General features: G+C 41.7%; 48 protein-coding genes (2 of these 48 running past the window's edge). 29 read left to right on the forward strand and 19 right to left on the reverse strand.

Going from position 1 to position 57,671, the window contains the following annotated elements:
• The 3 genes from pdxA to AB5I83_RS08800 all read left to right on the forward strand — a co-directional run.
• Positions 1-30, forward strand: the 3' portion of a protein-coding gene (gene pdxA / locus AB5I83_RS08790; RefSeq protein ID WP_448974578.1) for a 4-hydroxythreonine-4-phosphate dehydrogenase PdxA. Its footprint begins 975 nt before the window's first position; the window shows 30 of its 1,005 coding nt (coding positions 976-1,005); its start codon lies off the left edge, out of view; it ends in the stop codon at positions 28-30.
• Positions 31-321: 291 nt separating this feature from the next.
• Positions 322-1,311, forward strand: a complete 990-nt coding sequence (locus tag AB5I83_RS08795; RefSeq protein WP_448974580.1) for a Gfo/Idh/MocA family protein — start codon at positions 322-324, stop codon at positions 1,309-1,311.
• Between the two features lie 141 nt (positions 1,312-1,452).
• Positions 1,453-2,436: a glycoside hydrolase family 43 protein gene (locus AB5I83_RS08800; RefSeq protein ID WP_448974582.1), complete on the forward strand. Its 984-nt coding sequence runs from the start codon at positions 1,453-1,455 to the stop codon at positions 2,434-2,436.
• A 56-nt stretch (positions 2,437-2,492) separates the two neighbouring features.
• Here AB5I83_RS08800 and AB5I83_RS08805 read toward each other — a convergent pair whose 3' ends face one another.
• Positions 2,493-3,647 carry an ROK family transcriptional regulator gene (locus AB5I83_RS08805; protein WP_226086071.1) on the reverse strand — a complete coding sequence of 385 codons (1,155 nt, stop codon included), beginning with the start codon at positions 3,645-3,647 and terminating at the stop codon, positions 2,493-2,495.
• Positions 3,648-3,962: 315 nt separating this feature from the next.
• Here AB5I83_RS08805 and xylA point away from each other — a divergent pair, with 315 nt between their 5' ends.
• From xylA to AB5I83_RS08830, 5 genes are all read left to right on the forward strand, one after another.
• A complete protein-coding gene (xylA, locus tag AB5I83_RS08810) occupies positions 3,963-5,279 on the forward strand; it encodes a xylose isomerase (protein ID WP_448974584.1) in 1,317 nt (438 codons plus the stop codon).
• A 121-nt stretch (positions 5,280-5,400) separates the two neighbouring features.
• On the forward strand, positions 5,401-6,900 hold the full coding sequence (xylB, locus tag AB5I83_RS08815) for a xylulokinase (protein WP_448974586.1): 1,500 nt from the start codon (positions 5,401-5,403) through the stop codon (positions 6,898-6,900).
• Positions 6,901-6,951: 51 nt separating this feature from the next.
• Complete coding sequence (locus AB5I83_RS08820) at positions 6,952-7,986, forward strand: aldose epimerase family protein (protein ID WP_448974588.1); 1,035 nt, start codon at positions 6,952-6,954, stop codon at positions 7,984-7,986.
• A gap of 12 nt (positions 7,987-7,998) precedes the next feature.
• Positions 7,999-8,982: an aldo/keto reductase gene (locus AB5I83_RS08825; RefSeq protein WP_448974590.1), complete on the forward strand. Its 984-nt coding sequence runs from the start codon at positions 7,999-8,001 to the stop codon at positions 8,980-8,982.
• Positions 8,983-9,190: 208 nt separating this feature from the next.
• On the forward strand, positions 9,191-9,817 hold the full coding sequence (locus AB5I83_RS08830; protein WP_448974592.1) for a YesL family protein: 627 nt from the start codon (positions 9,191-9,193) through the stop codon (positions 9,815-9,817).
• Positions 9,818-10,218: 401 nt separating this feature from the next.
• Here AB5I83_RS08830 and AB5I83_RS08835 read toward each other — a convergent pair whose 3' ends face one another.
• The 5 genes from AB5I83_RS08835 to AB5I83_RS08855 all read right to left on the reverse strand — a co-directional run bounded on the left by AB5I83_RS08835 (position 10,219) and on the right by AB5I83_RS08855 (position 16,027).
• Positions 10,219-11,112 (reverse strand): carbohydrate ABC transporter permease, encoded by an 894-nt coding sequence (locus AB5I83_RS08835; protein WP_167834332.1) that lies wholly within the window; start codon positions 11,110-11,112, stop codon positions 10,219-10,221.
• 14 nt (positions 11,113-11,126) lie between these two features.
• Complete coding sequence (locus tag AB5I83_RS08840) at positions 11,127-12,005, reverse strand: carbohydrate ABC transporter permease (RefSeq protein ID WP_448974594.1); 879 nt, start codon at positions 12,003-12,005, stop codon at positions 11,127-11,129.
• Between the two features lie 75 nt (positions 12,006-12,080).
• Positions 12,081-13,388, reverse strand: coding sequence for an extracellular solute-binding protein (locus AB5I83_RS08845; RefSeq protein ID WP_226087962.1), 1,308 nt, complete (start codon positions 13,386-13,388; stop codon positions 12,081-12,083).
• A 109-nt stretch (positions 13,389-13,497) separates the two neighbouring features.
• Entirely contained in the window at positions 13,498-14,283 is a 786-nt protein-coding gene (locus AB5I83_RS08850) for a response regulator transcription factor (protein ID WP_448974596.1), read from the reverse strand.
• Positions 14,273-16,027, reverse strand: coding sequence for a sensor histidine kinase (locus AB5I83_RS08855; RefSeq protein WP_448974598.1), 1,755 nt, complete (start codon positions 16,025-16,027; stop codon positions 14,273-14,275). The genes AB5I83_RS08850 and AB5I83_RS08855 overlap by 11 nt, the downstream gene beginning before the upstream one ends.
• Before the next feature lie 347 nt (positions 16,028-16,374).
• On the opposite strand from AB5I83_RS08855, the gene AB5I83_RS08860 reads away from it, so the two are divergent.
• The 5 genes from AB5I83_RS08860 (at position 16,375) to AB5I83_RS08880 (ending at position 20,442) form a co-directional block, all read left to right on the forward strand.
• Positions 16,375-17,529, forward strand: a complete 1,155-nt coding sequence (locus tag AB5I83_RS08860; protein ID WP_448974600.1) for an endo-1,4-beta-xylanase — start codon at positions 16,375-16,377, stop codon at positions 17,527-17,529.
• A gap of 111 nt (positions 17,530-17,640) precedes the next feature.
• Positions 17,641-18,402, forward strand: coding sequence for a polysaccharide deacetylase family protein (locus tag AB5I83_RS08865; protein ID WP_448974602.1), 762 nt, complete (start codon positions 17,641-17,643; stop codon positions 18,400-18,402).
• 270 nt (positions 18,403-18,672) lie between these two features.
• Complete coding sequence (locus AB5I83_RS08870) at positions 18,673-19,275, forward strand: hypothetical protein (RefSeq protein WP_448974604.1); 603 nt, start codon at positions 18,673-18,675, stop codon at positions 19,273-19,275.
• 69 nt (positions 19,276-19,344) lie between these two features.
• Positions 19,345-19,869, forward strand: coding sequence for a DUF6241 domain-containing protein (locus AB5I83_RS08875; RefSeq protein ID WP_448974606.1), 525 nt, complete (start codon positions 19,345-19,347; stop codon positions 19,867-19,869).
• A 96-nt stretch (positions 19,870-19,965) separates the two neighbouring features.
• Entirely contained in the window at positions 19,966-20,442 is a 477-nt protein-coding gene (locus tag AB5I83_RS08880; protein ID WP_448974608.1) for a VanZ family protein, read from the forward strand.
• 160 nt (positions 20,443-20,602) lie between these two features.
• Here the strand turns inward: AB5I83_RS08880 and AB5I83_RS08885 are convergent, their stop codons facing one another.
• Complete coding sequence (locus AB5I83_RS08885) at positions 20,603-21,064, reverse strand: hypothetical protein (RefSeq protein ID WP_448974610.1); 462 nt, start codon at positions 21,062-21,064, stop codon at positions 20,603-20,605.
• Between the two features lie 442 nt (positions 21,065-21,506).
• Here AB5I83_RS08885 and AB5I83_RS08890 point away from each other — a divergent pair, with 442 nt between their 5' ends.
• Entirely contained in the window at positions 21,507-22,574 is a 1,068-nt protein-coding gene (locus AB5I83_RS08890) for an acyltransferase (RefSeq protein WP_448974612.1), read from the forward strand.
• A 63-nt stretch (positions 22,575-22,637) separates the two neighbouring features.
• Here the strand turns inward: AB5I83_RS08890 and AB5I83_RS08895 are convergent, their stop codons facing one another.
• The 3 genes from AB5I83_RS08895 to AB5I83_RS08905 form a co-directional block, all read right to left on the reverse strand.
• Positions 22,638-25,730, reverse strand: a complete 3,093-nt coding sequence (locus tag AB5I83_RS08895) for a hypothetical protein (RefSeq protein WP_448974614.1) — start codon at positions 25,728-25,730, stop codon at positions 22,638-22,640.
• Positions 25,731-25,917: 187 nt separating this feature from the next.
• The gene (locus AB5I83_RS08900) at positions 25,918-28,293 is read right to left on the reverse strand and encodes a serine hydrolase (protein ID WP_448974616.1); all 2,376 of its coding nucleotides are present in this window, start codon (positions 28,291-28,293) and stop codon (positions 25,918-25,920) included.
• Positions 28,294-28,444: 151 nt separating this feature from the next.
• Positions 28,445-29,434, reverse strand: coding sequence for an LCP family glycopolymer transferase (locus AB5I83_RS08905; RefSeq protein WP_448974618.1), 990 nt, complete (start codon positions 29,432-29,434; stop codon positions 28,445-28,447).
• A gap of 562 nt (positions 29,435-29,996) precedes the next feature.
• On the opposite strand from AB5I83_RS08905, the gene AB5I83_RS08910 reads away from it, so the two are divergent.
• From AB5I83_RS08910 to AB5I83_RS08945, 8 genes are all read left to right on the forward strand, one after another.
• Positions 29,997-31,364 carry an NYN domain-containing protein gene (locus AB5I83_RS08910; RefSeq protein WP_448974620.1) on the forward strand — a complete coding sequence of 456 codons (1,368 nt, stop codon included), beginning with the start codon at positions 29,997-29,999 and terminating at the stop codon, positions 31,362-31,364.
• A 14-nt stretch (positions 31,365-31,378) separates the two neighbouring features.
• Complete coding sequence (locus AB5I83_RS08915; RefSeq protein ID WP_448974622.1) at positions 31,379-33,325, forward strand: MotA/TolQ/ExbB proton channel family protein; 1,947 nt, start codon at positions 31,379-31,381, stop codon at positions 33,323-33,325.
• Positions 33,326-33,339: 14 nt separating this feature from the next.
• Positions 33,340-34,071, forward strand: coding sequence for an OmpA family protein (locus tag AB5I83_RS08920; RefSeq protein ID WP_448974624.1), 732 nt, complete (start codon positions 33,340-33,342; stop codon positions 34,069-34,071).
• Between the two features lie 58 nt (positions 34,072-34,129).
• Positions 34,130-35,695 (forward strand): coiled-coil domain-containing protein, encoded by a 1,566-nt coding sequence (locus AB5I83_RS08925; protein WP_448974626.1) that lies wholly within the window; start codon positions 34,130-34,132, stop codon positions 35,693-35,695.
• A 12-nt stretch (positions 35,696-35,707) separates the two neighbouring features.
• A complete protein-coding gene (locus AB5I83_RS08930) occupies positions 35,708-36,994 on the forward strand; it encodes a hypothetical protein (protein WP_448974627.1) in 1,287 nt (428 codons plus the stop codon).
• 81 nt (positions 36,995-37,075) lie between these two features.
• Positions 37,076-37,870, forward strand: coding sequence for a hypothetical protein (locus AB5I83_RS08935; RefSeq protein WP_448974629.1), 795 nt, complete (start codon positions 37,076-37,078; stop codon positions 37,868-37,870).
• Positions 37,871-38,084: 214 nt separating this feature from the next.
• Positions 38,085-38,531: a VanZ family protein gene (locus tag AB5I83_RS08940; protein WP_448974631.1), complete on the forward strand. Its 447-nt coding sequence runs from the start codon at positions 38,085-38,087 to the stop codon at positions 38,529-38,531.
• Between the two features lie 200 nt (positions 38,532-38,731).
• A complete protein-coding gene (locus AB5I83_RS08945) occupies positions 38,732-39,433 on the forward strand; it encodes an N-acetylmuramoyl-L-alanine amidase (protein WP_448974632.1) in 702 nt (233 codons plus the stop codon).
• Positions 39,434-39,506: 73 nt separating this feature from the next.
• Here AB5I83_RS08945 and AB5I83_RS08950 read toward each other — a convergent pair whose 3' ends face one another.
• The gene (locus AB5I83_RS08950; RefSeq protein ID WP_448974634.1) at positions 39,507-40,559 is read right to left on the reverse strand and encodes a hypothetical protein; all 1,053 of its coding nucleotides are present in this window, start codon (positions 40,557-40,559) and stop codon (positions 39,507-39,509) included.
• 403 nt (positions 40,560-40,962) lie between these two features.
• A complete protein-coding gene (locus AB5I83_RS08955; RefSeq protein WP_448974636.1) occupies positions 40,963-41,631 on the reverse strand; it encodes a hypothetical protein in 669 nt (222 codons plus the stop codon).
• A gap of 243 nt (positions 41,632-41,874) precedes the next feature.
• On the opposite strand from AB5I83_RS08955, the gene AB5I83_RS08960 reads away from it, so the two are divergent.
• Positions 41,875-42,357: a hypothetical protein gene (locus AB5I83_RS08960; RefSeq protein ID WP_448974638.1), complete on the forward strand. Its 483-nt coding sequence runs from the start codon at positions 41,875-41,877 to the stop codon at positions 42,355-42,357.
• 47 nt (positions 42,358-42,404) lie between these two features.
• On the opposite strand, the gene AB5I83_RS08965 is transcribed toward AB5I83_RS08960, so the two are convergent.
• Genes AB5I83_RS08965 through AB5I83_RS08980 form a run of 4 tightly spaced genes read right to left on the reverse strand, consistent with a single transcriptional unit; the run spans position 42,405 to position 47,048 of the window.
• Positions 42,405-43,931: a CehA/McbA family metallohydrolase gene (locus AB5I83_RS08965; RefSeq protein WP_448974640.1), complete on the reverse strand. Its 1,527-nt coding sequence runs from the start codon at positions 43,929-43,931 to the stop codon at positions 42,405-42,407.
• Positions 43,928-45,223 carry an ABC transporter substrate-binding protein gene (locus AB5I83_RS08970; protein WP_448974642.1) on the reverse strand — a complete coding sequence of 432 codons (1,296 nt, stop codon included), beginning with the start codon at positions 45,221-45,223 and terminating at the stop codon, positions 43,928-43,930. Before AB5I83_RS08970 ends, AB5I83_RS08965 begins: the two co-directional genes overlap by 4 nt.
• Before the next feature lie 12 nt (positions 45,224-45,235).
• A complete protein-coding gene (locus AB5I83_RS08975; RefSeq protein WP_448974644.1) occupies positions 45,236-46,069 on the reverse strand; it encodes a carbohydrate ABC transporter permease in 834 nt (277 codons plus the stop codon).
• A gap of 22 nt (positions 46,070-46,091) precedes the next feature.
• Complete coding sequence (locus tag AB5I83_RS08980; RefSeq protein ID WP_448974646.1) at positions 46,092-47,048, reverse strand: carbohydrate ABC transporter permease; 957 nt, start codon at positions 47,046-47,048, stop codon at positions 46,092-46,094.
• Positions 47,049-47,577: 529 nt separating this feature from the next.
• Here AB5I83_RS08980 and AB5I83_RS08985 point away from each other — a divergent pair.
• Together AB5I83_RS08985 and AB5I83_RS08990 are read left to right on the forward strand one after the other, a co-directional pair.
• A complete protein-coding gene (locus tag AB5I83_RS08985) occupies positions 47,578-48,138 on the forward strand; it encodes a transposase (RefSeq protein ID WP_448974648.1) in 561 nt (186 codons plus the stop codon).
• Positions 48,139-48,337: 199 nt separating this feature from the next.
• Complete coding sequence (locus AB5I83_RS08990; RefSeq protein WP_448974650.1) at positions 48,338-48,607, forward strand: IDEAL domain-containing protein; 270 nt, start codon at positions 48,338-48,340, stop codon at positions 48,605-48,607.
• A gap of 76 nt (positions 48,608-48,683) precedes the next feature.
• Here the strand turns inward: AB5I83_RS08990 and AB5I83_RS08995 are convergent, their stop codons facing one another.
• Positions 48,684-49,172, reverse strand: coding sequence for a sigma-70 family RNA polymerase sigma factor (locus AB5I83_RS08995; RefSeq protein ID WP_448974651.1), 489 nt, complete (start codon positions 49,170-49,172; stop codon positions 48,684-48,686).
• 657 nt (positions 49,173-49,829) lie between these two features.
• Between AB5I83_RS08995 and AB5I83_RS09000 the strand changes: the two genes are divergently transcribed.
• From AB5I83_RS09000 to galE, 3 genes are all read left to right on the forward strand, one after another.
• The gene (locus AB5I83_RS09000) at positions 49,830-50,378 is read left to right on the forward strand and encodes a competence protein ComK (protein ID WP_448974653.1); all 549 of its coding nucleotides are present in this window, start codon (positions 49,830-49,832) and stop codon (positions 50,376-50,378) included.
• Between the two features lie 286 nt (positions 50,379-50,664).
• Entirely contained in the window at positions 50,665-52,020 is a 1,356-nt protein-coding gene (locus AB5I83_RS09005; protein WP_448974655.1) for a L,D-transpeptidase family protein, read from the forward strand.
• 216 nt (positions 52,021-52,236) lie between these two features.
• Complete coding sequence (gene galE, locus AB5I83_RS09010) at positions 52,237-53,205, forward strand: UDP-glucose 4-epimerase GalE (protein WP_448974657.1); 969 nt, start codon at positions 52,237-52,239, stop codon at positions 53,203-53,205.
• A gap of 38 nt (positions 53,206-53,243) precedes the next feature.
• Here galE and AB5I83_RS09015 read toward each other — a convergent pair whose 3' ends face one another.
• Both AB5I83_RS09015 and AB5I83_RS09020 read right to left on the reverse strand, forming a co-directional pair.
• Positions 53,244-54,584, reverse strand: a complete 1,341-nt coding sequence (locus AB5I83_RS09015; RefSeq protein ID WP_448974659.1) for a bifunctional diguanylate cyclase/phosphohydrolase — start codon at positions 54,582-54,584, stop codon at positions 53,244-53,246.
• A 653-nt stretch (positions 54,585-55,237) separates the two neighbouring features.
• Positions 55,238-55,831: a DUF5317 domain-containing protein gene (locus tag AB5I83_RS09020; protein ID WP_448974661.1), complete on the reverse strand. Its 594-nt coding sequence runs from the start codon at positions 55,829-55,831 to the stop codon at positions 55,238-55,240.
• Between the two features lie 365 nt (positions 55,832-56,196).
• Here AB5I83_RS09020 and glpK point away from each other — a divergent pair, with 365 nt between their 5' ends.
• On the forward strand, positions 56,197-57,671 hold the 5' portion of the coding sequence (glpK, locus tag AB5I83_RS09025) for a glycerol kinase GlpK (protein ID WP_448974663.1). Its footprint extends 16 nt past the window's final position; the window shows 1,475 of its 1,491 coding nt (coding positions 1-1,475); its start codon is at positions 56,197-56,199; the stop codon falls past the right edge of the window.

Genomic DNA, 57,671 nt, shown 5'->3' on the forward strand with positions numbered 1-57,671 from the left:
CAGGCTGTTGAACTTGCGCCGATACGGTAAAAGTACTTTCTATTAAAGGTATTTCCTTCAGGGGAAATACCTTTTTTAGTAGGGTATAAAAGGAGATTTTCCGTTGGTAAAAGTGATTTCATAGAATCTTAGTCAATCGAATAGACAAACGGAAGTGCCGATTGCTAAGATTAAGGTGAATTAAGATAGATCTAGAGTATTGCTTTTATAATGGTTTGGATTAGAGGTGTTTGCCATTGAAGTGGCTGCACTTTGTTTATTGCTATCATCCTTTATAGCTTTAAAGAAATTCTCAAGACTGTACTTCGGGAGGAACGCTTCATGAAAAAAATAAATTGGGGAATTTTAAGTACCGCAAACATTGCGCAGACACAAGTCATTCCTGCCATTCAAAGATCGACTTTAGCAGAGGTTGAGGCGATTGCCAGCTCTAGCGGTAAAGCGGCAGAGGTGGCTGCGAAGCTGAATATTCCTAGAGTATATGATACTTACGAAGAGCTACTGCAAGACCCGGAAATCGATGCGGTCTATATTCCTTTGCCTAACAGTCTCCATCGCAAATGGGTTCTCGAAGCAGCCAAACACGGGAAGCACATTCTGTGTGAAAAGCCTGCGGCGTTAACAGCACAGGAAATGATTGAGATGAACAGGTACTGCAAGGAGCAGCATGTCTTATTCATGGAGGCCTTTATGTACCAATTCCATCCTCAGCATAAGCTTGTTAAGGAAATCATCTCGTCTGGAGAAATCGGCGAGGTAAAGCTGATGCGAAGCAGCTTCTCCTATTACATGGAGGACCGTGAGACGAACATCCGCATGGATAAAAGCCTTGGCGGAGGCAGTATTTATGATGTTGGCAGCTATTGCATCCATAGCATGCGGAATATCTTAGGAGCTGAACCGGTGAAAGTCAAAGCACATGGAAAACTCGATCCAGAGACGGACGTAGATGTTTCGGCTGTGGCCTATTTGGAATTCGAACGGGGCATTCAGGGTGTTTTTGATTGCAGCTTCGAAGCATCCTTCAGACAGGAATATGAGATAGTGGGAACTAGAGGGAGGATTCAGGTACCCAGAGCTTTCCGTCCGGACGTGTCCGGTGGCGTTGGACTGGTCACGGTTGAGACTAATGGCCAGCAAAGAACTGAGAAGGTGGAAGGGGATATCTATTTACTTCAAGTAGACCATCTTTCCGAAGCAATCCTCGAAAAGAAATCCCTGATTTATCCGGCGGAAAAGACAATCGCGAATATGCATGTCATAGATGCCTGCTATGCCTCTTTAGAAAAGAAAGAAGAAGTTACAATTTAAGCAATTAAAACGAGAGCGTTACTTGGGACAAGTGACCGTCCTTTTGACGTCACAAGAAAAGTTAGTTTAATCGGTATACAAAGTAGATAGACTTCGTTTATAATTTGAATAGATCTTAATATGAACTTGGAGGTTATCAGTGTGAAAAATTCTAAGCAGAATGAACCTTTGGTTACGCATATTTTTACGGCAGATCCTTCCGCGCATGTTTTTGAAGGGAAGCTTTATATTTATCCTTCACATGATCTTGATCATGATGAGCCTTCGAATGATAATGGGGACCAGTATAAAATGGAGGATTATCATGTCCTTTCGATGGAAGATGCTGATGCTCCATGTATTGACCATGGGGAAGTGCTTCATCTGAAAGATATCCCTTGGGCAAGCAAGCAGCTGTGGGCTCCAGATGCTGCTTATAAAAACAATACCTATTATTTATTTTTCCCTGCACGGGACCATGATGGAATCTTTAGAATTGGCGTGGCGACGAGCGAAAGTCCTGCAGGGCCGTTCAAACCTGAGCCTAATTATATTCCTGGGAGCTTCAGCATAGATCCAGCGGTGTTTGTGGATGAGGACGACAGAGCTTATGTTTATTTTGGCGGACTTTGGGGAGGACAGCTTGAAAAGTGGCAGACAGGGGAGTTCATTCCAGATGCTGAAGGCCCGGCAGCGACTGCACCTGCTTTAGGACCAATCGTTGCTGAACTAACCGATGATATGCTGAACTTCAAAGGGGAACCTCAGGAAATCTCCATTGTCGATGAAGATGGCAATCCGATCCTAGCTGGTGATGAGGACCGCAGATATTTTGAGGGGCCATGGGTCCATAAGTACAATGGTCTTTACTACCTTTCTTATTCAACCGGCACGACTCATAAAATTGTATATGCTGTCAGTGAAAATCCACAGGGGCCATTTGTATATAAAGGGACGATCCTTACACCTGTCAGTGGCTGGACAACCCACCATTCGATTGTTGAATTCAAAGATAAGTGGTATTTGTTCTATCATGACTGCTCGATGTCTGGCGGCGTGAACCATAAACGTTCTGTGAAGTTCACTGAGCTAAAATATAATGAAGATGGAACGATTCAAACGATCGATCCTTATGGTGATAAATAAATTTCAACAAAGTTAAACCCGATTCAAAGACTGAATCGGGTTTTTGCTTTTTAAAATTATGCTTCTCCAGCTTTTATAAAATGGTCAACGACAAAAGCCGAGACACCTAAAGCAGTTGAATACTTCCCAAGCTTTGAAAACTCCAGCTTCATCTCCTTTTGGTGGTATACAAGTGTATGATTTTCAATCGTCGAAAGGATTGGCTCCTCGATCCATTCTCTTATCGATGCTAAACGGTTTCCGATAATCACCTGGTCAGGATTGAAGGTATTGATGATGTTATTGATCCCAAATCCTAAATATTGCCCAATCTTTTCAAAAAGCTCGATTGCTGTTTTTTCTCCGTTTTTAGCCTGCTCAATCAAGGACTCCAATGAGTCAATATTTTCTCCGGCCATCTCCAGAAGGGCGTTTTCAGAGGCATAGGCTTCCCAGCACCCTCTGCTGCCGCAGTTACAGCGTTTTCCGTTCAATTCAATAATCATATGGCCCATTTCGCCTGAAAATCCGCTTTTCCCCTGATACAGTTCTTTGTTTAAAATAATCCCTACACCGATCCCGATTCCTGCACTGACATAAAGGATATTTTCATAATCCTGGCCTGCCCCAAACTGCTGCTCGCCGACAGCGCCGGCATTTGCTTCATTTTCGATGATGATTGGCACGTTAAAAGTTTTTTCCAGGTCCTCTTTTAATTGAATGTTAGTCCAGCCTAGATTTGGAGCAAGCAGGACGGATCCTTCTTTGTTCACAATTCCAGGGACACCTACTCCTATTCCGACAATGCCATACCTGCTGTTAGGCATCTCATCCATCAATGATTGGATCATCGTTTGGACAGTACTGATTATGGAAGAATAGGAGGTCCGGTTCACATTTTGGCTTTTTTCTACAATAATCTTCCCTTTTAAATCCGTTAACACTGCCAGGACATAGTTGACACCGATATCAACACCGATCGCATAGCCAGTATTCCTGTTGAAATGAAGGATGACCGGTCGCCGGCCGCCGCTTGAGATCCCGGGACCAGATTCGTAAATCAGTTCATCCTCTAGTAATTCTGTGACTAAAGAAGAAACGGTCGTCTTATTCAAGCCTGTTACATTGGCAATGTCTGCTCTGGAAATCGTCTCTTTTTCGATGATCAAGCTCAGGACAAGTGCTTTATTATTTTTCTTTACAACATGCTGATTCCACGTTAAGGTTCCCACTTATTTATAGCTCCTTATTCAATAGTAATTTTATTTTATCATAATCTTAGTTTGCCAAACATACAAACTTCGGAAGATAAGGTAAAAACCGTAGCAGGTAAAACAGAAGTTTAAGTAAGTGATTTGGGTTCCTACAGGAATCATCTCTATAATAACTTAAAGTTTTCTTAAAATTATCTTAGTTTATCAGATAGACAAACTAAGTATGTGGTGCTATAATTTGATTTGTAACAGAATAAAGGATATTTTATAAAACATATTTTTGTAAGCATTTACATGAATGATACTTAAACAAAAACAGGGAGGAATTAAGGCATGGCTTATTTTGAATCAGTGAACAAAATCCAATTTGAAGGTCCACGCTCCAACAATCCTTTTGCATTTAAATATTATAATCCTGAAGAAAAAATCAATGGAAAAACAATGGAGGAAATTCTTCGTTTCTCGGTAGCATACTGGCATACTTTTACGGCTGATGGTTCTGATCCATTCGGTGTTGGTACGGCTATCCGTTCATGGGACCGTTTCCAGGGCATGGATCTGGCAAAAGCACGTGTTGAGGCTGCATTTGAACTTTTTGAAAAATTGAATGTACCTTTCTTTGCTTTTCACGATGTGGACATCGCGCCTGAAGGCAGCACTTTAAAAGAAACAAATGAAAACCAGGACGCGATTGTTTCCATGATTAAAGATTACATGAAGACAAGCAAGACGAAATTACTCTGGAACACGGCAAATATGTTCACGAATCCAAGATATACTCATGGTGCCGCGACTTCTCCAAATGCTGATGTTTTTGCATACTCTGCAGCAAAGGTGAAAAAAGGCCTTGAAGTAGCGAAAGAACTTGGAGCAGAAAACTATGTATTCTGGGGTGGCCGTGAAGGCTATGAAACACTTCTGAATACGGACATGAAGCTTGAGCAGGACAACCTGGCGCGTTTCTTCCATATGGCAGTTGATTATGCGAAAGAAATCGGCCTGAATGTACCATTCCTGATTGAGCCAAAACCAAAAGAGCCTACTAAACACCAATACGACTTTGATGTTGCTACTGGTCTGGGATTCTTGCAGAAATACGATCTGACAGACTACTTCAAGTTCAATATTGAAGCGAACCACGCAACACTTGCCGGCCACACTTTTGAGCACGAACTAAGAACGGCACGCATTAACGGAATGCTTGGTTCAGTAGATGCAAACCAGGGTGATACATTGCTTGGCTGGGATACAGATGAATTCCCAACAGATTTGTATACTAATACTCTAGCAATGTATGAAATTCTGAAAAATGGCGGCTTGGGAAGCGGCGGCTTGAACTTCGATGCTAAAGTAAGAAGAGGTTCTTTCGAGCCGGAAGATCTTTTCCACGCACATATTGCGGGTATGGATGCATTTGCAATCGGCCTGAAAGTTGCAAATAAATTAATTGAAGATAAAGTGCTTGATAGCTTCGTAGAAGAACGCTACAGCAGCTATACAACTGGCATTGGCCTAAAAATCGCAGAAGGCAAGACAAACTTCCGCGAACTTGAAGAATACGCTCTTCAGTTAACTGAGATTAAGAACCAGTCTGGCAGAACTGAACGCTTAAAAGGTGTAATCAATCAATACCTTCTGGAAACACTTTAATTCGTAAAAGTATAATTAAAACATAAGCATTGGGGTTGTCTAAAAAGAGATGTGGTAAGTCCTCGCAGTGAGGACCAGCCCTGTTAGACAGCCCCATTTCTATAGAATAGGAGGATCTCGGGTGAAATACGTCATCGGTGTGGATCTTGGCACAAGTGCCGTTAAAATACTGCTGGTCAATCAAAATGGAGAAGTGTGTAAGGAAGTTTCTAAATCTTATCCGCTTATCATTGAGAAGTCAGGTTACAGTGAGCAGAACCCTGAAGAATGGGTTGAAAAAACTACTGAGGGCCTTGCTGAACTTTTAGAGCAATTTGATGGAGATGTCAATGAAATTGAAGGCCTCAGTTTTTCCGGGCAAATGCACGGGCTTGTCTTATTGGACGAAAACCATCAGGTATTAAGGAATGCGATTTTATGGAATGATACAAGAACAACGAAGCAATGTGAAGAGATTTACAGTGTTGTTGGCAAGGAGAGGCTATTAGAGGTAACGAAGAATCCTGCATTGGAAGGATTCACTTTGCCAAAGATCCTCTGGGTAAAAGAAAACGAGCCGCAGTTATTTGAACGTGCCCGCACTTTTTTGCTGCCTAAGGATTATTTGCGTTATCGTATTACCGGGGAAGTTCAGATGGAATACTCGGATGCTGCCGGGACTTTGTTGTTGAACGTTGCTGAGCGCCAATGGAGCCAGGAAATTTTAAAGGCATTTGATCTGTCTCTTGAGTTTTGTCCGCCATTGGTGGAATCCCATGATTTCGTTGGTACCATTGCGGCTGGGTTTGCTGAGGCAACTAGGTTGACGGAAGGAACAAAAGTGTTTGCTGGCGGAGCAGATAATGCATGCGGTGCGATCGGCTCCGGGATTTTAACGGAAGGAAAAAGCTTATGCAGCATCGGCACCTCTGGTGTTGTGCTATCTTATGAAGAAAGAAATGACCTCGACTTTGCAGGAAAGGTTCATTATTTTAACCATGGGGAAGAGAATGCTTACTACACAATGGGTGTGACGCTGGCAGCAGGTTACAGCTTAAGCTGGTTCAAAGATACCTTTGCAAAACAGGAAGCTTTTGACCAGTTTTTAGCGGGAGTGGACGAGGTATCAGCGGGCAGCGATGGGCTGTTATTTACTCCTTATATCGTCGGTGAAAGAACGCCGCATGCAGACTCTGCAATCCGAGGAAGCTTTATTGGAATCGATGCTTCACATGAAAGGAAGCACTTTGCACGAGCGGTGCTTGAGGGAATCACATTCTCCCTGAATGAGTCGATTGAGATTTTCAGAAGCAGTGGAAAGACGATTGATTCCATCATCACCATCGGCGGCGGAGCCAAAAACGAAACATGGCTGCAAATGCAGGCAGATATTTTCAATGCGAAAATCGAAAAGCTGGCAAGTGAACAGGGACCTGGAATGGGAGCGGCAATGCTCGCTGCATACGGCTGCGGCTGGTTTTCATCACTGAAGGATTGCGCAAAGGCATTCATCCAAGTCTCTAAAACCTATGAGCCTATTCCGGAAAATGTTGAACAATATAAGAAGCTCTTTTCAATCTATCAGGATGTATACACACAGACAAAGACGCTTAATGACCAGTTAAGAGAATTCAGGAAATAACCTTCCCCACTTTATGTGGGGCTTTCTTTTAAAAAAGAGAGGAGGATCTGCATGGAAGTATTGAAAGAGAAATTCGGCCAGATTGGCAGCCAGTGTGTGCATTCCTTTACTTTGAGAAATGAGCTTGGCATGGAAGTGACGGCGATTAATTATGGCTGTACCATCACAAAAATAAATGTTCCCGATCGAGATGGGGAATTTGAAAATATTGTTCTTGGCCATGACACACTTGATGAATATCTGAACGACCCGTACTTCCTCGGTGCTGTTGTCGGGAGGGTGGCAGGACGCCTCAAAGGCGGCAGTTTTGAACTGGATGGTAAGCATTTCACACTGGCTCAAAATGATAACAGCAACCATCTCCATGGCGGATTGAAGGGCTTCGACAAGGTGGTATGGGATGCGATGGTCATTGACGACGGTGTTCTGTTTTCCTATTTGAGCAAGGATGGCGAGGAAGGCTATCCGGGAAATCTGTACATAGAGGTAACTTACAGGCTGAATAACGAAAATGAATTATCAATTCAATACCGGGCGCAGACGGACCAAAAGACGCTGCTTACTGTTACCAATCACTCTTATTTCAATTTGAGCGGCAATCTGAAACGGGATGTTTTAAATCATTCCTTACAGCTGAAAAGTTCGCGTTTTCTTGAGCTGGATGAGGAATTCCTGCCGACTGGCAGTATCTTGGATGTCAAACATACACCATTTGATTTTACAAAAGGTGGTATGGTAAAAACGGGAGCTGAATCGAATCACCACCAAAATGTTCTCGTGGGACATGGATATGACCATCCATTTCTATTAGATGAAAGTCATGATGACGAGATTGTTCTGAAGGATTCTGAAAGCGGACGTATCCTTACGGTCGAAACAGATGAACCTGCTGTTGTCGTGTACTCGGGGAATTCGCTAAAAGAGGAAGGGAACTTCAGAGGCGTTTCTTCCAGAAAGTATTTGGGAATTTGTCTCGAAACACAAAACTATCCTGATAGCATTCATCACCCTCATTTTCCATCGATCGTTCTGGACAAAGGGGAGATGTACGCGTCTATCACAAAGTATAAATTTGGATTGGAATAAGGAGATGAAGAAATGAATTACCGTGAATTAGGAAATACCGGGATCAAAATCAGTGAAGTGAGCTTTGGGACATGGGCCATCGGCGGGTCATGGGGCAAGACCAATGATCAAGAAGCATTAAGATCCCTGGAGTACGCGATTGACCAGGGCGTCAACTTTTTCGATACAGCCGATGTGTATGGTGACGGCCATAGTGAAGAGTTGTTAGCGAAGGCGACCAAAGGCAAGGAAGATCAGATTTATATTGCAACAAAGTTCTGCCGCCAGGGTGACATATTCGATCCGAAAAACTACAGCTATGAAACAGTCAGGTCTTATTGCGAAGATAGTCTCCGCCGTTTAAATAGGGAAGCAATTGATTTGTACCAGATCCATTGCCCAGCTACAGAGATTTTGAGGGATGGCAGCGTTTTTGAAGTGCTTGACCGTCTCCAGGAAGAGGGCAAAATCCGTCACTATGGTGTCAGTGTCGAAACGGTTGAAGAAGGGCTGATCAGCATAGAAAACCCAAATGTCAAAAGCCTGCAGATCATCTTTAATATGTTTCGCCAAAAGCCGCTGGAAACATTGATTCCCCAGGCTTATCAAAAAGGAGTAGGACTGCTGGTGAGACTGCCGCTTGCAAGCGGGCTGCTGACTGGTAAGTTTTCGGCAGGGCATGTGTTTGAAGAAGATGACCACCGCCGTTTCAATGAAAATGGAGAGGCGTTTAATGTCGGAGAAACATTTGCCGGCCTTGGGTTCAAGAATGGTGTTGAACTGGCCGATCAACTGAAGTGGATTGCAGAAGACCGCCAATCAATGGCAAGTGCAGCTCTGCGCTGGATACTGGACCAAAAGGAGATCACTTGCATCATTCCTGGGTTTAAAAATATGAATCAAGTGAAGGATAATCTCGGAGCATTGGAAACAAAACCATTCTCAGAAGAAGAACTGCAGACTATCCAGCGTTTTTATCAGGAGAATGTGAAGGATTTTATCAGGGGGCCTTACTAAATGATAACGTATTGAAGCACAAATGAATTTTTGTGCCTTCTTTTTTGATTTTGTGCGGTGGATGCTTATTCAAACTGTTTTATAATAGTAGCAAGGAATTATTAAGGACAAAAAAGTAATCTGGTTTTAGCCGATTTTCTAAGTTGGTACCGTTTAAAAAAGGGATATTAGATTGTAATGACCTGCTAAGGTTTTTGGGTGGAGGGATATGATGAATACATTGGCAAACCGGGCTTTTGCAGCTACGGAATGGATTACGAAATTTGCCTACATAAATCTTTTGTGGATCGGGTTCTCACTCGCTGGTCTCATTGTCTTGGGGTATTTCCCGGCGACGATTGCAATGTTCACGATCATTCGCAAGTGGCTGAAAGGGGAAACGGAAATACCGATTTTTCGGACCTTTTGGACAACCTGGAAATCGGAGTTTTTCCGCAGCAATGGGTTAGGATTGCTCGTAGCCACAGTCGTCGGGCTTATTGTCTTTAACCTCGTCTTCGTAGAGAGGTCAGGAGACGGTTTTACAAGTGTCATTCAGATCCCAATCTATCTGTTTATGTTCGCTGCCATCATGACTATACTCTATCTATTCCCGGTATATGTACATTTTGAGTTAAAGTGGTTCCAGATTGTTAAAAACTCATTCCTGATCATGTTGATCAGCCCAATTGAAAACATCGTGATGATCGCAGGAATCGTAGCCGTACTATTCGTCGTAAAATTCATTCCCGCATTAGGCTTCTTTTTCGGCGGCAGCCTCATAGCAGCCATCACCATGTCCGCTGCCTATCTCGTTTTCGGCAAGATGGACAGGAAAAGAAGGGTAATTGAATAAAAAATAATAAAGAAAAAGGCCCAATGGGACTGTTTGCTGAATGTTTGTGAACAGTGTTATTGGGTTTAGCAATGAGAAGTTAGGGGACAGAATTTTTGCGTATATAAGTCTATTTATTAATAAGAATATATACTCCACCCCGAAAAGTTAAGAAGTCCTGTTGATTGGAGTGGAAGGCGCGAAGACTCCTGCGGGCTCCAGCTGGACAGGTGAGACCCCGCAGACGCCAACGGCGGTGAGGAGGCTCACCGCCAGCCCCGCGGAAAGCGAAGCGCCTGGAACGGAAATCAACAGCCCCATTTACCCTCAATCCAAAATAAAGACTGTAGACAAGCTCAAGTTCATCGAGTGTGTCTACAGTCTATTTTACTTCTTATCAAGAATTCTTCTGTTATCCCATATCAACCCTTAACAGATCCAGCTGCCATCCCCTCAACAATCTTGTCACTCAAGAACAAGAAAGCCAGCAGGATTGGAACGATACTAATTACTAGAGTTGCTCCGATCGCGCCCCAGTCTGTTAAATATTGTCCTACGAAGTTGTTGATCCCAACCGTCAGCGTCTTCCAGTTGTCCGAACTGATGAAGGTGTTCACAAACACAAACTCATTCCAGTTGTAGATCATATTGATGATGGCGGTTGTTGATAGGACAGGTACGGTCATTGGCAGGGTAATCTGGAAGAAAATCCTGTGGACCGAGCATCCATCCATGACCGCGGCTTCTTCAATCTCACGCGGGAAGGTTCGATAAAATCCGAGCAAGATCATAATCGTTAAAGGCAGATTGAATGCTGTATACGATAAGACAATCGATACAGGGCTATCAATTAAGTTAGCGTTGTTGTACATATTAAACAAAGGTATGATCGTCGAATGCAATGGAATCATATAAGCGACCAGGAATAACCCAAGAACAAGGCCGCTAAGCTTCCAGCTCATACGTGTAACAGCAAATGTCACGAAGCTGGCCAGGATGATTGTAAGGGCAACAGATAAAACGGTGATCCATACACTGTTGAAGAAATAGACCCCAATATTGCCTGAAGTCCAGGCCTTGGTGTAGTTGCCCCATTGCGGGTCTTGCGGCAGCGAGAAAGGTGACATCCCGAATACTTCCTGATTGGTTTTTAATGAAAAGAACAACAGCCATACCAATGGGTAAATTTGAATGACAGCAAATAACCCTAATATTAGATAAAGAAATCCAAATCCGATTTTGTTCAAGTAAGATTTCTTTGTTTTTTGGGGTGCGGAAAGGGTCGTTGCTGCTGGTTGTGTGCTAACCTCGCTCATTATGTTTCACTCCCTTAAAATTGAACATCGTCTTTAGATTTCGTTAGTTTCGAAATTAGCCAGGTCATGAAGAGTGCAATCACCAATAGTCCAAAACCGATGGCACTGCCATAACCGAAATTATTCAATTTAAATGCTTCTTTATACATATAAGAAGCCATTACTTCACTGGCCCCGTTCGGCCCTCCGCCGGTCATGACATAAATCAAATCAAAATATTTCAGTGAACCAACTACTGCGAGCATGATTGTCACTTTAAAAATTCCCGAAATCAGAGGCAGTTTTATCTTATAGGCAATTTGGAATGAGCTTGCTCCATCAATTTTTGCTGCTTCGATGATTTCATCTGGTACATTTTTTAATGCCGCATAATAAATCAAAATGTAAAATCCTGCAAATTGCCAAATAATCGGAATGAAAATTGCATATAATGCGATTTCTGGGTCTGCAAGCCAAATGGGTGTATTTTCCACACCGAACATTTCGAGTAATTTATTGGCCATTCCGTTCGTTGGATCGAAAATCTTCATCCAGAGCTGGGCAATGGCAACAGAGGATAATAGCATTGGGATTAAATAAATCTTCCTTAATAGATCAGAACCCTTGATTTTACTGGCTAAAATCAGGGAAATAACAAGGTACAGCAGCAAGCTCGCTGTAGAGAAAATGGCTAAAAGAAAAGAATGATAGGTACTTGTCCAGAACATTTTATCCTGTACGAGGGTGATATAGTTATCCAGCCCAATAAACGTCATCTCACCGATTCCGTCCCAGTCCATTAAACCGTAATAGCCTGATAAAGCGATGGGAATATAGATAAGGGTGAGGATGAGAAGTAGCGCTGGAAGCGTATAAAGGGCGATTACGTATTTATTCGACATAACATTTTTCATGTTGGTTAGCCGCCTTCCTTTCCTATAAAGAAGAGGACATATTCATCAGCAATATGCCCTCTTTCTAAGCAAGTATTATTTCTCAGCAGCAAGTGCTTCTTCTTGGGTTTTTGCAAACTTTTCAGGAGTTGTCTGTCCGCCGAATAATGCTTGAATCTGGTTCAAGTGAACATCTGCTACGCCGGCAGACATCTGAACATCTGCATATAGAGTCAGGTTCGTCGCGTTTCCTAAGTCATTCAGGATGTCAATGTACATTGGGTGAAGTTCACCATTTGATGTATCAACGACTGTAGCCGGAATGACTCCAGCGTCAACAACAGAACGCTTGCCCCATTCTTCAACGAGGTAGGAGACAAATTCTTTTGCTTCGTCTTTCACCTTTGATTGTTCAGATACGAACAGTCCAACACCAGGTCCGCCTACATAGCTGTCGATATCGCCTTTTCCGCCTTCATAGGTAGGGAACTTGAAGTAACCAACTTTGTCCTTGAATTCCTGGGAAACATCAGGAGTTGTAGTATAGTTTGGAAGCTCCCATGTTGCCATCAAGTACATAGCAGCTTGTTCATTCATAAAGTAACCTTTTGCTTCATCGTTGGAAAGGCCGTTGTAGCCTTTGACGAATGCGTCCATCTTAACAAGCTTTTCAATTTCTTCAGCTGCCTGGACAAGAGCTGGATCTTCAAAGCTTCCAGAACGGTTGATTGCATTGTTCAAAGCTTCAGGTCCGCCAATGCGGTCAGCAAGGTACATATACCACATGGATCCAGTCCAGCGGTCTTTGTTTCCTAAAGTGATTGGAGTCACTCCGTTATCAGCAAGTGTTTCAACGACATTCAGGAACTCATCATATGTCTTTGGAGCTTCTAAGTTATATTTCTTAAAAATTTCTTTGTTGTAATATACCGGGGTGATGTTCAATTCAAGAGGTACAGCGTATGGCTTTTCGTCAACTGAGAAAGCATCAAGCGTACCAGCAACGAAATTGTCTTCTTTGGCAATGTCATCTAATGGAGCAAACATTTTTCCATCAACAAAAGGTTTCATGTACCCTGCTGCCCAGGTGATTCCAACATCAGGCAGTTCATTTGAAGCAGATAATACTTTGATCTTCTCTTTGTACTGCTCATTGCCTAGAATCTCGGTCTGGATGTCTACATCAGGATGTTCCTTTTCATATGCATTGATAATGTCATCCACAATTGTGTATTGCGCATTTGAACTTCCTTCTGGCCATAGATGCATCATTTTCACGACAGTTTTATCTCCGCTGGACGCCTTCTCATCGCCTGAAGAACCAGTAGAGGAAGAGCAGCCTCCCAAAATCAGTCCGCCTGCCAATGCTAAGGTCATCACAGAGGAAAACGCTTTCTTTTTCATCAATCCAAAACCCCCTCAATTGTTTGTTTGTCTATGCCTTACATTTAAAGTCTAACACCAGGGGGGAGACCAAAAAAGGCAACGATGATTAGGAAAAATACTACTATTTTTAGAAAGCCCTTTCATTTCCTGTTTTTCGATAAGCGCTTGGTGTCATACCCTCTATTTCTTTGAAGATCTTAATGAAGTACTTGGCGGTTTTATAGCCGACTTCCTCTGCTATTTCATTGATAGGGAGGGTAGTTGAAAGGACCAATTCCTTTGCGCGCTGGACCCTTCTTCTGGTTACATATTCACTGAAATTCAGGTCGACTTGCTCCTTGAACAATACGCTAAAATAACTCGGATTCAAATGGACATGGGCAGCAACATCTTTCAATGTGAATTCTTCCTTCAGATTTCGGTCTATGTAAATGATAGCCTTTCGGATAGTGTCCTTGGTTGAAGCCATCTTGTTGCTGGCAACAACTATTTTCTCGTCGACCACTTTTTCGATCAATCCGGCCCTTTCTTGTTTCTCCATGACCTTCACAGCATCTTCGACAGCTTCTAACAGCTTCTTTTTACCAATGGGTTTTAAAAGATAATTGATGACACCGAGCTTTAAAGCTTGCTGTGCATACTCGAATTCGGAATAGGCCGATATGACAATCACTACAGGCTTCATTCCTTTTTCCTTCAGTGTCTTTAGTAACTGCAGCCCTGTCATTTCCGGCATCCGGATATCGGATAGTAAAATATGAATCTTCTTTTCCTGTGCAATGCGCAGGACATCCTCACCGCTTTCGGCAGTGAGGATGGTGTATTCACCGTTGTTCCAGCTTTCCAGTGTTCTTTGCAAGCCTTGTCTCGTTCTTGGCTCATCATCCACAATCAAAATATTCTTAGACAACATTCTTTTCGCCTCCTTCAATCGGTAGATCGAACGTAATTCGAGTTCCCTGGTCTAACTCACTCTCTATCAAAAGGTCTGTGTGTGAAATGCCCTGGTAATATAGTTTTAAGCGCTTATAGACATTTGAAATGGCCATCCCTTTTCCGCTCGCAGAAGATGTGCCGCCATCTTCAATGGACTGGATAATTTGTGAAAGCCTCTCTGGGTCCATTCCGGATCCATCATCTTTTACGATGATACGAATCCGATCTTGATTTTCATGTTTTACGGGTTCAACGATTACAGAAATCAGGCAGTTGCCTGTTTTATTTCCAGCTCCATGGAGGGCAGCATTTTCCACGAGCGGCTGTATGATTAGTTTAGGGATCCTGACATGCTCATATTTTTCCGGAAGTGAGACATGCCATTTCAGCCTGTTGCCAAAACGCATTTTCATGATTTCCATATAGTCGCTGATGTGTTTGATTTCGTCTTTCAGGTACACCCAATCATCATCGGTTTCTTTCGTAATCGTATAACGGAATAAATCAGACATCGCTACAACTAGTTCTGCAAGCTCTTCTTCATCTTTTTCATCCAGTGACCAATGAAGCGCATCCAATGTATTGAATAGGAAATGTGGATTGATTTGCGCCTGAAGCGCTTTCAATTCACTTTGGCTTCTTAAAATCTCCTTTTGATAAACCATCTGCATCAAATGGTTCGTTTCTTTTACCAGCTGGTTATAGGTACTGTTCAATTCATTGATTTCGTTAACAGAGTACACTTCAGGATTCAATGTTAATGATCCATCTCCGGCTCGCTGCATCGTTTTTGTCAGTCTCAATATCGGGCTTGTAATCATGGTTGACAGAAAGAAGGAACTGATGGAAAAAATGATGAGACCGACCACCCCGGACAAAATGATGCCGTTCCGAATCCAGGACATTCCTTCTGTCAGTTCACTGACAGGAGTTAAAATCAATACAGTCCACCCTGTAAGGCTTGATGTTTGCTTTGTTACGATATAATCTCGCTCATTGAGCTGTAAGACGTTTTCATTGCTTTTGATAATACGATTGATATCACCATCATAATTTTGGATGATTGGATTTTGGTCTTGATCCAAAAGAATCGAGTACTGGTCGTTCTCATACTTTTCATTCGCAAAGTGAAAATGGTCCCGGTTAATGCTGATTAAAAGATAACCGCCACTTCTAAATTGTCGTTCCATTAGATTAACTCTCCGGATGGCAAGGAAGTAATTTTTATCATTTGGATCTTCGCCGATCCAGACCATCCGTCCTTTTGCCTGATTCGCTTCCTCAATCCACTTTTTCCCGATGCGGTTTTTCAACTCATCCTCGTCGAGGGGGAGGACCCGCTGCCTTTTTTCTGAAAAAAGTTGAAAGGAAAAAATGCCGTCTGTATTCCCGATGATCCTGTTGATATGCCCCATGAGACGCTGTCTGTCGTCAAAGGAAACTTGCTTACCGTCATGCACATCCGTCAAGATTCTTTGGACTTCTTCATCGGTTATGACAAGCTTTGAGTTCATATTGATTTGCTCATAAAGAGATTCCATCCGTCCATTGGCTTCGATCGCTACCTGCTGTATTTGCTTTTCTGCGTTGTTCTGCAGCAATGCCGAAACTTGTCCTAATGTTAAAAGACTGACAATCAATAACACTATCACCATGACAATCAAAAATATAAATAGAATCTGGTTGCGTAATGTATTCCACTTTTTAAGTTGGTTCAGCACGGCGGTTCGCCTTTCTTATTCTAGTAGTATTTGTATTTATTATTATATCTCCTTTCTAACTAACTGGTGAGATGTCTATTTCAGGTAAGTTATGTGAAAAATTAATTTCAATCTAGTCCTATTTTATCATTTTTAGAGAAAACTTGAAATTATTAGTTTATTAAGTGGATAAACAAAGTTTGATGCTGATATAATCTTCTTACGTCAGGTAACAGCTGCCAATTTTTTTACACCTCTATGAAAGCCCTTTCTTTTGTTCCTGGCTAAGCAAACTGAATGAGGGGGGAGAATTCGTTAGAACTGTGTAAAGTGCAAAAAACAATTTTAGAAAGCGGGGAACTCCTAATATGTTAAAAGTATTGCGTAAACCATTTCTTACTGGATTGGCTTTGGCCCTATTTTTACCTGCCGGGTTATCCAATGTTGCAGCAGCTGGACCGGTCAGTGCACTGGATGTCGAAGTGGAACTTGATGAACGATATGCAGATTCATTCGATATTGGTGCAGCCGTCGAGCCTTATATGTTTGAAAGCGAGGACGCTGAAGTACTAAAGCGCCATTTTAACAGCATAGTTGCCGAGAATGTCATGAAACCAATTAACATACAGCCAGAGGAAGGAAAGTTCACCTTCGAGGAAGCAGATAAAATTGTTAAGTTTGCGAAAGAGAATGATATGGAGCTTCGATTCCATACGCTGATCTGGCACAGTCAAGTACCTGAATGGTTCTTCCTGGATGAAGAAGGAAACCCTATGGTCGACGAAACAGACCCTAAGCAACGTGAAAAGAATAAAAAACTTTTGCTAAAACGATTGGAAACTCACATTAAAACAATCGTAAAGCGCTATAAAAATGATGTGAGCTCATGGGATGTTGTCAATGAAGTGATTGATGAGTATGCGTCTAACGAAGAGGGCTTACGTGAATCCCCATGGTATCAAATTACAGGTAAAGATTATATCAAAGTTGCTTTTGAAACTGCGAATCGCTTTGCCGCAAAGGACGCTAAGCTATACATCAATGACTACAATACCGAGGTAGAACCGAAGAGAACCCATCTGTACAACCTGGTGAAGGAACTGGTTGAAGAGGGTGTTCCGATTGATGGAGTCGGGCATCAGGCACATATCCAAATCGGCTGGCCATCTCTTCAGGAAATAGAAGATTCCATTAATATGTTTGCCGGATTAGGCCTTGATAACCAAATTACAGAACTGGATGTAAGCCTCTATGGCTGGCCGCCAAGACCTGCTTATCCAGCTTATGATGAAATTCCTGCATTCGAATTCGAGCGCCAGGCAGAACGCTATGATCAGCTGTTCGAACTATATGAAAGACTTGGTGACAAAATCAGCAGTGTGACATTCTGGGGTGTTGCCGATAACCATACTTGGCTGAATGATCGCGCAGAACAGTACAATGGCGGAGTTGGAGTAGACGCGCCGTTTGTATTCGATAATGAATACAATGCCAAGCCGGCTTATTGGGCTATTATTGACTAGAAGATAGAAAATAATAGATTGCATTTTTTAATTTCCTTGGGATTTTCCGGCTACACTTTGTTGTTTAAAACAACAAAGTGTATGCGGCCAAATATAGGAGGTAATATGCTGATGAAAAAATGTAAAGGACTGTTTATGGCTTTGATCCTATTACTAATTGCCAGTACTCAATACCAGCTGCCAGCCAGCGCAAAACAAACTGAACAGGTTGAAATCCCTGTCCTGCATTATCATGTCGTGAAACCTGATCCAGACCCGAATAATCCTTATCAATTCAGTCTTGAAGAATTCGAAAAACATATGGCATACCTTCACGAAAATGGCTACCGCACTTTGACCATGAAGCAATATTTCAACATCCTTGATAAAAAAGCGGCCATGCCAAAGAAGCCAATTCTCCTGACATTTGACGACAATTCAAATGATTTTTATCCTTATGTCTATCCAGTCTTGCAGAAGTATGGAATGAAGGCCACTCAATTCACGGTGTCCGATTGGGTAGATGGCAGCTGGAATATGACTTCAAACGAACTTCTGACCGTAATGGAAAACGGAGTAGACATCCAGAACCATTCAGTTACGCATCCAGCCCTTGCCGATTTTAGCAGGGAGCAGCAATACACAGAAATCAATGAAGCAACAAAGGCTCTTAAAGAGTTAACAGGTAAAACAACCAATACCTTCGCTTATCCCTATGGAAGCTATAACTCCGAAACAATCTCTGTTTTAGAGGAACTAGGGTTTAAAGGGGCATTTAAAGTAGGCGGCGGAATCAGCACGGATCAGAGTGACCGGTATGAACTGCCGAGGATTATGATTTTGCAGGAGCATACTCTAGGCGATTTTATTAGAATGATAGAGACGGGGTATTAGGAGAGACACTTATTCCAGACAACCGAAAAACAACCATCCCCCAAAAGGCGGATGGTTGTTTTACTTTACTTATTCCTGTGAACCATAACTGATCAAATTCGTGAAAATCCTATACCCACCAGGTACCTGCCCTCTGGATCTGACGATAATTTGACAGGTGCCTGTCACCACCCGAAAATTGTCGAATGAAAAGTTATTATACAATTATTATATAATTTAGAATAAAATGGTATTAAGTATTCGGATGTGTTTTTAGGGGGGGGGATGGTATTGAGGAGTAGAGTGGTTATTTTGCTGTTTTTGGTTCTGGTTGTGGGTTGTATTCTGTATATAAGACATTATAAAAGTGAGCAGGATTATAATAGGAAGTATTATATCAGTGTTGATGAGGCTTCTATTGAGCGGAATCTGAAGTTGTGGTTGAATCGTGATGAGGGGATGGACTTGAATCCGGATATTTTTGATCTTCAAAGGCTGGGTGATACGAGTACATATATGGTCTTATTTACTTTGGGAAATAATGATTATGGAAATGCGCAATTGATCCAGGGCCGGAACGGGAAATTGAGAATTAAGCAGGCGAGTTATGGGGGCATTCTAACCTACGATTATCAAGATATAAAAACGAATAAAGGACGATATTACCTAGTGATGGGAAAGAATCCTGATTTGGTATTTGACCATATCGAAGTGGAAGTTGACTATAAAAAATCTTATAGCTTCTTCGTGGATGTATCAGAAGATGAGTTTTTTTATCACTATGAGAGTATACCCGAGGACCAGGAACTCGACGAACGTACTAAGATTATCTATTATGATGAAGATAATAAACCATTTAGTGATGACCAGTTACGGGTTATAGATTTTAATTGATGTATTCAGGACAAAAAAACACGGACTTTGGTATGATTAAGTTAATTTTTATAATCAACGGAGGAACGGATGAAGAGAGTCAAGTTTCTATTAAAAAACCAAATTGTCCAAATCATTTTGGCTATTCTTTCACTTTCAATCGTTCTTAGTGCATTGGTTTACACTTTTATCGCACCGGTCTATTTTTCAGACCAGACGATTCAGCACAAAATAGTGAAGCAAGTACAAAAAGAGGAAAGGCAGAGGGCGAATCGAAAAGTATCTTCACCGAATGGAGAAGAGCTGTTCAATGAAGAGATGACTGATGCCCAGGTAAAAAAAGCAATCCATCTGCTAAGCCACCAAAAAGTGAGGGCAGTTGAAAAGTGGGGCGCGGAAGAAATCAGCCAGGAAAAGATTGATCTAATGCTCCAGGTAGTCGAGGAAAGTAGTTTTTATAATAGGGATTTATACCTTCGAATACTTACCGCCTGGGCCAAAGACGATTTTTCCAGGGCCGACCTTGACCACAATGCTGTTTGGGAATTGCAAGAAGGGACAGTCGGAAGAGCAACAGGCCTATTGACCCCTGAAGAAGAAAAATTATTTATCTAAGAAAATTTTTGATGATACGGCATACATATCTATGGCGCCCTTGTCTGTATTCAGGCGAGTTTTTTTTTTCACTATCGCTATGAAAAGGAGCTAAAAATGAATCGGATTTTATCTTGGAGTGCTGTGATCCTTTGGTGTGTGCTTATCTTCAGCATGTCGGCACAGCCGGCTGCGGTCTCGAATGGACTAAGCAAAGGAATGACCGAGGTCATCATCGAACATGCTGAGAAGGTTGTTCCGAACGAGGAGTTCAACTTGGGAAGTCTAAATCATATCGTCAGGAAGAACGCCCATTTCTTCCTGTATCTGATACTGGCAATTCTCTTGACCTACGCACTGCGTCAGAGCGGCAACAACGAGACAAGCGCTTATGGGCTGGCGTTTCTCATTACGGTCCTCTACGCCATGTCGGATGAATTTCACCAAATCTACGTACCAGGCCGAGGAGCGCAGTTTAGCGATGTGCTGCTTGATAGTGCCGGAGCATTGGTTGGGATAGTATTGTACATAATAATTCGACAAGTGGCAATTCGACAGGTGCCTGTCACGCCCCGAAATTTGTCGAAAAAATAAACAGGGGTGGTTCGATGTCTTTACATTGAACCGCTCCTGTTTTTTTAGGTTTTATAGTTTTGCCAGTGGAATTGAAACGGCATTTCTATAACGGTTTATACCACCCTGTCTCCTAAGAACCCCTTCTAAATCTTAACTTATGGAATCTGCAATTCAGTCTTTACTCTTCAATTGGGACAAAGAAATCATATTCCGGCTTTCCATATTTCGCAAACATCTTCTCTTTATAATCCTCGAATGATAGGTGGAAGTTTTCCGGGGGATTGCCGAGTACGACGGTGAACTCGCCATCCTTGAATGTAACCATATAGCTTTTTTTCCTATTCACATCTTCATTAAAATATGCTTGCTGAAAGTTTTCCAGCTGCTCGTCAGTAAGGGGTGAGTCAAATAATGTCCTTTCACGGCGTCCGTCTTTTTTTGCCAGAGTGAAAATTCCATGTCCCTTACTTGTTACTTCCTTGTACTCCACGCTGCCTTTGGACGAGCTTTCTATCGTTTTTTCATAATGATAGCCACAGCGTAAGCAGTAGGTGTATATTTCGCCTAATTTATAGTAGTGATCTTCAATTGCGGAACGTGCGCAATTCGGGCATTTTGTTGCATACATAATCGAAGCCATTAGCAAAATTCTCCTTTGGTTAATGGATTTTAGGTTGATCACAGGATGAATGTTAATTGAAGTGAAAAAAGTGAAAGGGCAGATGTTGAGGCAGGTGAAGGGATATCTTTAGAAGCAGGTTTCAAAAAGGAGCATGCACTTGTTGATAGGGAGGGTGGTATAAGTCTAGTTTAAATTGTAATAGTATTTTGTCAATTGGTTTTTTCGGCATTGGGACAAAGATTGCAATTTTAACTTTTTTCACAGATTAAAATTATTGCTGTGTTATGAGCATTAGCACTTCGAACTTCGGCTCCGCTTTTTACTCCTGCCATTCCTATATTTGTATGATTCATCCAAAATGAGTTATTGAAGACTGATTAATAGTATTATAGAATAGCATTTGGCTGTTGTTTAATTAACTACTGCTTTCATCAAGTGTAAATTTAAGGAGTAAAACATCATGAACTTATCTTCGAGAAATACAGGGCTTGATTTAGTAAAAGCATTTGCTATTCTTTTTGTATTATCAGTACATTTCTTTTTGAAGACAGAGTATTATTCAACGCCTTTGGAAGGAAAGAATATGTATGTCCAAACGTTTTTACGAATGTCCTTTTTGATATGTGTGCCGCTTTTTATCATTTTGACGGGGTATCTCCAGTCGAATAAAAAACCGACTGTCGATTATTTCAAAAAGTTGATGCCTGTGCTCATTGTGTACCTTTTCTATTCATTAGTGGCTATATTGGTAAGGGTTTATCATTTTGATGAACAGAAAACAGTGCTGGAATGGCTTGCTGAGGTTACTCACTTTAAGGCAAATAGTTATTCCTGGTATGTGAATATGTACATTGGATTATTTTTGATTAGTCCATTTTTAAATATTTTATATAAGGGACTAAACAGCAAGAGGCAAAAGCAGCTGTTAATCTTAGTATTAGTAGTAATGACATCACTTCCAGATATCCTGAATGGGAAGGCAAGGGGCGTTCTTTTCGTTCCGGACTTCTGGGATCAAATGTATCCATTGATGTATTATTTTATCGGTTCATATTTAAAAGAGTATCAATTTAGAATAAAGAAATGGATTGGAGCCATTTTGCTGGCGACTGTTACTCTAGTTGAAGTGTGGATTGAGGTCCATTATGCAATGGGAGGGAAATTCCGTGGAATGGCAGGATATTATAACTCAACCCTTATAGTTGTTCATTCCGTGATTTTCTTTTTACTATTTTATGATGTTCATATCAAAACAGCGATCTTATCAAAATTCATTACTTTCGTATCAATGCTATCCTTAGATATCTATTTGGCATCAAACATCAGTGATAAAATCGTTTATCAATATGTGTTTGATAACATCTATGTAAACCAGCAGCAGATTCTGTTCCAAGCTGTTCCAATAGTGCTTAGCACATTCACTATTGCCTTTATAATGGCTCTGCTGCGTTACTATATACTCCCCGCCGAACGTTTGAGTACTGTAAAAATAAAAAAGAAAAATAATATGAAACTTCGTTATACGTAAGAAGAGGGTGTCTCAAAAGGTATTAACTTTTGGACACCCTCTTTATTTAAGATATTTAGTCTACTATTTAATCCATGCACCGTCTGAACCAAGTTTGTATCCGCCAATAGTGGTGTTATAGGCCATAACACCGCTGCTGTAGAGATAATACCATTTGCCGCCTGTATACAGCCAGCCGGTCTTCATGATGCCGCTTGGTTCCAGGTAGTACCATTTCGTTCCGGATTTCAGCCATCCGGTTTTCATCACTCCGCTTGGCTCCAGGTAGTACCATTTCGTTCCGGATTTGAGCCATCCGGTTTTCATGGCACCGCTTGATTCAAGGTAGTACCATTTTGTACCGGATTTGAGCCATCCAGTTTTCATGACACCACTCGATTCAAGGTAATACCATTTTGTGCCAGACTTAACCCAGCCAGTTTTCATGGCACCGCTTGACTCCAAGTAGTACCACTTTGTTCCATCTTTCAGCCATCCGGTTTTCATCACTCCTTTTGAATCCAGGTAGTACCATTTTGTTCCGGACTTGAGCCAGCCAGTCTGCATAATCCCTTCATCATCAAAGTAGTGCCAATAGCCGTTGATTTTTTCCCAGCCAGTCTGCATTGCACCATCACTATTAAAGAGGTACCAATCACCGTCGATCTTCGTCAGCCCGGTCGCATAGTCATCTGTCAAGGGGTTGTAGTAATACCATTCACCACCGTAATAAACCCAGTTGGAAGCTGTGGTAAAATGAATGATTAAATCCTCTGCTAACGGGTTGCCGTCGTATCCAGTAATTGCATCGCTGTTGATTTGCAAAGTGTATTCAGTGTATCCCGCCAGAAGGGGAGGGATAACGTAAAGTGCATCCTCAAACTCGGCGCTCTCAACCTCAATCGTTCCATCAGGCCCAAGGATACTGATTCCTGAAGGGTCTTTCACCACAATCCCCTGATCAAAAAGAAGAGCAAAGAAACTGTTTATAGGCACATCCTCGACGCCGTCATAAAAGGACGCGTAATCATAGTCTTCCTCTCCGTCATCATAATACGTAATCGAGACAGCTTCGTGATATTCTGTCGGTACTGGATCGGAAGGGGTACCAGGATCGCCAGGATCGCCAGGGTCGCCAGGATCACCAGGATCACCAGGATCACCAGGGTCACCAGGATTTGGATCATACTTTTCATCAGTATTCAGCTTGCTGATCTGGACATTGCCATTGCTATCGGTAAATACTGCTACTAAACCATCTTTAAAATGGAGCTGATCTGCTTTTACACCTTTTGCAACCGAATAAAGATATTCATTTGTATTGTAGGCATAGACGTCAATTCCGCCATCAATTCTGGCTGCATAGGTTAATTGTTCATCTATATTAAACTCATAATCTGCATAATTGCTGCCAAGATCAAGTTTATATTTCATATCGCCAGATTGATACTTGGCAAGGCTGAAAACGATGCCGCTTGTATTATACATACTTTGGCCATCAGGGGTTATTTTTGCCAAAGGGAATAAGTCGTAATTTCCATGGTATGGCGAGCCGTACTGATTTTTAACAATGCCATCCTTCACCTCAAAAGCTGTTACATCCCGAGGATCCGTATCTGTGTCGATCGTATAGATTTTTGACATGGAAGGATTATAGTTGATATACGACCATGCCCGCATATTGACTTTTTCTTTATTGATTATCTCGCCGCCAGTGACTGAAGAATACACCTTCAGATCTTCCCACTGGTTGGAGCCAGGTGTGATATAGATGTAACCTGATCCATCGATGGCAATATCAAAAGGATCGGTATCTACTTCAATCAATTTGACTGCTTCGAATGTTTCAGTATCGATCTCAGCAATTGCACCAACCAACAGATTATCAGTACTGTATTCATGATTCATTTCATGCTGCGTTACATACAATTTATTGTTATATAATTCTATTCTTTCTGCAGGGTAAGGCAAAGCAAGCGCCTTGACTTCACCTGTTTCATAGTTTGCTGCATAAATTGTATAGCTTTCAGGTCTGGTCAAATAAACGACCGGTTTAACTGGATCGATCGCTGTATCTTTTGGTATGAATCCCAAGTTGTCTATTGTTCCTGCTGGGTCAGGTACTCCAGGTGTGTCGGGAAGTCCTGATGTTGGCGGTGTATCCGAACTCATCGTTTCAATAAAATACTGTCCGTTTTCATCTTTGTTGATTGTTACAAGCAACCCGTTTTGGAGATGAAGTTCCTGAACACGGAGGTCTTTTCTTAAAGCATACAAATACTTATTTGTTCCATATTCATACACGTCAATCCCTCTGGTTTTGCTTGCTCCAAAGGTCAATCCCTGCTCTGTGCTGAAAGCATAATCGTTATATCCTTTGCCAAAAGTGAAGTCGAATACCATGTCACCAGACTGGAAAAGGGCAAGATCGAACACATTGCCGCTATTGTCATACAAATTCAAGCCATCATGGGAAAATCTTGACATTCCTTGCATGTCATAATCTCCATGGTAAATAGAATCATAGTGATTGTTAATGACGCCGCCGCCGACAATTTCAAAAGCTTCAATGTCTGTAGGACTTGATGCTTTGTCCATTGCGTATATTTTTGAGGTTGCGTGATTGTAATTGATATAAGACTTGTAATATATGCTTGTTTTATACGGATTTTGTTCAATTTCGGTTTTTTCCGTCATCGAGTAAACCCTTAAATCTCCCCATTGATCTGAGCCGGGTGAAATATAAACATAACCATTTGAATCGACAGCTATATCAAAAGGGTCTTCTTCAATATCCAGTACACTGCTAAGTGAGAAATTTTCTGTATCCACTTCTGCTATTGCTCCAATACGTATATCAGTACGATACTCATGGCTCATTTTATGCTGCGTGATATAAAGCTTTCCTCCAAATAAATCCAGTCTTTCAGCAGGATAGGGGAGAGTCAATGTCTCGATTTCTCCTGTTGTAAAATTGACAGCATATAAAGTTTGGCTGCCGAGCTTTGTCATATAGAGAACTGGTTTGTTAGGGTCCATCACTGTATCATTTGGCTTGAAATCTAGATTGATCCTGCCGTTGAATGATTCTGCTGCCACACTCTTTTCTTGAGTGTATGGAAGTGCTGCAGACAAAACTAAAATGAATGCAAATATTACTTTTAAAAATCTGATCAATAATCTCCCGCCTTTTTAGAAATTTTTAGCATTTCCTTTAGTATCGGTCTAAGTTGTAGAACTTTTATTTGTAAAATTGAAATATTCAAAAGGTGAGAGGTACTATGAGGCTCGGGGAAAGTTTATAACATGGTGAATATGATTAAAGAAAATGGAAGCATAGGAACGGCCCTATGCTTCAGTTTCTTTACTGCATAACCTTCCAAAACTCCTCAGCGATTGCCTGGTAACCCAATAGATTTGGATTGAATCTATTTTGGTTTGGAAGGTAATTAGTATAGTTTTGCTCATTGATGATTTGCGTTGTTGAAATATATGTGTCGCCATGCTGGTTGGCCTGTTTTTGGATTTGGGCATTCAAGGCCAGGATTGCTTGATTGATCTGTTCTTTTTGCAGTGGATCAGTCCCGTATGGCATTGGGTTGTAATAGCCCATTACGAATACCTTTACTTCAGGGTTAAGTTCATCAATTGTTTCCAGGATGGTGCTTATTTTTTCCGAAATTGACGGTATTTCTTCCAGCGTCTTGTCTGTATCGTTTTGTAATGAAAGATATATATCATTTATTCCGATATCGAGCGTAATATGTGTAGCATTTTTAATTGCCTGCTGAACGTTTTCCTTTTCCAAATCGGCCATCAGATTATCCGTTTTATGACCGGAAGCGGCAAAGTTGTTAAATCCTAGCAGTTCATGGGCTTTTGAAAAATTCCTGGCAATGTAGTTCGGATAGCCCCAATCAGGATCCACGCCATTTTCCGTTGGGCGGTCCTGGCCTTCAGGAGTCATGCCTGATGCAAGTGAGTCTCCTAAAGCAACATAGTTTATCTGGACCCATGCACCGTCGGGACCTAATTTAAATCCTTGGATCGTTGTATTGGCGGCCATCACACCCTTGGGATTGAAGTAATACCACTTGCCGTCGATTTTTTGCCAGTCAGTGACCATAGCGCCGCCAGCATCGAGATAATATTTCTTTCCGTCCATGTCAATCCATCCGGTCTCCATTTTACCAGTAGCTCCATTGAGGTAGTACCAATCGTTTTTATAAAAGGTCCAGCCAGTCAGCAATTCACCGTTTGTACGGAGTGAATACCATTCCCCATTGATTTTTTGCCAGCCAGTAAGCATCTCGCCGCTATCTTTAAGGTAATATTTTTTTCCTGATAAATTGATCCAACCCGTTTCCATTTTTCCGGAAGTTGGATTCAAGTAATACCATTTATTTTTATACAGCGTCCATCCGGTGAGCATTTCACCATTTGGCTGAAGGAAAAACCATTCATTATTTATTTTTTGCCAATCAGTTGCCATCTCGCCGCTATTTTTAAGGAGATATTTTTTGCCGGATAGATTGATCCAGCCTGTCGCCATATCTCCCGAGTTTTTCAGATAATACCATTTATTTTTGTAAAAGGTCCATCCTGTGAGCATTTCACCATTCGATTTGAAGTAGTACCATTTACCCTCGACCTGTACCCAGCCAGTTTCCATTTTTCCGTCAGAATCAAGGTAATACCATTTTCCCGCAGATTTAACCCAGCCTGTTTTCATCACACCTGTGTGGTCAAGGAAGTACCATGCTCCGTTGTAGGAGATCCAGCCTGTTTTCATAATCCCATCGTTGTTTAAGTAGTACCATTCATCGCTGGATTTTAACCAGCCTGTTCGCATGGCCCCGGTGGTTTGGTCCAGGTAGTACCAGCGGTTATTATAGTTTAGCCAGCCCTTGTATTGCCCGTCCTTTGTGTAAAAGAACCATTTGCCGCCCGATGATACCCAGCCAAGGCCCGGTATTTCGTTCCAGACCATTTTTGAGATGGTGTTGATGGTGTCGATCCCGTAAGAGAAGGATTTATTATTAGTAGTTAGAACGGCAATGACATAGCTTTTGCCTTGTCCATTTACAAACCCAACACTATTAACGTATTGGCCATTAGTGTACCAGCCGTTTTTCAGCGCCACACTCACTCCGGCCGGAAGCCCATATCCCGTACCCCAGCGCTGGTCTGCCTGGACGTTCCTCATCAGGTTAAGGCCATAAGCTCTCTGGGAATCCGTTAAAAACGAGTTGGGATAGGCGAATAGCTTCATCATGGTAAGCTGGTCCGTCACATTTGTGGTTGTGCGGCCCCACCATCCGCCAGCGCCAGCTTTTGTATTATTCATCCCGACCATATTAAAAAATGACTGCGCCCCTGATTCGCTGCCGGTGCGCCGCCACATCGTACTCGCAGCACTGTTGTCGCTGCTGACGATCATCTTCGTAAGCAGAGAATTCTCGTAAGATGTAATAGGAATTTGCTTATAGAGCACATTTGCCAAAATCGACATTTTTACAATACTCAAGGTATTGTAGGTTTTAGCAGAATTATATGTATATGTTTCGCCGGTATTGGCATCGTATACACCGACAGACACCGTATTGCTCCTTGAATTAAGATAACTCGTGACATCCGGCCCCAGAACCATGTTTGCCGAGGCATCTCCAGGCATGCCCAAAGCCACCATCATTAAAAGCCCAGCCAAAACCCCTGCAATAATCTTATTAATAAAACTCATCTCTTCCCCCTAAATAATTGGTAATCTATGTATCTAGTACTATGATACTGCATCGACAGGTGCCTGTCACCGCCCGAAATTTGTCGAATGGAGTGTAAATAAAAGGAGGCGCCTTCCATCAAAGAGGAGGGCGCCTTTATGTTATATGATACTAGTTTGGTGTTGAAGCTGGAGTGCTTTCTGAGTGTTCTAAATGGGTTTTAAGCTCGTTTTGGACTGCTAGAATTTCTTCTTCTGAAAAAACTTGATAATAGATTTTATCAATGGTTGTTCCGGCTCCTTGGAGTTGGATTTGTTGAAGGTCTTTGCTGGCACTTCTATAATTCTTTTGGAAATCAGCCATTTCTCGTAAGGTCATATTCGTTTTAACGTTGTTGCTCAGGGCATCGAGTATTTCATCTAATTTGGTGATGGAGCTGAGGCTTCTTCCTTCGTTAATAACGCCCTGGATCACTTGTCTTTGTCTTTGCTGCCTGCCAAAGTCCCCATTTGGATCTTCTTTTCTCATCCTTACATATGCCAGGGCTTCTTCTCCATTCAGGTCGATTTTACCTTGGTTAAAATCATGGCCGCCTTCTGTAAATGTTAAGTCATTGGTAACCGTCACTCCACCTACTGCGTTGACGATATCTTTGAAGCCTTCCATGTTTACCTGAACATAGTAATCTATTGGGATATCCAGAAAACTCTCGACGGTTTCTACCGCCATTGTAGGTCCGCCAAATGCGTAAGCGTGATTAATCTTGTCTTCAAAGCCTTTACCAACGATCTGGGTTCTAGTATCCCGAGGGATGCTGACCATTTTAGTCGAGTTCAGTTCAGGGTTCACGGTCATGACGATCATCGTATCCGACCGCCCCTTATCACCTGGCCGCGCATCTACACCCAACAAGAGCACAGAAAATGGGTCTCGGGATTTGTTTTTCACCTCTTTAATTTCTTCGGCAGAAGCGAACTCTGGCTTCTGCTTATTAGAATTCTTACGGTCAATCGGCTCATGCATCGTTTCTACTGCTCTCGAAACATCGGTATAAATAGAAAATAAATATGCACCAGCACCGATTAGGAATACAAGTGCCAACACACCAGTCACACGTAGCCAGGTCCTCTTTTTCTTCCTGTTTCTATTCACCTTTGACATATCATGCCTCCTAATTTTAAAACTTTAAGATTCCACCATTGTTCTTTTAGGGAACATATGGATGCAAATAATCAAAACGAACTACTTTGATGGAGCCGACTTTTAGACTAATAATCAACCGTCCAACCACCACTTCAATTTCTATATATTCTATAAATTCCTCAATCATACTTCATATAATCATTATTATTGGACAGGGCCTTTTTTACAGGTGCCTGTCACCACCCGAAATTTGTCGAAATTCGGAGTTAGGGTTTTTGGTATGATTCCTATACCCTACTAGACTCTGTTTATGAGGATTTTGTTACAGTAAATGTAAAAATTCATCAAAACGATAGGTTCCTTAGTTTGTGTATGTGGCATGTGGTGACATTGGATATGAGCACTTTCAGAGAGCGAGGGATTTCCTGTTTCGACGGGTGCCTGTCACCGCCCGAAATTTGTCGAATGAGTTTTTTAAATTTTTGGGGCTTTTTGTCGATATATTTGGTGAGGCTAAAGTTTCTGTAGTCGTAATGTCCTAGTTCGATAGGGGAATTCATCATAGAAAGGAGCTGGTTTTATGTCTTCATCGGATGGTTTGTTGTATGTTCTTCCTTTTTTAACGGATTTGGAGGAGGATAGGGTGTTTCCGGAGTTTTTTAAGATGGTTGGGAATCACTATTTTATGTATCGGATTGCTGAGAGTGTTGGCGGCCATCCTTTTATTCCGTTTCCTTCTTATGCAGCGATAGAGTTGGAAGAATTATCGTTAATCAATGAGGGATCTGTCTATCCAAAGGAATCGAATGAATTCCTTCAGGTTTTTTCAGAAGCAATTTCACCCCTTGATTCCATCAAAAGAAAGGCACAATTAGTTTCTAGAGGGGAAAGCTCCTTCTCTAATAAACAGAATATTCATAGAACAATTGGGCAAATAAATCGATTTCTAATCAATGCAAATCGTTCAAAGATTGATAGAATACCGGTTTTGTCGATTCCATTCAAGAAAGAATATTCTCTCACTCGGCTTCACGTCAGTAAAATGCTTAATAATCAAAAGTGGATCCGGCAGCTAATTAGTTTTTTCCAATACATCACCGAAAATAAGGTGAAGGGCTGTCCAGGTTTGAAAATAGATTCCTTCTTATTCAACGAAGAAGGAGAGATAGAGAAGTTTCTAATGTACAACATGCTTGAACGTTCAAATGCATCGGATACAGAAATATTACTCCATAATCTTGAGGTGTTTGCAGCTTTGATTGAAGACTTTTCGGGTGAGTTATACGGATCTGGCTACAGGGAAGACCAGCATAATTCTGACTTCAATCTATTGATGATCGCACTGAATAATAATGAATATGCATTTGATGATTTTAATGAGATTGAAGCTTTTTTGGAGAGTCAAGGAAAAAGAGGGAAATCACAGGAAAAGATTGCTGTATTTCTTGATACGGCCAATATTTTTACAGGTTTGCATACATATGATATTCATTTTAGCAGCCTATTGTCGAAGATTTTTGGGGAAAAGAAAAATATAACCGAGCAATATGCCGCCCTTTTTTACCCTGTATACGAAAGTGCTTCAAAAACTAGTTATGAAAAGGCAAGAAGAGATGAATTCAAGGCTAGTCTTGAAGCACAGGGATTTCAAGTCCTAGTGGCTGCAAATGGCAGGGATAAGGCAAAAGTCATTGAAGGCGGTCGGGAGATGGATGTGGATGACCTTATGTTAATTGCCAAAATGAAGGAGCGGATGGATAAGTTCAAAAAGGTTCTTGTCCTGACAGGTGATAAGCACTTCCTTCCAATCATGAAGGAGTATGAAGAAAATGGTATTAAGGTTAATGTCGTCTCGATTCATGAGGATGACACTGCACAGGAAATAAAAACTCATTTTAAGGATAGGCATCATCTCATTACTGATTATTGGGAAAGCATTTTGATATAACAGGGGGAAACATCGTGAGAAGCAAAGCTCAAGTACTGCCAAAATGGCAATATATTATTTTTCTGCCGCCAATTATTTATGTGGCAGCGGTTTATTTCGGATTAGTAAAAAGTCAGTCATTTATTGGAAATACGATTATTATAGCTACGATTGGTTTGTTGGCATTTATCACTCATTACTCTATTAAGCAAAATAAACGTTTCTATATTTACTTGGAGAATTTGTTGGCAGCAATCAAACGAAATCCAGATTCATCGGTACTAGTTGAAAACATATTAGAAAAGTACCAGGCTGAAAGAAAAAATAGTGATCTGCAAATCAATATTCCGTCCTTCCTGGAATCTTATTTTGCTGATTTTGAACTGGAAAATAAGAATATAGTAAAATCCTTAAAGTTAATCCAAACATTTGCCTCCATTACAATTTTGATAGGCGTTTTGGGTACATTTATCGGTCTCGTTGTCTCTTTGGCCGGAATTGATGCTGGTTTGGCAGATAACTCGATCATGACAATCCTATCTGGCGTGAATACAGCATTTTACACAAGTATTGCAGGTATTGTTTATTCGATAACAATCAATTTGCATTCAAGGATTGTAAATTCAGAACAACTGCTTATCCAGTTAATGCTTAAAATTGAAAACATTATCCACCAGAGTGACCTTGAAAGTTCGGACATGAAGGTAATCCATGCAATGGTTGAAGTGAAACATGCGATCGAACGCATGGGTCAGTCATTCATTGATGTCGCTGACTTCTCGAAGAATTTCGAGAAGGCCACCCAGAACATGTATCAATTCAATGCTGACTTTAGCAAAAACACATCGGAATTAAGCCATTTATTTGGAGATATGCGTGAAGTAAGTTCGTTGTTCAATGAGAGGTCGAAGCAAATACATGATGATTTTGGGAAGTTGTTCGATTACTTCAACCAGCAGGAGGCAATCCAAGCAGCACTTGTTAATCAGGTACAACATTCGTCTGAAAGAGTGTCTGCTGTCTGGGAAATGCAAGTACAGCAACAGAAAGAAATGAGTGTTGTCCTTAATAATATCGTCCAGGATTACCATGTCACAAAAGAGCAATTCGCAAATGTATTCAATTCAGCTGTTGAACGGGTCCACGATGCTTACGAGGAGATGGGCAAATTTTTTGATGGAAGCCTTGCACAGCAGCAGCTTCTTGTCGAAAGCCAGCAGCGAATTGAGGATAAGAATGCCGCTTACATTAAAGAGGTTGGATCGGCGACTAGCGTAATGAAGCATATTCTTGAAAATAGTTCGTTTGAAAACTTAGCAAGCGTTTCGACTTCTTTCACTGAAAATACTGAGAAGCTGCAGAAGTTTTTCCAGAAGCTTGGTTTTGAAATTGCGCAGCTTAAAGTCCAAAATGACTCGCAGACATCGATGTTCCAAAACCTGGCCACGCTTATGGATGAGCAGCTTTCGTCTCACCGTACGACTCAGGCGGAATTCAATGATTACTTAAAGCAAAGTATTGCTCAAAATGTCCTGATTCAGCAATCATTCCATGAAGCGATAGCAAACTTTGAGAATTATAAGACAAATAATGAGCGTCTTACAGAGCTGGCTGCGCAGATGGAATATACATTTAAGAACAACTATGTTCAGCAGCAACAGCAGTCTGAATCATTGAAGGCTGCTCTGAATGATTATGTCATCAAGTCTTCGGATAGCATGAACAAGCTGTTCTCGCTTCTTGAGGAGAGTCTTGACCATAGTTTCAAAGATACGTTGAAGCACTTCCAGCGTTATATTGGTACAACGAATGACATTATTGAAAGAAAGTTCAATGCGATGGATGCATCAAGATCAACGATGGAAGAAGTGGGTTATTTTACATTAAGCCAGCTTCAAGACTCGATTGTTTCACTCGATACGAATGTACAAAAGTTGGCTTCAGAAGTGAAAGACAAAAACCCAGAATTGATTGGGCAATAAGAAGGTGAAGATGGATGAATAACAAGTATCGGCGCCTTCTGGATGGAACCAACTCTGACAATGACTTTTGGCCAACTTTTACCGACCTGCTCGCTACTATTTTGCTCGTGGTCATCCTTATTATGGTTACCACAACGATTCACAACGAGAATGTGACGAAGGCGATGCAGGATGAAATTGCTAAGGGAAAAACGGAACTAGAGGATCGGGTGAAAAAGATCGAGGAGCAAGAAGAGCAAATTGCGATGCTTACTGGAATCCGAAAGGATATAGTCAGTAAGTTTGAAGAAGAATTCAAGAAAACGAATCTGGACATCGAAATCGACAAGGAAACAGCTGCAATAAAATTTAACGCTGACCTTCTTTTCGAGACAGGTAAAGCTGAAGTCAGACCTGAATTCAAGGAGCAGTTAAAAACCTTTATCCCTATTTACTTCAATGTCCTTTATAAGGAAAATGAGGAGCATATTGCAGAGATAATTGTTGAAGGGCACACAGATGATGTCGGTTCCTATATGGATAACCTGGACTTATCGCAAAAGCGTGCGTATAACGTCGTCAGATATATTTTAAGTGATGAATTCGGCGACTTTCCGTTCAAAGCTGAGGTAGTAAAGGATATTACCGCGAATGGACGATCAGAAAGTCAGCTCAAACAGAAAGATGGAAATGTAGACAGGCAAAAATCCCGCCGAGTTGAATTCAAATTCAGACTCAGGAACTTTGCCACAGATGAAAGCATTTAATCGGGTGGTGACAGGCACCACCCGAATTTTGTCGAATACCAGGAGAGGAGGAAACTCTGTGGATGGAGTTATTTTGGCTAATAGTCTTGTTTCTTTGAGGGGTACTGATCTGAGGGTGGTTTATGCTTTATTGTGCAGGACGAATATTGTTGATCTTTTGTCGTCTAAGGCGAGGGATGTTTTTTCCAAGGACAATGGGGATCATTTCACGAAGCATCTCGAAGCGGAAATTAAGAAGCTGGAAAACATCGATGACCGGGTGATCCAGGTTGACTTGTTCCTGGAGATTACAAGTTTGCTGAAGTTAAGGGGTATGAAATATACGCTGGAACAGGAAATTATAGATCAGTGCACGAATGTCGTTCGGGATGTTTATCAGCATTATAAAAAACAGGATAAACAGTTTCGCGCATTTTCGGAGAAACAAACGAACTCCACTATGCTTCAGCAGATGATCCAGTTTCAGATGAGCAAAGTGTTTAGTGAGCTTGATGAAAGTTTCAATGATTTTTCCATTGAAGATCAAACAAAGTTCGCCGAGCAGGTGAATGACTATATTCATAGTTTGCCTGAAGAAAAGCAGCAGAAGATTAAAGAGAAGCTTGGAATTAATGATTTGTCAGATGAAATGGTCCGGAAAACGATTGCGGCCAGCGGGACCAGCGTAGTATTTGCAATCATTGTCGAGGTAAGCGGGTTTGCATTTTATACTACAGCGACATCATTAGTGGCAGGCTTTGCGGGGTTGTTCGGGCTTACTTTGCCGTTTGGCTTTTATACAGGGCTCACTTCTACGGTTGCGGTACTGGCTAACCCACTTTTTATTATTCCCATGCTATTAGGAGGAGGCTACCTACTGTACAATCATCAAAATAAATCCCTGAAAAGCAAACTTTTGCCGATCATTATCATGCAAATCGCCCTGCCGTATATGAGCAGGGGAGGGGAAAGTGTTTCTTTTCATTCATTTATACAGGAGTGGGAAGGCCGATATGAGAATGATGTGGAGTTGCGTGAGGAGTTAGGAAAGATTGCCAGCGAACAGGAATTTGTGAGAAAGCAAATTTCCGATTGTGAGAAACGGATTAAGGACTTGAATGCCAGGGTTTTGTCTGAGGAGGGTGTGCTGGAGAGCGAGAAGCAGAAAATCAAGTCCGCCCTTAAATTTGCTGATTTGAGCCAGTTAGAGGTGAGTGAGTCATTTTCGAAGCGGAGACAGATATACCTGAAAACGATAGAGGACATATCCTCTACCGTGCGCAGCAAAAAAATAAGTAATTCTTCAACTGGATTTTTCGAGAGGATCGGGAATAACTTGACCAATTTTTCATCTTCACTGGATATCAAGGGAAAGGAGAAGATTGCTGACTCTTATTTGGATTTGATGGTTGACGATATCCTTCATTCACAGAGTTCTTTTAAAGAGAGCGAAAGAAATGTAGTGCTTTCAAGCCGAAGGATCATCCAGGAACGGCACAGGGAAAAGGCTAATGAAGAAAAACGAATGGCAGAATCACAAGAGTATTTAAGTCGATTAAACAGTGAGAATTCTCGTTTTACAAAAAAAATCAAGGAACTTGAAAAAGAGAACTATGGCTTGGCTGATTTGTTCACTAAAATTTAGGAGAGTTTGAAAATGGCAATTTCAAATAAAGCTTTCTGGAGTTATTGGAATAACGGCCAGTATGAGGAAGCAATGAAATGTTCGATTGAAGAAGAAAAACCATCAGGGAACAGGCTGCAGACGATGCTCTTCGGACCGCCTGAACAATTGAAGCAGACGGGGGCAGTTACTGCGATCAGTGCTGGTGAATTCATCTATGATTATGTCATGATCAATCCTGCGGTTGTCCAGGGTCTTGATTTTGCCCGGACAGAGGACCTTTCTAGCCTATTTACCTTAAGTCAATTTGCTGGCACGATTAATACTGGTACTTTAACTGGGGATATGGCCCAGCTGCAGGGTTATGTCGCGGAACAAATGATTGCAGCGGAGCTCCAGGCAAAAGGCCATGATGTCGAATTTCCTGAAACCTCAAATAATCCTGGGTGGGACATCCTGGTTGATGGACAGCCATTTCAGGTCAAAAATTTGGCCGACCCTGCTGGAGTAAGGGAGCATCTCGAAAAATATTCGGACATCCCGGTTTATGTGAATGAAGAGCTTGCCCCTTATTTTGAAGGGAACCCTTTAGTGTATGTGTCGAGCATATCGAGGGAGGAAGTGCTGGAGGCCACATCGGCAACGATTAGTCATGCGGACGATCTGCTGGATTTTGAAATTCCCTGGATTGCAGCTGGGGTTAGTTCGATTTACAACATTAAGCGGGTTTGGAGTGATGATGTTTCAATCAACCAGGCAGTTTTTAACGTGGTAAGCGACACGACCTCCAGGGTGGTACTTGGAGCGCTTGGTCAGAAGGCGACGGTTGTTGTTGGTACGATGCTTTTTGGTCCGGCTGGGGGAGTCGTCGGTGCAATGGTAGGAGCATATGCGGGTGTGAGCCAGGCAGGCAGGTTATCAGCAGGTATAAAGCGGGCTTTTTCAAAAAAACAAGAAGCTGAGTTGAATGACGCAATGGTTGGGTTGATCAGCAGAGTCATTGAGCAGATTGATGAGAAGCTGATGATTAAAGAAAAGAAATTGGGAGACTTAATTAGGAATTTGCTAGGATCAGAGGCCAATAAGGTTCTGACTAATGAGTCTCAGAACCGCTCTAAAGAAGAAAAGAAATACCTAATTAATAGAAAAGAAGAATTACGGGTAATATCTCATTCTATTATCAAAGGGTCCGTGTTTGTGATTGAGGTATTGCCCAAAACGATGGCAATCATCGCAAAGACGGGTGTGCATCCTGTACATTACCAGGCGGAGATGAAGCTTGTGCAGCAGAAATCACGGGAGTTTGCCAGGAAGTTATAAAGCTGTCTGTACTAAAATGCTATTGGGACAACTAGAAAAGGACTGAGCTAAATGGTTAATATGGGAAGATTCAGGAGTTTAATGAGGAAGCCGAAAATTAAGCGAGCTTTTCATCAATTATATTGTCACCAGAACTATTTGAAGCAAGACATTCTTCATAAGGTCCATGGAGAACGGAATAAGGTTCCATCCTTCCCGAGTAGATATTCTTCAATCATCTTAACAGGACATGCTTTTAAAAGATGGAATGAGAGAGTAGGGCCGAAAGTTGGTTTTGCAGAATTGGAGCGAATGTTAAATCATCTGCTTTTCATCCCGGAGAGGATTACGAGGAACTCTCCTAAACGAGGGATGATTGATTCCGATATTCTATTTGTTTACGAGCTTGTAGGAAACGAGATTCATATTGTCACATTTTTGGGAAGAGCGAGTGAGCAGCCTGTATTGCGGAACCTGCGTTCATTCCGCGAGTTGAAGTTCGAATATAATGAACGATTGAAGCTTGAATTACCTGAGGCAGCGTTAATAAGACAAAAGTTTCCATGCATTCCCGTTGAGTATATTCATTTTGAGGGAAGGACCACATCCTATTTCCTTGAAAGATATAAAGTGCAGATTGGAAATGAATCAAGCTCTCTCATTTATGTAAAAGAAGTGAAGAACTCGAGATTGATAGACATCATCGAAATTGATCCTGATAATCCTTATTCTAAGCTTCTGAACCGAAGTATTATGCATGTGCTTTATATAATGGGCTATGCTTCATTTGTTCAGCTTCACCTTGAATACCATAAACCTGAAGAAGTAAAGAGCGCGGCAGAGAAATATGAAGAAAGGATGAGGGAAAGAGCTTTGAGGTTTTTGCAGGAAGTTTGAATAAATTGGAACGCCCAGCTGCCAGATAGTAGGTGCTGGGCTTTATTTTAAGAGAGAAATCCGACAGGTGCCTGTCACCACCCGAATTTCTTTCTTCGACAGGTGCCTGTCACCACCCGAATTTTGTCGATACATCCTTAGTGAAGCTGTAGTCTTTCTTGATTATTCTCTCCCGGCAATGGATAGGCTGATGGGTGAGAGGGTGATGTGGCTGATGTTTAATTATAAGCTGGTTTTCGGGGTGGACAAACTGATGCATTTTGCTGGTTTTGCGGGAGTTTCAGCTTGTATCGGTTTATTAATTTTATTAGTGACGGATCAACAACGAGCCAGGCAGCATTTAAGTGTGGTGTGGATTACCCTGGTGACAATTGGAATCATCGAAGAGTATCGGCAGTATTTTGATCCTGGCAGAAGTACTGAGTTCCTTGATGCCATTGCCAATATAATTGGTGTGACAACAGGGATTGCCATACTATTATTGTTATCATACTTAATTAAACGCAGGAAAAAGGTTCTATCGATGGTATTCAGTATTTATACTCTTGTCCTGATTCCATTGCTATTTGGTTTGCTATACCTGAATGAACGCCCTTTTTTGATAACTGAAGAACCCATTCTGGAAAGAATCCGAAACCTTGGAGCCCTTATCGGATTTTAGCTGCGAGAAGCATTGGAACGCTGGTGGACCCTATGCTTCTTTTCATTTGAGCAGAACACAATAAAATAGGTTTACTACATCAACTTAAATTGGGGAATCCCTCCTTGATTTTCTTGCCAAGGAGGGTTTTCCAAAGAGAAACAGAATTATTAATATATTCATATTTTATTAGAGAGATCATTACAATCGGGGGATATTGGATGAAAAGAAGGTTGATGCTGGTGCTGTGGGTTCTGCCTTTAGTTCTGCTGATGACTGGGGGATGCTCTGCTGAAATTGAGGAACAGGTTGTCGCGAGTGCTGAGGAAAAGAAACCTAAGCAAGTCCATAATGATGTGCGGATTCCGGTGATTAAGGATTTTATGCCACGGCTCAATTTCGTGCCAAGCAGTGATGTGAAGACTCATGTTGTGCTTCACTTTTCAAGCAATGCGGTCGCGAACCCGGAGAATCCGTACGTGTATGAAGAAATAAGGCAAACTTTCATAGATTACGAGGTTTCTCCGCATTACATGATAGATCGAAACGGGAATATATACTATTTGCTGCCAGAATCAAGGGCAGCGCGCCATGCAGGAAAAGGGGACTTGCTCGCATTTCCTGATTATAAAGACCATTTGAACAGATACTCAATTGGTATTGAACTGATGGCAATCGGTACCCAAGAAGAGATGGCACCAATGATGTCTGCTGAGCACTATAAGAGCATTCCTCAGGAATATATTGGCTATACAGAAGCGCAATATGATGCACTTAACCGATTGCTCAATGACATCACAGCCAGGAACAAAAACATTAATAAGGACAGGAAACACATCATAGGCCACAACGAATATTCACCAGAACGAAAAACAGACCCAGGAAGTTTATTTGACTGGTCGAAGATTGTATCTGTCAATTAATTGGTGCCTGTCACCACCCGAATTTTGTCGAAAAAAACACCAACTGAATCTGATTCAGTCGGTGTCGTATTTTTTAATAGTTTTCAATATCCCAGTAGAATTCAAGGGTGATTCCGTCGTTGTATACGGAAACCAATTCGTTATGTGCTTGGCCGTGGTCAGATGCTTCGATGAGTAATGCTTCCATTTCTTCTTCATTTACTGGTATGCCAAGGGCATAGGCAAGGTCAATGAGGAATTCCGGGAAAAATACATCACCCATTACCACTCCAGCTTCTGCGTATGCAAGAGGCTCGGTATTCCTGAAGAAGTACGCAATATCGTTTGTGTCTTCGTATTCTACTTTAAAATCCTTTTTAATACTATCATTGTAATACTTGATGATTTGTCCGATTGTACTTTTTAAGTTCGTATTGAAAAAGCCTGTTTCTTCAATTGCTGCTCCGTCTGCTCCAAGAGTGATTCCGTCGATTGTTGTGCTGGCTGCCATTACTCCATTGTCATATAAGTAATACAGCTTGCCATTATCATCAATCCAACCTGTCCACATGAAACCATCAACTTCGTCAAGATAGTACCATTTTCCGCCAGATGAAACCCAGCCTGTCTTCATCGTTCCATTCGTGTCAAAGAAATACCATTTGCCGGAAACTTTGGCCCAGGATGTCTGCATGGCGCCGTTTGGCTTTAAATAGTACCACTTACTGCCTGACTGGAGCCATCCAGTTCTCATTGCCCCTGAAGACTCAAGATAGTACCATGTGTTTGAAACCTTTTTCCAGCCGGTTGCCATCGCGCCGTCTGTGTTCAGGTAATACCATTTGCTGCCTGACTGAAGCCATCCAGTTTTCATTGCACCGTTAGAGTCAAGAAAATACCATTTCGAGCCATCCTTCACCCAGCCGGTTTTCATGACACCATAAGAGTTAAAGTAGTACCATTTACCTCCGATAGACTTCCAACCAGTTACCTTGACGCCACTTGAAGTGTAGTAGTACCAGTTCCCATTTACCTGCTTCCAGCCATATGAAGCCGCATGAGTTGTAGTTGACAATTCAGCCAGTGGAAGTTGTGTGAATAGACCCATGCCTAAAACCAACGACATTGAAATTAGAAACTTCTTCAACAATATATCCCCCTAATAAGTTGGTTGAATTGGAAAATAAATTCCTAGAAAAATATAACACTATTTTTATTGTTAATAAATGATTCTTTAGTCATATAATGGCAGTCATCAAAGGCAGAATTGGGTGCCTGTCGACAGGTGCCTGTCACCACCCGAATTTTGTCGAACAATATAAATGCCGGCCAGGTTGTTAGCTGGTCGGCATGGGTTAGTCATCCGTTTGTTTTATAGGCTCTCCGTTCAGCGTATTCAGAACAATGGAGACATATCTTTATTGTGTTTCCATGATCATTCTTGTATTTTCGGAGAGTGCTAGTTTTTCTCTTGCATATTTCACATTTCTTTGTAAAGAGGGAAAAAAAAGACACGATGTCAGCTCCTTATTGTAAACATTACTAGTAGCTTACTGTTTGTATTTTGAGTTTTCAGGATAGTAGGTTTTTATGTGGTACATTAGGGTTCCATCGGGCTGGAGTGTATAGTCAATATCCTCTGCCTTGAAGATTCTAATTAGTCTGTCTTGCTCCAATTGCCTGCTAACGTTCAGATCATTAATATGCTGATCAAGCTCTCCGTTGTAACCACTATTTGTCTTAGCTAGTATTTCTAGATATGTGATAATAAAAAGTTTTTTCTCCATGGTCTCTAGAAATGCCTGCTGATGTGTGTTAAATGCTGATGGTGCTTTCATTTTTTCAGACTCAATCAGAAGCATATGCATTGCGGCCTTGTCGTTTTGTAAAGAACCCAAGTCCCAGGGTGTATTATGTGTAGCCTGAGTTATGTAGCCTTGTAAAATAAAATCACTTTTTTCAGTATAGTCTTTATGTGTTTGCAGGTAATTGAACATTCTATCATGTTTGTTAACGATGTAGTCGTTATACAGCTTATATGGAACTGTGGAGAACATCAATAAAAAAAGGAGGGTTCCCATCACACTATAAGTCCACCACGGTCTCTTATTCCTCTTTTTCTTTCCTGAATGATAAATACTGTCTGCACTAAAATCAGAACCAGTTCGATTCAACTCTTGCATTTCCTTTCTAAAATTCTTCTGCACAGGAGTGACCATGACAAACCTCCTATAATTATGGATATATTTTCTATTTGCTTCTTCCATATTAATCCATTTTACTTTGGAGTTCAATAAAAACCTGTCGGGTGGTGACAGGCACCGCCCGAAATTTGTCGAATAATATCTCTTAATATTTTCCAAGATTAGTCCGATATAATTTATAATTTATGGGTATTAAGTACTATCTTGGAAGTAATGTTTAATGGTGTCTAACTTGTTTTTAGGGGGATAATAAATAGTATGATTCCAGCAACGATGAGTGAGTTAGAGCGAGTGAAGGAAGAGTGTAAGTCGATGGTGAATAAACGGGCGACTGCTTCTGCGGCTGCTGCGGTTGTACCGGTGCCAGGTCTGGATGTTGGTGCAGATGTGACCATCATGATGGAGCTTCTCCCTGCGATTAACAGAAAGTTTGGATTATCTCCTGAGCAGATTGATCAATTGGATGCTGCTAGCAAGGCGCAAATACTTGTTATTATTTCCTCTTTAGGCAGTAAGTTAGTAGGAAAACTCATAACGAAAGAAGTAGTTGCCATTTTGTTAAAAAAGATTAGCACAAGGGTAGCAGTAAAGTCAGTTACAAAGTTCATCCCTTTCGTGGGACAAGCTGTATCGGCGGAAATTAGCTTTGGAGCTATGAAGTATCTTGGTAACTCCCACATTGATGAATGCTACGAAGTTTGCAAAAGCGTCATACAGAAACAGCAATCTGAATCCGCATAAACTATATATTGAAAAGAAAAGGCTCCTTCAATCGAAGGAGTCTTTTCTTATGTGGAAATTCGGGTGGTGACAGGCACCGCCCGAAATTTGTCGATTAGTTCGCCCCAGGTTTGGAGGGTTGTTTTCTTTTCTCCGCAGTAAACTGGGTTTGTGATGGCGAGTAGTTGTCCGTTATTTCCACGGATTTCGAGCCGGAGCCAGTTTGGTTCTGATTTTTTCCACTGGAATGTTTCTGTGGTTGTGCCGCGGCTCGGATTTAATAAGACTTTTTTGTATTCGTTGCCGTTGAGGATCCAGTGTAGGGAAGCTCCTGTCTTGATGTTTTCGTAGTTTACTTGATAATCAAATTCTACGGTATCTCCGCTGACATTTGCTCCGATCTCGCTGCCCGGCTTGTATGATGAGCTGTCCATGTAAACCTGACAATCCAGCACTGGTCCCCTTGTAACATAGACATTGCCATTCTTCACCCCAGCTAAAATGTTCTGAGCGGACAGCCCGTCTGCAAATACATATGTCGCAGGATCGCCTATCACAGAAGGAGGACCATTCTTTTCATAGCTTTCATCCGGTCTCAAGTGCGAATCAGAGCCCCCGATTCCATAAATCCGATGGCCGTCATTCCAAAGGATATCCCAAAGCTTTAATGCTTCTTCCGTTGCAACAGGGTTATCCTTATAAGTCGGGTCATTCCAGATTTCAATTACATCAACGAGGGAGAGGGGAGTGGTTCTGAACTGCCATTCCCACGGCTGGAGCATCGGGTGGTTAATACTGACAAGTGCTCCGGCGGACCTTACCTCGCCAATGACCCGGTTCATGCCTTCCTCAGTTTCCATGCCGCCATCCGTGCACGTTGGCCGCCAGTCAACCCATTGCTTTAGGCCGAGCGCATTGAAATGGCCTTTGGAAGAGGTGATTTCAATTCCGGGAATGGTGAGCATGTCATCGTTTATCCATTTTGTCGGGATGATGTTATGGTCGGTTACCGCGAAGTAATCAAGCCCCATCTTTTTTGCCTGATCCATGCCTTCCCTCGGACTCATTTTTCCGTCTGATTCATTTGTATGGGTGTGGAAATCGCCTTTGTACCACCGTCTGGAAGTTTTGAGGACCTTTGCATCGTTGAAGGTGTTCAACTCTAGCGCAATAGAGCTCTTAGCAGCCAAAGTTTTTACGTTACCAGTCCATGATTCAAACTTTTCCACATCACCATCACCCACCGCAGCATCCAGCCCGCACTCAAAAGTAAATTTGTATTCTGGATTTGCTTTGTATGTAGCTGCCAATATCTCCAGCTTCCATTCTCCTTGTAAAATCAGCCCGGGTACTGACGAATAGCTCGTCTCATCATGGTTCACGGATAGGATGATTTCCTTCGGTTCATTGATATAAAGGGATTGAATCCTAAGCTTTTCAGCTGGGTCCCAAACGAAAATGGAATACCAGCCTTTTTTTGAAAAAGAAACTTTTAGCTTCAGCCATTTGTAATCAGCGTCTAAATAGAAAGAGGTAGCAGAAAACGGCTCATCTACTACGCCGCTTCCCACTCCTATCAAGGAAGTTTTCATCATTTACCTCCTGTAACCTTATCCAGTTCTCGCTGTGCTTCTTTTTTCGCATCTTTCAATGCTTCCTCTGCAGATTTTCCTTCAATTTCAACTTTATCCGCTGCTTTTTCCAGAGCATCGTAGATTTTTCCGCCCGTAGGATCTACGAAAGGAGGGGTGGCAATTTCAGCTTGCTGAAGCGGCACGCTGATTTGTGGATTTGTTTCAGCAAATTCCTTGTATGCTGCCACTTCCTTAGCTGATTTTCGAACCGGGATGTAGCCTGTGTTAATAGACCATTCTGCCGTTTTTTCAGCGCTCGAGAAGAACTTCAGCCATTTGAAGGCTGCTTCCTGCTCAGCTTCTGTGGCCATAGCAGGGATTGATGCAACCATCGCTCCTGCATGCGGGGCTGCATCGTGGCTTTCCCAGCCTGGCTGTGGATGTGCAGCAACAAGACTGAAGTCAAGGTCACCCTGGTCACCGCTTGATCCCGTGTAGCCTGCGGCATTGCCTTGCATAACGTCATCAATTGTTTTGTACCAGTATTCCCAACCCTGGCCGCCATGGTGGATTGCCATCGTCTTGTCTTCATGGATTGCTTTTCGGAAAAATTCCCATGTTTCAATCCATTCAGGGGAATCGATCATTACTTCTTTTCCGTCTTCGCTTAGATATTTAGCGCCTTTGCTTAACGCAGCATCAATCAGGTTATCTGGGCCATACATCGGTTCCCAGCCGTAAATATTTTCTTTTTCCTTGATGGTCTTCGCAATCTCGGCAACAGATTCCCAAGTTTTTAAAGAGTCAGGAGAAATGCCATGTTTTTCAAATATGTCTTTGCGATAATACATCACTTGAGTTGTACCATACATAGGGATTGCATATTGCTTACCGTCAATAGTTCCCTGTCCGAAGAATGCGTCAACAAAATCATCTTTGTTAAAATCAGAATCCTTATCAATGAAGGAATCCATCGGTGCCAATACCCCTTTTTGGGCAAAAGCATGCATAGGATCATTTTGTAAAAGCACAGCACCTGGCACTTTTTTTGCAGCTACTGCAGCCTGGAATTTTTGGACTGTTTCATCATACTCGCCCTGAGCAACTCCAATGACTTTGATTTCATCCTGGCTTTCGTTGAACTCTTTAATTGCTTTTTCAACACCCTCGCCAAGTTTACCACCGAGTCCGTACCAAAATTCGATTTCAACTTTACCGTCAGCTGATGTTGACTTCGTATCGCTGGAACAACCTGCAAGCAGCGATACGGTCATTGCAAAAATCGTTAAGATGATCAATAAATTTTTCTTCATTTATATTCTCCTTTATCCTTTTAATCCTTGGTCGCTAATACCTGATATGAACCATTTTTGTGCGAAGGCGAATAAAATCAACAGCGGGATGACCGCAAATGAGCTTGCTGCCATGATGAGTGGCCATTGTATTCCATAAGCGCCTTCCTGTATGAAAAATTGCCTTAGTCCAGTCGTGACAAGTTGCTTTTCTTCGCTGTTTAAAATTAGGGTAGGCCATAGGTAGCTATTGTAGTTTTGTACAAAACTAATCAAGGTGAATGTTAAAAAAGTCGGCTTCGAAAGCGGATAAACCACTTTCCATAAAATTCGCCAATGATTTGCGCCATCCATTGTTGCCGCCTCGACAAGTTCTCTTGGAATCTGCATGAAAGCCTGCCTGAACAGGAAGATTCCGAGCACGCTGGCTGCATTTGATAAAATCAAACCTGTATGTTTATCAAGCAAGTTGAAATTCGCCAGGATGACGTAGCTCGGGACATATGTTGCTGCGGCAGGGAGCATATATGTCAGCAGAACGATTCCAAATAGCAGGTTTTTACCACGGAATTTGAACTGTGTGAACGCATAGGCAATAAGTGCGGAGTTCACAACCTGAATGGCAACGATAGCAACAGCGGTGAATGTGCTATTGAATATGTATTGTCCAAACGGTGCCAGCTGCCAGGCCTCAGTAAAATGGTGCCACATTGGAGAGTCCGGCCACATCGTCGGTGGGAACTGGAATATTTCATCCTTTGTTTTCAATGCACTGACAACCATCCAGAGGAATGGAAAGACCATTACAAAGCTGAATAGCAACAAGAATAGATGTTTGATAGTTTTTTTAAAAAAAAGCTTCGCCATCCCTTGTGATCAATTCCTTTCCTCATTGATAGTGAACCCATTTGCGCGACAGAATGAACTGGAGCAGAGATAATGATGCAGTCAAAATGACCAGAACGGTAGCGACTGCAGTAGCCTGTCCCATGTTGAACTGTTCGAAGGCTGACTGATAGTACATATATAGAATAGTTCTTGTGCTTCCCGCTGGTCCGCCCTGGGTCAGTACCTGGATTTGGTCATACGCCTGAAGAGCATCAACAGCGGTGATGATGACCAGAAAAAGGGTGGTGGGGGAGATTAACGGCAAAGTGATATACAGGAATCTCTGCATGGAGGATGCACCATCAAGTGACGCAGCTTCATACAGGGATTGTGGAACTTTTTTTAAAGCATTAAGGTAAAAAATCATGCACCAGCCGAGTCCCTTCCAAATGGTGACGATGATGACAGCAGGCATCGCCCAGGTGGTGCTGCTTGTCCACTCCAAAGCTGGCAGGTTGAAGGATGTCAGCAGCCAGTTTGCCAATCCCACCTGAGGCTCGTAGATCCACGACCAGACGATCGACACGGCAACAGCAGGAGTCACCCAAGGCGAGAAAATCAACGTCCGGTAAAAACCCATGCCCTTTTGCTTCCTCACCAGCAAAAGAGCCAGCAGAAGCCCGCCTAACACAGAAGGAACCACCACACCAACACTAAAATACAACGTATTCCAGAGCACCCCATAAAAAAGCGGATCCCCAAACAAATCCAAATAATTCCCCAACCCAACAAAACTATAATCAGAACTCATATAATCCCAATCCGTAAAACTTATGTACAAAGAATAAAACATCGGATAAACCCAGAAAACCCCCAGCGGGATTAGAGCAGGCAAGAGAAAAATCAAGGTGCCTGTCACCGCCCGAAATTTGTCGAATCCTATTTTGAATGAGTTTTCAGTTGTTGAGGTACGATTTTGGGTGCCTGTCACCACCCGAAATTTGTCGAATAATTCCATGTGAGTTTTTCACCGCCTTTGTTGGGAGGGGTTGGATCCACCCTTAATTTATCTATGAGTATTTTCATTCACTAATTGAACGTTCAAAAATTGAACGCAAAACAATGGTACCAACTTTCGCTATTTTTGTAAACTATAAACCTAGAAAATTTAGAAAATATTGTCGGATGCTGAAACTAGAGAAACATGGATCGGAAGAAAAATGAGACCCTCACCACTTTAAGTGAGTCCTTATCTTTAAAGGATTCAGTTTTAAAAGGTTTCAATCCGAGCGGATTAATATTTTGTGGCGGCATTTTGGGTGGTGAAAGGCAGCGCCCGAAATTTGTCGGTTGATTGGGGAGGAGTGAATTAGTATATGGAGAATAATATAGGGGTGGGGGTTATTGTTTTATTTTAGAATTTTTAAGTTTTTCAGATGCTGTATTAATGCAAGATAATTAAAAATTGAGTGGAGTGATTATTTTGTTGGTGGCCTTTTTAATGGGGTTTGATCGTATCATGTGTTCTGCTCGGAGTGGTGACTGATATGGGACGGAAGTTGAAAACATGGTCTCCGGAGTATTTTTATCACGTTGTCAGCCGTGGCAATCGGCGTGAACCTCTATTTCTATCCTCAGATGACTTCGAAGCATTTCTCTACATTCTCCTGCAAACTTACGAAAAATTCCCTTTCGAAATAACTTCCTATTGCTTGATGACAAACCATTACCATATTCAAATTCGGACAGAGGCATTCTCAATTTCGAAGGTGATGTCGATTGTGAATAAGCGGTATGCAAACTACTTTAATAATAAGTACAATCAATCTGGGCATGTTTTTGAAAAGCGCTACTTTGACCAGGTAATTTTAGGTCCAGTTGGCATGTATGAAGTCAGCCGCTATATTCATATGAATCCGGTAAGGGCGCATATTGTAGAGCGGCCAGAGGATTATCCTTGGAGCAGCTACAGGTTTTACTTAAATCCAATGCTTGATGCCCCTGAATTTTTAAAGGTAGAGGTCCTGATAAATTCGGTAATTAATAGCTTCAGAGGAAACAGCAAAAAAGTATGTACCGTTGACTTCCCACCTCTTAGGACCATATAAAAGTTTAGTGAGGGGATTTTTTGAGGTGCCTGTCACCACCCGAAATCTGTCGAATTTTCTAGAGGAGTGAACTGGCTTTTTGCTGGTTTGCTCTTTTTATGTTGTTGGGTAATTTTGTGAAATAGGTGATGAAGTGTTAGTTTTTATGGATTTTGGGTAAATAGTAACTAACAATTAAACCCACAGAAAGTAGGGATTGATGATGAATAACGATAAGAATTCCAACCATTTTAAGCAAGAGCTGGACTTGAATATGTATATGGATGCTATGACGGATACGGATAATACTCAGTTAATTTTAAAGCGGGAAAAAACGCGATATACGGATGGTGCCAATAAGGTTATTCAAAAAGTTCAAAACGAATTCCTTGAGAAAAAGAGGGTGGAAGAAATTGATATGGCCCTTGCCAACAAAGACAAGGAAAGATTCATGAAGTTAACCTCAGCCAATTGGAAGGATTCATTGTAAAGTGGTAAAATGGACGCAATCAAAAACATGAAAGCCTGAAGCCAAAGAAAATGGTTTCAGGCTTTTTGGTTCTTTGCTAGTCTATGATTTCAATGTTGTGCTGAAGTTTTTGCTTTGCTCCTTTTCGCCATTGTTTGACTGCAGAAAGAGAGACGTTTTCCTTTTCTGAGATTTCCCGTATTGATAAAAAATCGATGCAGGTGTAAAGCACCCATTTCGTCTCTTTCTCGGTCAGCCCTTTGCAATAACTGAGAAGGAACTCTTCCTCTAATGGAGTTTCAGAATTGTAGTCCTCCACAGTTTCCCAATATTCGTCCCTGGGGTAGATGCTTCGTTCCTCATATCTGTTGTTCCTATTCATTTCCTGCAAAATCCTGCCCCTAATATATGAATAGGCGTAATTTTTGAATTCCCCTTTTGTTAAGTCATAGGATAAACTGGCTTCCCATAGGCTGATCAAACCAATGTGTACGAAATCTTCTCTCTTTTTATAAATATGAAGGGAGTGAATGATTTTATGGATCATCGGTTCGTATTTTCTTGCTAACTGGTCGAAGCTTTCCATTGCGAATCCTTTCGGGACGCGCGCGTTCAATGAATTCCCGGGTAGCTTAAACATACTGTTAGCAGATACATAGTTCGAATCTTGAAAATTGAATTTTGGAAGCTGAAAATGCCATTTTTATATGGTTTTAGGCTCGAAAATTGAATTTTGAGGCAGTGAATTTGTTATTCATCTGAAAAGATATAAAAGTTGGAATATAATTGTGAAAGTTTTAAGGCGAATGTCGAAAAAAATTTTTAGCAAGTTTTCATGTGGTGTAGGTCATAATAATTAGTTTAATAACATATGAAAAAGATGTTTCTTTTATAAAAACCACCATAATTGGAAAAAGAAGTTATATATTATAGTAGAAAAGTGAATTTAATTCAATATTGTGTTGTTATTAGCGATTGAGCAGAAGTAATATTATCAGAAAATACAGATTTACTTTTATTTATAGACCAGACATAATATACCTTAAGGGGTTATTTGGCATTCAAGGATAATTCCGGATAGGCAAAGGTAAGAGGAGGTGAAAAGGTGAAAGAAAAAAGAAAAAAAGAAAAGCCCCGGGAACTAACAGTCTGCCCGACCATTCCCGAGGACTTGCCGTTGGGTATACCAACTATGTTAGTATACTCTAATTGTTGAATAAATCAATATTGAGAAGGTGCTAATTTGATTAACTTGCAGGAATACTTAGTGAATGAAAATACAGTTCTCATAACGGGTGAATATGATCGCTTCGGCAGACTGTGCACAAGAGTCATCGAAGGGGAAAAAACCTTCCTTGTGAACCTGAGGCCAATGCAGGTGATTAATAATTCTCTTCAGTTGCTCGGATCGAATTTTCAGAGTGTGAGGGAAACCTCGAAACAAATCCTTGGTGATATACATATGTGCCCCATCAAGGTGAATTGTCATCTGGGGATTTGGCTTTTCCCTACAAAGTCGTACAATAATGATTTTTGTGTCTGGTTTTCACTCATGCACGTCAAAAAAACAAAACCGCTTGGAGTCAGAAGGACAGAAGTATATCTAAGCTATAATCATACTTTTATCATAGAAATGAAGGAATCCTCTTTTAATCAAAAACGCCAGAAAGCCGAGGATTTAAGGGAAGCAATGTTAAAAAATAGCCAAAGTCCGTTGACTTTTTATCTTGAACCTAAAAAGGGGCTTTGCATTTTGGAAGATGAAGGCTTGAATCCATACAAAATCAGATAGAATTTAAGCAAAGCCTGTTCCTATGCATGCCATGATGGAACAGGCTTTTTATTTTGGACTAGGCAGTTGTCAGTTTTACTGATTTCTGGTCCAGCGTCTGGCCAATTTCATCCCTCTTCCTAGAGGATTTTGCGATAAGCATAAGCCTGGAAAAGCGAGTCGGTAGGATACTCTTTGACGGGATTATTGTCGAATCACTTGCCATTTTGGTGACTACTTACTCATTCTTTTTAAGCTAGACTTATTTACAATGGACTTAAGGACATTTTTTGAAGGGGGAAAAGGATTGTTTAAAAGAATAAGCGGATGGATGTTTGGAGCAGTTTTACTTATTGGTTTCAGTTTTTTATTGCCAGAACCTGCTGCAGCAGAAGAAGGTTGGGTCCAAGAAGGGGGCCAATACTTTTACTATGAAAATGATGAATCTGTAAAAGGCTGGAAAGTGATTGATGGGAAATGGTATTACTTTTCAAATGACACTGGAATCATGAGAACGGGATGGCTAAAGGAAGGTGATTCCTGGTACTTTTTGAAAAGTACAGGAGCTATGCACACCGGATGGCTGTCATACGGTGGCAAATGGTATTTCATGCAAAAGAATGGTGAGATGAAAACGGGCTGGCTCTATGATTCTTATAAATGGTATTATCTTGATGGCAAAAGCGGTGTCATAAAGACAGGTTGGATCAATGACGAAGGAACATGGTACTTTTTGAGTGATACTGGTGTTATGAAGACCGGATGGTACAAGCATTCAGGCACCTGGTATTATCTCGGGAAGAATGGCGCTATGAAAACGGGCTGGCTCTATGATTCTTATAAGTGGTATTATCTTGACGAAAAAAGCGGCGCGATGAAGACGGGCTGGCTTAAAGAAGGTGGCAAGTGGTATTACCTTGAGGCTGGCGGGGCGATGAAGACCGGATGGCTGCAGGAAAATGGCCGCTGGTACTTCCTTAATCGGAGCGGCATCATGCAGACGGGGTGGATCTGGTTCGGCCATGAGTGGAATTACTTTAAGGACGATGGAGTCTGGGTTAAAAATACAATTGTCGATGAAATGGAAAGTGTTTGGGAGCATGATCAAATAATTTTGGTCACGTCTAATGGATATAGCAGCTATAATGCAAAAATCAGGACCTACGAAAAAGTTGATGGTAAGTGGTATGAACGCATGAATATATCAGGGTTTCTTGGGAAATATGGATTCGCTGACGTAATGAAGGAAGGAGGGAAAGAATCTCCTCGCGGGAAATATTCAATTGGTACTGCCTTTGGGAGGTACGAAAATCCGGGAACAAAGCTTCCTTACCAGAGAATTACTAGTGACGATGTCTGGGTAGACGATCCATCATCCAACTTGTACAACACCTGGCAAAAGGCATCTGCCAATAATGGCCAGTGGAACAGCGCAGAAAAAATGGACATACCATTGTATAACTACGGATTCGTGATTAACTACAACACAGAAAAACGAGTGCCTGGCGCTGGCTCAGCCATCTTCTTCCACGTAGGAACTAACTACACCCTTGGTTGCACAGCCACATCACAAAACCAGGTCATCTCCATTCTGAAATGGCTAGACCCGGCTAAGAACCCAGCCATCATCCAAACCCCAGAAAGCGAGCTGGGAAATTACTAGATTAATTTCGGGTGATGTCTTTTTCGGGTGGTGCCTTTTTCGGGTGGTGCCTGTCACCACCCGAAATTTGTCGAATGGCTTTACAGCGTGTATTTGGTCTGTATTCTGCGCTTCGACAGGTGCCTGTCACCTCCCGAATTTAGTCTTGTAAGTTATTGTAAATCTGTTGATATCGGGCTATCATTAATGGGAGTTTATTGTAGGGGAGTTTTTTTGATGATTCTTGTTGTTGGTGGTGCTGGCTATATTGGCAGTCATCTTGTTGAGGAGCTTGTGAAAACGCATGAGGTAGTGGTGCTTGACAATTTATCGACTGGGCACAGGGCAGCGGTGGACGCTCAGGCTGTTTTCGTTGAAGGGGATTTGGGCAGTGAGAGTGACCTGGAGTCCGTTTTCAGCAAATTTCCGATTAATGCAGTAATGCACTTTGCGGCTAATAGTCTTGTTGGGGAGTCGGTGACGGATCCTCTGAAATACTATGAAAACAATGTCGCTGGGACGCTTACATTATTAAAAGTGATGCTTAAATACAATGTGAAGAACTTCATCTTCTCATCAACGGCCGCGACATACGGTATTCCGGATGTGAACATCATCAGTGAAGACAGCCGAACACAGCCAATCAATCCATATGGCCAGTCAAAGCTCATGGTCGAGAATATATTGGCTGATTTCGCAGCGGCGTATGATCTGAACTACGTTGTTTTGCGCTATTTCAACGCTGCGGGAGCGAGCGAATCTGGCAGGATCGGCGAGCAGCATGATCCAGAGACGCACTTGATTCCAATCATCCTTCAGCATCTGCTGGGCCAGCGCGAGCAAATATCCGTATTTGGCGACGATTATGACACGCCGGATGGCACATGCATTCGTGATTACATCCATGTCACTGATCTCGCTCAAGCCCATATAGCAGCGCTTGACTCTTTGCTGGCTGAAAAAAGCAAAACCGCCACATATAATCTTGGCAACGGACAAGGGTATTCTGTCAAAGAGGTTATCGATACTTGTGAGAAGGTGACTGGCAGGAAAGCTAATGTCATCATCGCAGAGCGTCGTGCAGGTGACCCGGCTAGACTGGTGGCTTCCTCGGAAAAAATCCGTCAGGCACTTGGGTGGAAGGCTGAACGGGATTTGGAGCGGATCATCAGCAGTGCCTGGAATTGGCACCGGAGTATTCAATAAAAACACGAAAAGGACATCCGTATCATGGATGTCCTTTTTTATTGCTGTAAAGAAAGCCCTTTTTCCTTTTTAAAAAAATAACGTTCTTCAATCATCTCGATAAAAGGTTCTACATAGCGCTCGTCGAATTGGTTCCCGGCACAAACCCGGAGTTCCTGTATCGCTTCCTCGTAAGATTTTGTTCTTTGGTATGGCCGTTCTGTCGTCATCGCGTCAAAGGAATCGACAATGCATAATAAGCGAGCAAGCTTAGGGATGTTTTCACCTTGAAGCCCATATGGATATCCTTTTCCATCATATCGCTCATGATGCAGTTCCACCAGAGGGATAAGCTCCTCAAGTTCTTTGTTGGTTGAAATGATTTCCTTGCCCCATGTGACATGCTTCTTGACCATTTCCCACTCATGCGGCTCAAGTTTCCCTTTTTTATTGATGACATCGCGAGGGATTTCAAGCTTGCCAATGTCGTGAATTAATGCCCCGAGAGTAAATAACTTTTGCTCATGATCTGGGAGTTCAAGCTTCCTGCCAAAATCAACTGCGTATTGGAATACACGCTTACTGTGTCTATATGTATACACATCCTTCGAAAGGAAAATTTTCAACTGCTGCTCTGCCTCTTCCAGCTGCTTTTCAAATGACTGGGAATCATCAAGACTCTTTAGCAGCGGTTGATAGACTTGCACCAAATTTTTCCCTTGAGCCTTGGCAAAATACATTGCTTCATCTGCTTTGTTCATCAACTCTGATATGCTGTAGGTTTCTTTTTCCCATTGAGCCAATCCAGCGGAAAAAGATAAACAACCGTATGGCAGCGCTTCTACTCCTTTGAAGAGGGTGTCATTTACCTTTTTACGCACATCGTTTAAAAACAAATAAGCTTCAGAAGAGGTGGTGTTTGGGAGCAGGATGGAGAATTCTTCGCCACCATAACGGGCAACAGTATAACCTCTTGCTTTTGATTCTTTTAAAAGAATGGAGCCAAATTCCTTAAGGAGCTGGTCTCCCTGAATATGGCCGTAAAGATCATTATATTTTTTAAAATCATCCAAATCCAAAAGCCCGACACTCAGAGGCTGCTCGGATTCCCTGGCGATTGAAATCTCTTTTTCAAAAAGCTCTTTAAAATAACCATGGTTATTCAAACCGGTAAGATAGTCTTTATTGGCCTTTTCAGACATTTCTTTGTAAAGCTCAAAATGTTGTTTGAAAGCCTGGGATAATAAAAAAGATATGGTGATGAATAAGAATAGGCCGAAGTTCTTTTGGGAGCTAATTAAAATAACTAGAACTAAGGATAACAAAAGCGTACTCACATATGTTGCGATGGTTTCTTTTACAATGCCACGTAAGACGTTTGTAAGACTTTCAGCAGCCATTAATAGAAAATATATTCCTATTAATATTACATTAGCGAAAAAGTACATGCTTAACGCTGAAATATAAGGTACTAAATTGGTGAGATGGATATTTCCTATAGTACCTCCTGTAAAAACAAAAATATAATAAGCACTAATGAGCATTAGAGTATAAATTGAAAAATTGAATAGATGCTTCCACCAGACAACTTTTCTTTGGGTAAGAGCAAAAATTGACGCAGACAATACCAATATAAATAGTGTAAAGTCTAGGCCAAATAAAAAAAGGCTCGCTAGATAAATAGAGGAATCCATAGAAAGAGAATTCCCCTTTGGGGGTAAAAGTATATGGAAGTGACTCAGTAATAATATTGACCCTGTTAATGATAATATTGTCACCCACTCACTTGGTGAGTAAGTGAGTTGATCCATAAAATTAATAGTGGTGAGAACACCGATGAAAGATAGAATCGATATGTACACGTTAAAAGGCGTTTTAAAAAGCTTCATAATCATCACTCTCAATAAAAAGGTAAGGAGAAGTTAATTGCTAACTTCTCCCTTAAAACTTTAGACTACTTTAAATCCAGATGTTAGTGCGACAATAACTGAGGCAAGAATAATTGCATTATATAGTACTGCAGTAACCTTGATTCCTTTTTTCTCTTTCTTCATCACAATCCACCTCCCTCTGCTGACATATTGATATCTTGAACCTCTTTATTTTTAGGCATCTCTACCATCAAACACTGAATAAAGAGGAAGATTCCGATATTCATGATAACATCACCAATTGAGATGACTTGGGTACGAGGGTATGGGTCTGTTAATGGGATGATATCTCCCAGCATCCCTAGCTTTGTGGTTGAATCAAGCAGGGCGTGTTTTGCATATAAGCCATCCTTAAGTGCCTGGATAAAATTAGGGTCAAGAACGGCGGCTGCTTCTGCCGATACGGGCATTCTTCCACCATTCAAGGCCATCACCAGAAAGTTCAGAAATACTCCTATTAATATAATATTAAAGCCCTTATATTGTCGGTTGAAAAACAGGAATAGCATGCCTAGTAGGTATACCGCCATAAAGATGGTTCCACTAAATTGGCCTAAAATCCGGTAGTCATTCTGGAAATAGTAGACTACAAACTGAATTATTAACAGAAGAGGGAAAATCCAGCCAGCCTTCAATTTAAGATCTGACAGCCCCCGTAAATTCCCCTTACGGAACAAAGCAATGATAAAAGAAATGACAATGCCGTCAAAAACCATAACAAACTTCCTATCTAAATAAGTATAGTAGAAAAACATAATGGCAAATCTATATAATCACATTTAATATGATAGACTTACATATATAGAAAATTCAACCATTTTTTCGTCAATTTTCATTCTATTAGGAAAAATTAGTACTAAAGAACCGGGGTGGTGACAGGCACCACCCGAAATTTGTCGAAATGTAGTTAATCAAACGTTTGATTAGTTTTAGTGACTTTATGTGATTGTGGGAATTGTTATTAAAAAGTGGGTTCTTTGAAAAAATAGTGTTGAATTGGGTATAGTTAGGTTAAGTATTTTGTGTTTCTACATATATGTTTTAGAAATGAGTGGATCATCTTAAAGGGGGACAGGGCATTATGGAAAAGTTCATTCTTTCATTGGACCAGGGTACGACAAGTTCACGTGCGATTTTATTCAATAAAAAGGGTGAGATTGTTCACGTTGCGCAAAAGGAATTTACGCAGCATTTTCCAAAGCCAGGTTGGGTCGAGCATAACGCGAATGAAATCTGGGGATCGATTTTGTCGGTCATTGCGAGTGTCCTTACGGAATCAAATGTTAAACCAGAACAAATAGCCGGAATCGGAATCACAAACCAGAGGGAAACGACGGTTGTCTGGGATAAAGAAACAGGAGTGCCTGTTTATAACGCTATTGTCTGGCAGTCCAGGCAGACGAGCCAGATTTGTGACGAGTTGAAGGCTGCCGGCCACAATGACCTTTTCCGTGAAAAAACCGGTCTCCTGATTGATGCTTATTTTTCGGGGACAAAAGTGAAATGGATCCTTGATAACGTAGATGGTGCAAGAGAGAAGGCGGAAGCAGGGAAGCTGATGTTTGGCACGATCGATACATGGCTGATCTGGAAGCTTTCTGGAGGCAAAGCGCATGTGACGGATTACAGCAATGCTTCGCGAACGCTTATGTTCAATATCCATGACCTGAAGTGGGATGAAGAGCTCCTCCAGATCCTCGGCGTTCCAGCTGCAATGCTGCCGGAGGTTCGTCCATCCTCTGAGGTCTATGCCAAAACGGTGCCTTATCATTTCTTCGGGCAGGAAATCCCGATTGCCGGGGCTGCTGGTGACCAGCAAGCTGCGCTGTTCGGGCAGACATGCTTTGAGGAAGGCATGGGAAAAAATACGTATGGAACAGGATGTTTCATGCTGATGAATACTGGCGAAAAAGCAGTGAAGTCAGAACACGGTTTGTTAACGACGATTGCCTGGGGCTTGAATGGCAAGGTGGAATATGCGCTCGAAGGGAGTATTTTCGTTGCCGGATCGGCACTCCAGTGGCTGCGGGATGGCTTGAGGATGTTGAAGGATGCAAGTGATAGCGAGACATATGCTGAAAAGGTAGAATCCACGGATGGAGTTTATGTGGTGCCAGCCTTCGTGGGGCTTGGAACGCCTTATTGGGACAGCGACGTCAGAGGGGCGGTGTTCGGACTTACCCGCGGAACGAGCAAGGAACACTTCGTCCGTGCCACCCTGGAATCACTTGCCTACCAGGCGAAAGATGTACTGGCTGCGATGGAAGCAGACTCAGGCATCGAGCTTAAAACGCTGCGTGTTGATGGCGGTGCTGTGAAAAATAACTTCCTGATGAACTTCCAGAGCGATATCCTAAATGTTCCGGTTGAGCGGCCGGTGGTGAATGAAACAACTGCGCTTGGTGCTGCATATCTAGCAGGACTCGCGGTTGGCTATTGGGCAGATCAGCAGGAAATTGCCACACAATGGGCAATTGATAAGAAGTTTGAACCAAAAATGCCTGAAGAGGACCGGAATCAGCTCTACAGCGGCTGGAAAAAGGCCGTAAACGCTGC

Source organism: Mesobacillus sp. LC4 (assembly GCF_053543455.1).

What these genes read in the sequence shown, in the direction of transcription:
- AB5I83_RS08930 (WP_448974627.1), top strand. Translation starts at nt 35,708, where the DNA reads ATGGCAATTTCAAATAAAGCTTTCTGGAGTTATTGGAATAACGGCCAG.
- AB5I83_RS08860 (WP_448974600.1), top strand. Translation starts at nt 16,375, where the DNA reads ATGTTAAAAGTATTGCGTAAACCATTTCTTACTGGATTGGCTTTGGCC.
- AB5I83_RS08940 (WP_448974631.1), top strand. Translation starts at nt 38,085, where the DNA reads ATGTTTAATTATAAGCTGGTTTTCGGGGTGGACAAACTGATGCATTTT.
- AB5I83_RS08970 (WP_448974642.1), bottom strand. Translation starts at nt 45,223, where the DNA reads ATGAAGAAAAATTTATTGATCATCTTAACGATTTTTGCAATGACCGTA.
- AB5I83_RS08865 (WP_448974602.1), top strand. Translation starts at nt 17,641, where the DNA reads ATGAAAAAATGTAAAGGACTGTTTATGGCTTTGATCCTATTACTAATT.
- AB5I83_RS08820 (WP_448974588.1), top strand. Translation starts at nt 6,952, where the DNA reads ATGGAAGTATTGAAAGAGAAATTCGGCCAGATTGGCAGCCAGTGTGTG.
- xylA (WP_448974584.1), top strand. Translation starts at nt 3,963, where the DNA reads ATGGCTTATTTTGAATCAGTGAACAAAATCCAATTTGAAGGTCCACGC.
- AB5I83_RS08935 (WP_448974629.1), top strand. Translation starts at nt 37,076, where the DNA reads ATGAGGAAGCCGAAAATTAAGCGAGCTTTTCATCAATTATATTGTCAC.
- AB5I83_RS08890 (WP_448974612.1), top strand. Translation starts at nt 21,507, where the DNA reads ATGAACTTATCTTCGAGAAATACAGGGCTTGATTTAGTAAAAGCATTT.
- AB5I83_RS08920 (WP_448974624.1), top strand. Translation starts at nt 33,340, where the DNA reads ATGAATAACAAGTATCGGCGCCTTCTGGATGGAACCAACTCTGACAAT.
- AB5I83_RS08965 (WP_448974640.1), bottom strand. Translation starts at nt 43,931, where the DNA reads ATGATGAAAACTTCCTTGATAGGAGTGGGAAGCGGCGTAGTAGATGAG.
- AB5I83_RS08840 (WP_448974594.1), bottom strand. Translation starts at nt 12,005, where the DNA reads ATGAAAAATGTTATGTCGAATAAATACGTAATCGCCCTTTATACGCTT.
- AB5I83_RS08875 (WP_448974606.1), top strand. Translation starts at nt 19,345, where the DNA reads ATGAAGAGAGTCAAGTTTCTATTAAAAAACCAAATTGTCCAAATCATT.
- AB5I83_RS08835 (WP_167834332.1), bottom strand. Translation starts at nt 11,112, where the DNA reads ATGAGCGAGGTTAGCACACAACCAGCAGCAACGACCCTTTCCGCACCC.
- AB5I83_RS08905 (WP_448974618.1), bottom strand. Translation starts at nt 29,434, where the DNA reads ATGTCAAAGGTGAATAGAAACAGGAAGAAAAAGAGGACCTGGCTACGT.
- AB5I83_RS08985 (WP_448974648.1), top strand. Translation starts at nt 47,578, where the DNA reads ATGGGACGGAAGTTGAAAACATGGTCTCCGGAGTATTTTTATCACGTT.
- AB5I83_RS08880 (WP_448974608.1), top strand. Translation starts at nt 19,966, where the DNA reads ATGAATCGGATTTTATCTTGGAGTGCTGTGATCCTTTGGTGTGTGCTT.
- AB5I83_RS08945 (WP_448974632.1), top strand. Translation starts at nt 38,732, where the DNA reads ATGAAAAGAAGGTTGATGCTGGTGCTGTGGGTTCTGCCTTTAGTTCTG.
- AB5I83_RS08900 (WP_448974616.1), bottom strand. Translation starts at nt 28,293, where the DNA reads ATGAGTTTTATTAATAAGATTATTGCAGGGGTTTTGGCTGGGCTTTTA.
- AB5I83_RS08960 (WP_448974638.1), top strand. Translation starts at nt 41,875, where the DNA reads ATGATTCCAGCAACGATGAGTGAGTTAGAGCGAGTGAAGGAAGAGTGT.
- galE (WP_448974657.1), top strand. Translation starts at nt 52,237, where the DNA reads ATGATTCTTGTTGTTGGTGGTGCTGGCTATATTGGCAGTCATCTTGTT.
- AB5I83_RS09015 (WP_448974659.1), bottom strand. Translation starts at nt 54,584, where the DNA reads ATGGCTGCTGAAAGTCTTACAAACGTCTTACGTGGCATTGTAAAAGAA.
- AB5I83_RS08975 (WP_448974644.1), bottom strand. Translation starts at nt 46,069, where the DNA reads ATGGCGAAGCTTTTTTTTAAAAAAACTATCAAACATCTATTCTTGTTG.
- AB5I83_RS08825 (WP_448974590.1), top strand. Translation starts at nt 7,999, where the DNA reads ATGAATTACCGTGAATTAGGAAATACCGGGATCAAAATCAGTGAAGTG.
- AB5I83_RS08795 (WP_448974580.1), top strand. Translation starts at nt 322, where the DNA reads ATGAAAAAAATAAATTGGGGAATTTTAAGTACCGCAAACATTGCGCAG.
- AB5I83_RS09020 (WP_448974661.1), bottom strand. Translation starts at nt 55,831, where the DNA reads ATGGTTTTTGACGGCATTGTCATTTCTTTTATCATTGCTTTGTTCCGT.
- AB5I83_RS08830 (WP_448974592.1), top strand. Translation starts at nt 9,191, where the DNA reads ATGATGAATACATTGGCAAACCGGGCTTTTGCAGCTACGGAATGGATT.
- AB5I83_RS08850 (WP_448974596.1), bottom strand. Translation starts at nt 14,283, where the DNA reads ATGTTGTCTAAGAATATTTTGATTGTGGATGATGAGCCAAGAACGAGA.
- AB5I83_RS08955 (WP_448974636.1), bottom strand. Translation starts at nt 41,631, where the DNA reads ATGGTCACTCCTGTGCAGAAGAATTTTAGAAAGGAAATGCAAGAGTTG.
- AB5I83_RS08995 (WP_448974651.1), bottom strand. Translation starts at nt 49,172, where the DNA reads ATGGAAAGCTTCGACCAGTTAGCAAGAAAATACGAACCGATGATCCAT.
- AB5I83_RS08910 (WP_448974620.1), top strand. Translation starts at nt 29,997, where the DNA reads ATGTCTTCATCGGATGGTTTGTTGTATGTTCTTCCTTTTTTAACGGAT.
- AB5I83_RS08980 (WP_448974646.1), bottom strand. Translation starts at nt 47,048, where the DNA reads ATGGAATTATTCGACAAATTTCGGGTGGTGACAGGCACCCAAAATCGT.
- AB5I83_RS08990 (WP_448974650.1), top strand. Translation starts at nt 48,338, where the DNA reads ATGATGAATAACGATAAGAATTCCAACCATTTTAAGCAAGAGCTGGAC.
- AB5I83_RS08885 (WP_448974610.1), bottom strand. Translation starts at nt 21,064, where the DNA reads ATGGCTTCGATTATGTATGCAACAAAATGCCCGAATTGCGCACGTTCC.
- AB5I83_RS08845 (WP_226087962.1), bottom strand. Translation starts at nt 13,388, where the DNA reads ATGAAAAAGAAAGCGTTTTCCTCTGTGATGACCTTAGCATTGGCAGGC.